The following is a 56441-nucleotide window of genomic DNA, read 5'->3' as shown; positions in this document are numbered from 1 at the left end:
CTCGACGCCGCGGAAACCGCCGTGCACGCGGTGAAAACCGAAACCGCGCCCGCGAGGGAACATCTCTTCGCGCAGCTCGACCACGTCGCCGCGCACGTGCTCAGCGCCGCCGGCCGCGTCCGGGAAGCCGCCCGCCGCGCGCTCCGCGCCGCCGAAACCTTCCATCGGATAGGCGAAGCCGAGTCCGCCCGCGACGTCGACCTGTTGCTCGAACAAATACTTCTCGGTGAACAAAAGTGACAGGTGCCCTGTTCTGTCAGCGGGCCAGTCTTGGCAGGGACCGCAGTCCGTGAAGGACTCCTTAGGGGACTCTGGGTCCCTCAAGGAGTCCTTCACGGACTTGGAACACTCGCCGGTAGCCCCACCAGTCACAGCGAGGGCGCGACCGGGGCGCCGGTACTGAGAAGCGCCAACTCTCGCAAGTAGTCCTCTAAAGGCGACCTTGCCTGTCCTCACGGGCAGGAGAAAGATCCCCGGCATGTCCGAAGGAGCCAGCGGTACCCGAAGCCTGCCCATCGGCTCGATCGTGCTGTGGGTCGTGCGCGTCGCGCTCGCCGCCGAGTTCCTCTACAGCGGGTACCTGCTGTTCGCGGGCGGGCACACCGAACAGACCTTCGCCGAGATCGGGCTCGGGCAGTGGCTCCGGTACGTCACCGGGGTCCTCGAGGTCGTCGGCGCGATCGGACTGCTCGTCCCCCGCCTCGGCGGGCCCGCGGCATTGCTGCTGGCGGGCGTCATGGTGGGCGCGAGCGTCACCGAGCTGTTCGTCCTCACCAACGGCGAACCGGTCCTCCCCCTGATTCTGCTGATCGTCTCCGCCACGCTGGCGTGGTTCCAGCAAGATCAGACTCGCGCACTCCTCGGAATCGAGCCTCCCGTGGACGACGAGGACTACCGCTAGGCGAACGCGAGACCGCCCTCCTCCGAACGGCGCAACAGGCTCCCGCCGAATGCACCGTTCACCGGAACAGTCAGCGAAAAACCGCATGTCAGCCCGCCTCGCGAGCAACTGACGATGGCGGCGAAATCCGTCCTGCAGCGTGATTATTCGCTCACTCAAGGTGAAAGATTGCGGCTCGTTTACAACGAACCGGCCACCTGCTTGACAGTCGGAGTGGTACGTACCACGCTGCCCGCATTGGTCTACACCATTTTGTGGGAGCCCGGCACAGTGGCCGGGCATCGAAAGGACGGCACGAGTGAAGCGCTGGCTCAAGATGACTGCGGGCGCCGCGGCCATCACCCTCGCGACGGCGGGCTGCGCCGGATCCGGCAGTGGCGACAGCACGAATTCGAGTGCTCCGGCCTCGAACGGCGCGCTCACGGTCTGGCTCATGACCGGGACCGCCCCGGAAGCATTGACGAACCCGCTCCACAAGGAATTCGAAGACGCGCACCCTGGCGTCAAGGTCAAGTACGAGATCCAGCAGTGGAACGGCATCCAGCAGAAGCTGACCACCGCGCTGGCCAGTGACAACCCGCCGGACGTGATCGAGCTGGGCAACACCCAGACCCCCGCGTTCGCGAACCAGGGCGTGCTCGCCGACCTCACCTCGAGCGTCGGCGACTTCAACGGCGCCCAGTGGCTCCAGGGCCTCAAGGCTTCGGGCGAGTACGACGGCAAGACCTACGGCGTCCCGTTCTACGCGGCCAACCGTGAGGTCATCTACCGCAAGGACATGTTCGAGCAGGCGGGCATCACCGCGACGCCCAAGACCCGCGCGGAGTGGCTCGACGCGATCACCAAGCTCAAGGCCAAGTTCGGCAGCGACCCCGAGTTCCAGGCCCTCTACCAGCCGGGCCAGAACTGGTACGAGCTGCTGTCGTTCATCTGGGACGAGGGCGGCGACATCGCGCAGGCCAACGGGAAGTCCTTCAAGGCGACCCTGGACTCCCCGCAGGCCAAGGCCGGGCTCGAGTTCTACAAGCAGCTCACCGACGCTTCGGGCACCAAGGCGCCGAAGGACGCCGACGAGGCCACCCCGCAGCAGGCCGGTATCTACGGCGCGGGCAAGGTCGCGATGATGATCGGTGTCCCGGGTGAGGCCGACACCGCGGCCAAGACCGACCCGACGATCAAGGAGAAGTCGGGCGCGTTCCCGATCCCCGGCAAGGCCGCCGACAAGTCGGCCCCGGTCTTCCTCGGCGGTTCGAACCTGGTCATCCCGGCCAACAGCAAGAACGCGGCCGCGGCCAAGGACTACGTCAAGCTGTTCTCCACCCCGAAGTACCAGACCGAGCTGGCCAAGGCCGGTTACGTCCCCGGTACCTCGACCGACGTGTCCGCGCTCGACGCGAACCCGCTCACCAAGGTCATGGCCGAGGCGTCCAAGAACGGCCGCGCCGTGCCGACCAGCCCCAAGTGGGGTGACGTCGAGTCCGGTCAGAACCCGATCAAGGACATGCTGACCGCTTACCTGACCGGAACGAAATCGCTCGATCAGGCGACCGCCGACGCCAACGCAGCGCTCGACAAGCTCATCGGCGGATGACCACGACCAAAGATGTGACGACGCCGGCGGGGGCCACCCCGCCGGCTTCGCCGCGCATCAAGCCGCCGAAATCCAATCGGCGCCTCCGTCTCGGCGAACGGACGGCGCCGTATCTGCTGATCCTTCCCGCGTTGATCGCGATCCTGGTCCTGCTGGGCTGGCCGACGATGCAGCTGATCGGGATCAGTTTCCGCAAGCTCGACCTCCGTGAGCTGGTCTCCGGAGAGATGGTCTGGATCGGGTTCGAGAACTTCTCCGAAATCCTGGCCGACTCCGAATTCTGGGAGATCACCGTCCGCACGCTGGTGTTCACCGCCACGGTCGTGATCGCCACCCTGCTGCTCGCGCTGTTCATGGCGCTGCTGATGCGGCACCTCAACCCGGTGGTCCGGGTGACCCTGCAGGTCGCGCTGATCCTCGCGTGGGCGACCCCGGTGCTCGCGACGACCACGATCTTCCAGTGGATCTTCGATCAGCAGTACGGGATCTTGAACAAAACGCTGGCGAAACTCGGCTTCGAAGGGTTCATCGGGTATTCCTGGTTCTCCACCGGCCCGAGCACGCTGACCGTGATCGGCCTGCTGGTCGTCTGGCAGGCCGTGCCGTTCGTGGCGTTCACGCTCTACGCCGGGCTCCTCGGCGTCCCCAAGGAGCAGTACGAGGCCGCGGGCATCGACGGCGCGAGCGGCTGGCAGGCGTTCTGGGCGGTCAGCTGGCCGGCGATCCGGCCGATCCTGACCATGGTCACGTTCCTGTCGGTCCTGTGGGACTTCAAGTTGTTCGCCCAGGTGTGGACGATCCGCCAGGGCGGGCCGGACGGCTCCAGCACGACGCTGCCGGTCTACATGTACCTCAAGGGTCTGGCGGGTAACCACTTCGGCCTGGCGGCGACCGCCGCCCTGCTGATGATGCTCGTGCTGATCCTGCTCACCGCCCGGTACGTCCAGCTGCTGGTGCGCACGAAGGAGGCCGACCTGTCATGAAGAAGTCCCTGGCACAGCGGATCGGCCTCGGCACGTTCGGGGTGTTCGTGGCGTTCCTGTTCGTCTTCCCGACGTACTGGATGGTCACGTCCGCGCTCAAGACGCCGGGCGAGGTCCTGTCGCCGAATTACGACCTGATCCCGCTCTCGGTGACGTTCGACAACTTCGTCACGGCGCTGACGAAGCCCGGTTTCACCACGTACCTCGCCAACAGCCTGATCGTCACGATCGGCGCGGTGCTGTGCTCGCTCGTCGCGGGCGTGCTGGCCGCGGTTCCCTTGTCCCGGATGCGATTCCGCGGACGCAAGGGGTTCCTGATGCTGGTGCTGATCGCTCAGCTCGCCCCGTTCGAGGCGCTGCTGATCCCGATGTACCTGCTGATGCGGGACGCCGGGCTGCTCAACCAGCTGCCTTCACTCCTGCTGGTGTACTTCGCGGCGACGCTGCCCTTCACGTGCTGGATGCTCTACGGCTTCGTCAACGGCATCCCGTACGACCTCGAAGAGGCCGCGATGATCGACGGCTGCAGCCGGGCGGGCGCCTTCCGCCGGGTGACGCTGCCGCTGCTCGCACCGGGACTGGTGACCACGTCGGTGTTCAGCTTCATCACCGCGTGGAACGAGTTCCTGTTCGCGTTCGTGTTCATGCGCGACCAGAACAAGCAGACGCTGCCGGTGTGGCTTTCGTCGTTCCGGACGGCGTTTTCCGTGGACTGGGGCGGGATCATGGCGGCGTCGGTCATCTACGCCATCCCCGCGTTGGTGTTCTTCATCCTCGTTCAGCGCAAACTCGTGTCCAACCTGACCGCAGGCGCAGTGAAGGGATAATCCTTGTCTTCACCGGAAAAGCTCGCCGGCTCCGTTCTCGTATCGGGCTTCGACGGCACCACCGCACCGGATTGGCTGCGGCGCAAAGTGGCCGACGGTCTCGGCGGCGCGATCCTGTTCGGCCGCAATGTGGTCGACGACGAGCAGGTGGCCGCACTGAGCGCGCAGCTGCGGGCCGAACGGCCCGACGTGCTCATCGGCATCGACGAAGAAGGCGGTGACGTCACGCGGCTCGACGTCGCCACCGGCTCGTTCGTCCCGGGACCACTCGCACTCGGCGCCGCGGACGACGTCGAGCTGACGGCGTCGGTCGCCGCCGCGCTCGGCGAACGGCTGGCCGCTTGCGGGGTCACGATCAACTTCGCCCCGTGCGCGGACCTGACCCTGGCGGCGGAGGATCCCTCCATCGGGGTCAGGGCGTTCGGTTCGGATCCGGTGAAGGCGTCGCCGCACGTCGCGGCGTACATCACCGGTCTGCAGAAGTACGGCGTGGCCGCGGCGGCGAAGCACTTCCCCGGGCACGGGGCGGCGACCGACGATTCGCACCACGCGCTGCCGGTGCTGCCCCGGACCGAGGCGGAACTGCACGAGATCGAACTCGTCCCGTTCAAGGCGGCGATCGCGGCGGGGGTGCGCGCGGTGATGACCGGGCACCTCGTCGTGCCCGCGTGGGGTGACCTGCCCGCCACGCTCAACCCGAAGGCACTCACCGACGTCCTGCGCGGCGAGCTCGGCTTCACCGGCGCGGTGGTCACCGACGCGCTCGACATGGGCGCCGTCGCGGGCGAACTCGGCAAGACCGAGGGTGTCGGCCGGGCGTCGGTGCGTGCGCTGATCGCCGGCGCCGACGCGCTCTGCCTCGGCGGTGTGTCGTTCGAAGAGGACGAGCTGAACCAGATCGCCGCGGTCATCGCGGCCGCGGTCGAATCCGGTGAGCTGCCGCTGGAACGGCTGGTGGAGGCGTCGGAACGGGTCGCCGCGCTCGGCACTCCCCCGGTGTCGACGCCAGTCTCGCCGGTAAATCACCGGCTCGGCCTGGAGGCGGCGCGCAAGGCGTTGCGGATCCAGGGTTCGCCGAAGCTGGCCGGGCCGCCGCTGGTGATCGACATCGAGACCGAGCCGATCATCGCCGCGGGTCCGATGCCGTGGGGGCTCGGGTCGCAGCTGACCGAACTCGTGCCGGGCACCCGCGCGCTCAAGGTCACCGCGGACGGGATCGCGACCGCGATCGACGCCGTCCACGGCACCCGCGACCTCGTCGTGGTGACACGTGAGGCGCACCGGCATCCCGAGGTCCGCGAGTTCCTGACCTGGCTCCGGGAGGCAGGCGTGGACTACATCCGGGTCGAGACCGGCGTTCCCGGCCCCGACACCGACGGGCCGCGGATCGACACCTTCAGCGGGTCCTACGTCAGCCTCCGCGCCGCCGCGGAATACCTGGCCTGACGCCCCTCGCAATTCGTCCTCTAGTTGCGGTAGTTGCACGTGCAACTACCGCAACTAGAGGACGAATTGCGTTGAGGGGTTATTCGGTTGCGAAGCGGGCGACAGGGGTGTGTAGTCGGGAAGATCGGGTCCCGGCCTAGGAGACACTGCGTGGTGACGATGACGCGATCCGGTTACCACGCCAGGCAAAGCCACGCCCACGGCACCTCCGACAAGAGCATGTCCAGCACCGCGGGCGACTTCCGTGATCTGACGCCACTGGTGCCGATGGCGGCACTGCGTGAGGCCGGGACGACCGCGCACGAACCGATGCACCGGTTCACCGTCCAGGCCCCGGCCGACACACTCAGGCCGGTCACCGCGCTGCTGGCGCGGGCTCACGCCGTCCCGCGTACGACGCTTACGAAAGGCCCGACCGCGGAGCTGGACGACGAGATCCCGGCGGCGAAAACCCATGAGGTGCACCGCTTCCTGCCCTCGGCGTCCCGGGGAGAGGGTGCGAGGGAGACCGTCTCCCACGGCTACCGGCACGTCCGAGTTTTCAAGTGACTGAGGAACGGAGAACACCATGGTTTCACGGCTCGGAGTCAGGATCCCGCGAGAACTGCCCGCCGCACGGCTGATCGGTCTGGCCCGCCGCGCGGAACAGGAAGGCTTGGACGAGGTCTGGATCGTCGAGGACTGCTTCTACGCGGGCGGGATCGCCACGGCGTCGGCGGTGCTGGCGGCGACCGAGAAGATCACCCTCGGCATCGGCATCATGCCCGCCGTGGCCAGGAATCCGGCCATCGCGGCGATGGAGATCGCGGCACTGGCGGAGCTGTATCCGGGACGCCTGATCGTCGGGTTCGGGCACGGCGTGCCGGACTGGATGCGGCAGATCAACGCGTGGCCGAAGTCCGCGCTCGCCGCGTTCGAGGAAACGCTGGCGGTCATCCGGCGGCTGCTGGCCGGTGAACGCGTTTCCTTCGAGGGCAAGCACGTCCGGCTCGACGACGTCCAGCTGGAGTTCCCACCCGCGGTGCCGCCGAAGCTCATCGCCGGCGTGCGCGGCCCGAAGTCCCTCGCCGCCGCGGGCCGGGTGGCCGACGGGACGCTACTGGCCGAACCGGCGACCCCGGAGTACGTCCGCGCGACGCGGGACCTCATCGGGGTCGAGGGTCATTCGATCGCCACCTACAACTGGCTGTCCCTCGACGCCGACCCCGAGCGAGCCCGGGAGCGGGCACGAGCCGACGTCGCTTCCGCGATCGGGCCGAACTCGGGACCGGCGCTGAATCCGTTGGACTTCGGCGCCGAACTGCTGGCCGAGGTCGAGGCGAGCGCCGATGGAGCGGATCTGGCGCGGCGGCTCCGTCCGGAGTGGATCGACAGGCTGAGCATCAGCGGCCCGCTCGACCGTTGTGTCGAGCAGGTCCGCGCGCTGTACGCGGCCGGGACCGAATCCGTCGTCCTGCTCCCCCTGCTCGGTGAGCCGGAGGAGGAGTCCTTCGCCGCGGCGGGCCGGATCGCCGCGGCCCTGCGCGGCTGACGTCACCGCCTTCGGAGTGCCTTGACGACGGCGACCATGTCCTCGTCGCCGAAACCGAGCCGCGCGGCCTCGGCGTAAAGGGCACGGGACGCGTCGAGCAGCGGCAGGGTGAGTCCCGCTCGCCCTGCCGCCGCCGCGATCAGCTCGACATTGGCCAGGACGTTCTCGATCGAGGCCTGCGGCGCGAAATCCTCTTCGGCCAGTTTGGGTGCCTTGACCCGCAGGATCGGGCTGGCCAGCTGCCCCGCACCGAGGACGTCGGTGAGCAGGCCGAGGTCGAGCCCGTGCGTCCTGGCGAAGTGAACGGTCTCGGCCAGCCCGGTCACGACCGCGGTCAGCTGCACGTTGACCGCCAGCTTCATCAGAAGCCCGTTGGGTACCGGCCCGCAGTCCACGGCTTCCCGGCACAAGGCCCCGAGCAGCGACCGGATTTCCCCGATCGCCCCCGGGTCGCCCGCGAGCATGGCGACCAGCTCACCGGCCTCGGCCGGGATCCTCGAGCCGGAAACCGGCGCCTCCACGTACTTCGCCCCTGCCGCGAGGAGTTCGGTCTCGAGTCCGCGGGAATGCTCCGGTGCCGTCGTTCCCATGTGGACGATCGTGCGGCCGGCGAGCGCCGGCCGTCCGCGGTCGAGCACGGCATCGACGGCGGCCGCGTCCTTCAGCATCAGGATCACGACCTCGCAGCGCGTGAAGAGTTCCGCCGCGTCCCCGGCGACCTCGGCCCCCGCGGCCACCTGCTCCGAAGTCTTTCCGGGAGTGCGGTTCCAGACGAGCAGCGGGATTCCGGCCCGCGCCAGGTTCAGGGCCATCGGCCCGCCCATGCTGCCCAGCCCGGCGAAACCGACTCGTGAGATGACCATGGGACCCACTGTGCAGCATGGTCGCGCACCAGGGTGGCCGATGAGATGTTCCCGCCGGAAATCGCGAGGAATGCCCCTACGGCCACTCGAAAGCAGGTCCGTTCCACCCCTCGGTGTCCTTACCGCTCACCGGACCTTGTGTCGGGCCGGCCGTCACGCGAGTCGGCCCTCTGGTCACGCGAAACCGCCACCCGCACACCGCAGCAGGTACCTAAACACCCTTGGCCCTAACCGTCCTTACCACTCACGAGCCGGTCAGAAGGGGTGCACCATCCAGACATTCGCCTCCACGTAGACCCCGCAGTCCCGTTCGATGTTCGCGTGCACCGGCGCGATCCCGCCGGGGATCGCGTTGTCACCGTCGGCGAGTTTGACACCGGTCCACCTCCGCCAGTCCGCGATCGAGCCCGAAATGGTCACGGCGAACGGGCAGACCTTGATCATCCGCGCGCCGAGCCGTTCGTGGGTGCGCAGCCAGCGGTCGGCGAACAGGCCGTCCGCACGGCGCCGGACGGCGTACTCCTCCATGGGGACGTCCGGCTCGTCCTCCTTGCCGATCGGGCGCACCGAGACGATCAGCCGCTCCAGCCGTGTCTCCGCCGCTCGTGCCTTGAGTGCCTTCAGCATCGGCGTGGAGAGCCCGGTGCCACGCAGATGCGGGGCCACGACGACTTCGAGCGCGCACAGCGTGTCCGGCGCGCGGCCGTCCATGAGGTCTTGCGCGGCCCACTGGATCGCTTCGTCCCAGCCGTGTTCCGGCAGCTCCCGGCGGTCCTCGGCGGGATAGGTCAGCGGAACCGACAGCGCCCGCGCGATCGGCACACCTTCGTCGTCGAGCGCGATCAGGAAATACCGGGCCCAGTGCCGCAGGAACCGCTCCGGGGTGATCATCTTGCCACTGAAACCCCGGTAGATGAACTCACCCCCGACATCGCCGAGATTCAGCGCGGGATCGAGAAGATCGGGACGGGACGCAAGATCGACGATTCGCATGCCACCAAGTCAACCGAGACGATGATCGGCCCGATAGCTGCTTCCGGGCGATGATCAAGCAAGCTGGCGTGGTGTGGCCTGCAACCGGGAAAGGACGTCGGTGAGTCTGCCCGCGGCGACGTCCCACTCCTCGAGGACGCTGCTGCGCGCGAGCGCGGACGTCCGCAGGGAATGCCGGAGTTCGGCGTCGAGCGACCAGCGTGCCAACGCCGTCGCGAGCGCCGACGGATTGTTCGGCGGCACCAGCATGCCGGGGACTCCCCCGCCGGGCGCCATGCCGAGCGCGTCGTGCGTGCCGGCGGTTTCGGTGGCCACCACGGGGATCCCGCGCGCCAGCGCCTCGGCGACGACCAGCCCGGACGTGCCTCCCCTCGACGGGAGGACGAGCAGATCCGCGCCGTCGTAGACCAGGTCGAGGTCGTCCGGCGGCTGGATGAGGCTGATCCGGGAACCGAGCCCGAGCCGTTCGACCGTCCAGCGCAGTTCGTCTACGTAGGCCGGATCGTGGTGCGTCGCCCCGGCGAACACGCATTTGAACGCCAGTTCGTCGACCACCGAGAGCGCCTGGATCAGGACGTCCTGGCCGTGGCGCGGACTCATCGGTGCGAGACAAAGCAGCCGGGAGACGCCGTCGGCGCCGGCGGCGAGCGGCGCCGCGTCCGTGCCGGGTGTCGCGACGTAGACGCGGGTGGGGTCGAGGTCGTGCCGGTCGATCAGCTGCCGCGCGAGCCACGGCCCGGTGGCGACGATCATTCCCGCCAGCCGCAGGGTCTCCCGTTCGCACGCGTCGAGTTCGGCGGACCGCGCCGGATCGAGCGCGGGATCGTCGGCGAGCGGCCGGTGCACCAGGACGGCCAGCCGCAGCCGCCGGGCGTGCGGGATCACGATCTCCGGGACGCCGCAGGCGACCGTGCCGTCGATCAGGACGACGGTGTCGTCGGGCAACGCGGCGAGCGAACGGGCCAGTCTCGACCGGGCCGGCGGCCCCGGCATCGGCCAGTCACCGGCGATCGGCAGTTCCAGCAGCGGGAGACCGGTGGCCGGGAGGTTCTGGCACATGCGGCGGTCGTACTCGCCGCTGGTGTCCTCCACGTCCCCCGGCAGGACGAACACCACCGGCTCCGTGCCACGGAAAGTCGAGGTGAACACGGATTACCTCCAGATGCGGACGGCGGCCTTACCAGGAGACACGGATGCGGCGCCCGAACGGTTCACACTCGTGGAGAAGAAGTTTCAACCGTTCACGCGCGCGATGGCGGCGACGATCTCGTCGCGCAGGCCCGCCCCGACCGCGATGGTGGCCGCCGAGCGCACCGTGTGGTCACCGCCGTCGGTGTCGACGACCACTCCCCCGGCCTCGCGGACCAGCAGGACACCCGCCATCGTGTCCCACGGTTTGTTGGCGAGGATGACACTCGCGTCGAGTTTGCCGTGCGCGATCCAGGCCAGGTCGATCGCCGCGGAGCCGAGGAACCGGATCCGCTGCACGCGGCCACCGAGTTCGGCCAGCAACGCCATCCGGACGCGGTTCTTGACCTCCGCACCCTCACCGACCGCGAAGTCGCCGATCGACACGATCGCGTCGGACAGCTTCGTCGCCTTCGAGGCTTCGAGACGCTCATCGCCCGCGTACGCGCCCTGGCCCTCGACAGCGGTGTACGTGACGTCGAGGAACGGGAGGGAGATCGCCGCGACCGTACTCTTCATGCCGTCGACGAGGCCGAGCGAAACCCCGCACAGCGGGATGCCGCGCGCGAAGTTGGCCGTGCCGTCGACCGGGTCGAGCGCCCACCAGAGGTCCTTGTCACCCTCGTGACCGCGTTCCTCGCCGAGGATGCCGATCTCCGGGGTCTCGCGCGCCAGGAATTCGCGCACGGCGTCCTCGACGGCGAGGTCGACGTCGGTCACCATGTCACGATCACCTTTGGTGACAACGGAAAACGACGTCATCGAGCGGATAATCCCGGTCGCCTTCGCGACGGCCTCGCGGGCGATGGACAACAATGCGGCGTGGTCGGACATATGGGTACCGTAGCCCGGTGAACCTGTTCCCGACGGCCACGACGGCCGACGAGCGCGCCCGGGGCGCCGACGTCGCGGTGCTGCCGATCGGCAGTTTCGAACAGCACGGCGCGCACCTCCCGCTCGCCACCGACGCGGTGATCGCGACGACGATCGCCGACGCCCTCGCCTCGGCGTACCCGGTGCTGCGGCTCCCGCCGATCACGATCGCGTGCTCACACGAACACGCGGACTGGGCAGGGACGGTCAGCATCTCGGCCGCGACGCTGTACGCCGTGGTGAACGACGTCGCCGCCTCGCTGCGGCGGTCCGGGGTGCCGAAACTGGTGCTGGTGAACGCGCACGGCGGCAACTACGTCCTGTCCAATGTGGTCCAGGAGTCCTCCTCGCCGATGGCGCTGTTCCCCGGTGTCGAAGGCTGGCAGGCCGCGCACGACGCGGCCGGGCTGGAGACGTCCCTGGACAGTGACATGCACGCCGGGGAACTGGAGACCTCCCTTCTGCTGCACGCACATCCTTCGCTGGTCCGGCCCGGTTTCGCGGCGGCGGATCACCTGGCCGACGACCGGCGACACCTGCTGACGGCCGGATTGCGGCCGTACTCGGAGTCCGGTGTGGTGGGGCGCCCTTCGCTGGGGACGGCGGAGAAGGGACGGCTGGTGCTGGAGTCACTCGTACGGAGCTTCGGGGAGACTCTGGCCGCGCTGAGCTGAAGGGGACTTTCCCCGCATAAGACGTGGGGAAAGCGCCCTTCACCGCGTGAGACGCGGGGAAAGTCCCCTTCAGCTCCCCACGATCGCGTCCAGGTGCGGCAGGAAGTGATGCATCCGCTCCTGTTTCGTCCGCAGGTACCGCAAATTCTCGTCGTTGGGCATGACCAGCAGCGGCACCCGCTCGCTGATCCGCACACCATGCCGCTTCAGCTCGTCGACCTTTGTCGGATTGTTGGACAGCAGCCGCACCGACCGCACGCCGAGGTCGGTCAGGATCTCCGCCGCCGCACCGTAGTCGCGCGCGTCCACCGGCAGTCCGAGCGCGATGTTCGCCTCGACGGTGTCGAGCCCTTCGTCCTGCAGCCGCATCGCCTTCAGCTTCGCGAGCAGGCCGATGCCTCGCCCTTCGTGCCCCTGGGCGTACACGAGGACTCCGGCGCCTGCCTCGACGATCGCCCGCAGTGCGGCGGCGAGCTGGTCACCGCATTCGCAGTGCATCGAGCCGAACACGTCACCGGTCAGGCATTCCGAGTGGACCCGCGCCAGCGTGTCGAAGCCCGTGACCTCGCCGTGCACCAACGCCATCTGCTCGGTGCCGTCGGCGTCCAGGTACCCGTACGCGCGGAAAAGGCCGTAACGGGTCGGCAGTCTGGTCTCTACGACCCTCTCCACTGTCATCGCGTTTCTCCTATCCGTACGGGTACCCCGAGGCGCGGTGCGGCGGGCGCGTAAAGCCTGACAAAACGGACTAGCACGGCCGCGCCGGGAAGGCTCGCGACGAGCGCGAGCACGCCATAGACGACGGCCACGGTGACGCCCTGCGCCGAGCCGAGCCCGGCCGCGCCGAACAGCAGCGCGCAAACGCCTTCGCGCGGGCCCCAGCCGCCGATGTTCAGCGGCAACCCCATCGCCAGCAGGGCGAGGATCATGAGCGGCACCAGTTCCCCGACCGGCGCGGTGACCCCGGTGGCCCGCGCGGCGACGACGAACAGGGCGAGATGCCCCGCGAGGGTGGCCGCCGAAAGCAGGCTCACGCCGGGCCAGGTCTCCTTGGTCAGCAGGCCGAGCCGGACGTCGGCGAGGGTGACGGCGAAACCGCGGCGCCATTTCGATCCACTGTGGATCCAGTGCTTTCCCGCTGTCAGCCCGGTGATGACGGCCGCGAGGGCGAGAACGACGATCACGATCCCGGCGGTCATGACGACCCCGTCGATCGGCGGCGGCACCACGGAAGGCGTACTGAGCACGACGGCGACCGAAGCGCCGATCACCGCGATCTGCCCGGCCGTCCGCTCCAGCACCACCGCGCGGACGCCGCGCAGGACGTCGCCGGATTGGCGGCCGTGCCGCACGGCGCGGTCGACGTCGCCGAGCATCCCCGCCGGCAGGACGCCGTTGAGGAACAACGCGCGGTAGTACTCGCCGACGGCGTTCCACAGCGACAGCTTGAGACTCAGCCGCCGCGCGACCAGGCACCATCGCCAGGCGCTGAAAAGCGTGGTGGCGAAACCGATTCCGAGCGCGGCGGCGACACCTGTGACGTCGACCTCGCGTAGCCCGTCCAGGAACGCCTTGGTGCCCAGTTGCCAGACGAGCACGGCGAGGATGCCGAGCGCGCCGAGGATCCGCAACCGAGGCCAGAGCCGCTTCATGCCGGTACCACCAGCAGATCCTCATGCTGGATCAGCACGTTCAGCTCGCCTGCCGCACACTGCGCGAGCCGCCACCGCAGGTAGGCGTCGCCGTCCGAGGAAAGCTCCGGCCGCTGCTCGCATGCGGCCCCGACCCAGCCGGTGAGCCATTCCGCGGTCAGCGCGGCCTGATCCGCGCCGAGCCGCCACGGGCTCGGGGCACGCCGCACGGTGGCACCGAGCCGTTCGAAGACCCCGAACGCGACGTCCACCGCGTCGGGGCCGAGCAGCCACCGGCCGCCGGTCACCCGGCGCTGGTGCGCGTTGAAGGCGTCGGAGATCTCGACGTCGAAACTCTCCTTGGGCGACAGCACCACCCGGCCCGAAACGCTCAACGTGAACAACACCGCGCAGCCCGCTTCGACACACGCTTCCGCCAGCTTGGTCATCTCCTCGGCGGTGAGCAGGTCGAGCAGCGCCGAGGCCGCCACCAGCGACGTCCCGGCGAGGTCTGCCGCTCGCAACTCGATGATGTCCCGCCGTTCGGTGACGACATCGACCTCGCTTCCGTCCAACGCGTGCTCCGGACGGCTCGTGCGGGCCAGCGCGTGCGTGAGCAGGTCTTCGTCTCGGTCGTGCAAAATCCAGCGCTGACGGCCGGGCAGCCGCCGGGCCAGCCAGCGGCCGAGTGACCCGGTACCGCAGCCGAGGTCCCGGATCACGACCTCGTCCTGTGTCCGCAGGAACGCGCGCACGGGCTCGACCAGTTCGGTCGCGCGGGCGGCGGCGTCGGCGTCTTCGCGCAGTCGCAGCCAACTGGGGGCGTACTTGGTCATGCCGCCGTCCTTTCGTTCAGCAGCACGGCGGCGACACCGCGGGCGGTCGCGTCCCAGCCGGTCAGCGTCTCGCGGCGGAGGCGAGCGGAGGCGCGAAGCCGGTCTCGCAGTTCAGGTTCGGTCAGCCAGCGTCGCAGGGCCGCGGCCAGCGCGCTGACGTCCTCCCCCGGGACGAGCAGGCCGGGCACGCTGCCGTCGGGCGCCTGACCGAGCGTGTCCGGCAGGGCGTCGACAGCGGTCACCAGTACCGGGATGCCGTGCGCGAGCGCCTCGGTGACGACCATGCCGTAGGTCTCCGCGCGCGAAGGCAACACAAGGAGGTCTGCGGCGGCGTATGTCGCTTCGAGCGCTTCGCCGGTCCGAGGACCAGTGAGAGTGAACCTGTCGCCGAGAGTGTGTCGCCGCAGGCGCTCGACATAGCGGGTCTCGCGGCGGGCAGCGCCGACGCATTCACAGATCCACGGGAGATCCTTCAACGACTTCAGCGCGTCCGCGAGCAGTCCCTGTCCCTTGCGCGGAGTCACGTTGGCGACGCAGACGAGATGCGTGCCGTCGAGGCTCCCGGACGAGATTTCGGCCTTGTCGACACCAGGCGGCACCACGTGCACGCGATGCGGGGCCAGGTCGTGGTGCTCGATCAGCCGTCGCGCCGCCCAATCACTGGTCGCGACCACGGTCTCGACCGCGCCAAGCGTCTCCCGCTCCAGCCGGTCCAGTTCGGCGGCGAGCGAAGGCGAAAGTCCCGTTTCGTCGGCCAGCGGCAGATGCACCAGCACCGCGATCGACAGCCGCCGCGACGCGGGCACGATCACCTCGGGCACCCCGCAGGCGACCAGCCCGTCGACAAGGACGGCCGAACCTTCGGGCAGTCCGGCGAGCTTGCGCGCCAGTACCTTGCGCGCCTCGGTGTCGGGCCGCGGCCAGTTGCCGCGCACGGCGATCTCGTGGACCTCCACGCCTGTCGCGGCGAGACCGTCGCACAGGCGGCGGTCGTAGACGTTGCCGCCGCTCGGTGCGCTCAGGTCGTCGATGTCGTTGGGCAGGACGACGTGGAGACCACTCACAGCGCACGCTCGTAACTCGCCCACGCGACATGGGATTCGTGCAGCGCGACGGTGATCCCCTCGAGCCCGCGGGCGCTCTCACCGAGCGCTCCCGCGTGGACACGACCGGCGAGCCTGTCGGCGATGACCTTCGCCAGGAACTCCGTCGACGTGTTGATCCCGGCGAACTCCGGCACGTCGTCGAGGTTGCGGTAGTTCAGGTCGGCGAGCGCCGCTTTGAGCTCTTCGGTCGCCTTGCCGATGTCGACGACGATGTTGTCGGCGTCCAGTGTGGACCGGCGGAACGTCGCGTCCACCACGAAGGTCGCGCCGTGCAGTTTCCGCGCGGGTCCGAAGACCTCGCCCTGGAAGCTGTGGGCCACCATGACATGGTCGCGGACGGTGATGCTGAACAACGGACCTCCTCCGATAGTGCGGCTACCGCGTGTCCTCCCCGTGATACGTGACACGGAGGCAGAGCGTTCCTGGTTCATTCGCGGCCAGCCGCCCCACGACGTCCGGTAGCTCACCGAACCGGCATTCCCCGCTGACCAGCACCTTAAAGGCGGGGTCCGACAAAATGTGCAAAGCGAGAGCCAGGCGGTCGCCGTAGCTTCGGTTCGTGCGGCGAGCGGGCGAGACCATGCCGACCTGGCTGGAGCGGATCGCCAGCCGTCGTGAGTGGAAGTTCTCGCCGAGCGGGATGCTGACGCGGCGGTCGCCGTACCAGCTCAGCTCGATGACCTCGCCCTCCGGCGCGAGCAGTTCCAGCGAGCGCGCCAGCCCGGCCTCGGTAGCGCTGGCGTGCACGACGAGGTCGCAGTCGCCCAGCGCGTCCTCCGGTGCCGAGAAGTCGACACCGAGCGCTTCGGCGATCTTCGCGCGCTCCGGGTCGACGTCGATCAGCTGGACCCGGGTCGCCGGGAAACCCGCCAGCAGTTTCGCGACGCTGCTGCCGACCATGCCGGCACCGACCACCGCGATCCGGTCGCCGAGCTTCGGCGCCGCGTCCCAGACGGCGTTGACCGCGGTCTCGATCGTCCCGGCGAGGATCGCGCGCTCCGGCGGCACCCCGCGCGGCACCGGCGTGACGGCCGACGCGGGCACGACGTAGCGGGTCTGATGCGGATAGAGACAGAACACGACTTGCCCGACGAGCCCGTCCGGACCTTGTTCGACCACACCGACATTGAGGTAGCCGTACTTGACCGGACCGGGGAAATCGCCTTCCTGGAACGGCGCGCGCATGGCTTCTCGTTGACTCGGCGGGACCTCGCCGCGGAAGACGAGCGTCTCGGTACCCCGGCTCACGCCGGAGTACAGGGTGCGGACCAGCACCTCGCCGTCTCCGACCGAAGGAAGCGTGACCGGCCTGAGCTCGCCGTCACCGGAACCACTGAACCAGAAGGCGCGTTCCATCGTGTCCTCTCGTATCGGACCTTCGAGACGGGTCTTCCATCTTGTCCATTCACATCGGACCTTCGAGACGGGTCTTCCATCTTGTCCATTCACATCGGACCCTGGAAACGGGTTCGCCGTCACCATAACGAGGAGGCCTCGTGATCAACCCCGGAATCTTCCTGGGGATTTTCGTCCAGCTGGCCTTGCTGGGGACGCTGGACGCCGTCACCGGTCTGGGCCCGCTGGGCTGGATCGCCGGAGCGGCCTACGGCGTCGCCGTCGGCGGATTCCTGACCTACGGCCTGAACCGGAGCACCGCGCGCTCCCTCGGCCCGGCCGACGCCGTCACGCTCGGGCGCTCCGGGCTGGTCGGCTGTGTGACCGCGCTCGTCGTCAACACCGCGGGCCGGGAGACCGTCACGATGGTCGTCATCGCGTCGGTCGCGCTCGCACTGGACGCCGTCGACGGCCAGGTAGCGCGCCGTACCGGAACGGCGTCACCCCTCGGCGCGCGTTTCGACATGGAAATCGACGCGTATCTGATCCTGATCCTGAGCGTGGTCGTCGCCCAGTCGCTGGGCCCTTGGGTGCTCACGATCGGCGCGATGCGCTACGTCTTCGTCGCCGCGAGCCGGCTGTGGCCGTGGTTGAACAGCCCGCTGCCGCCGAACATGGCGCGGAAAACGGTCGCGGCGGTGCAGGGCATCGCGCTGGTCGCGGTGGTTTCGACGATCCTGCCACTTTGGGCCGGTTTCGCGGTCACGCTGGGCGCGCTGGGACTGCTGACGTGGTCTTTCGGGCGCGACACGTGGTGGCTGCTGGAGCGGCACGCCTTCGCCGCCACTCCCGCCGAGGTCGCGTGATCACGCGTACTGGGCTTCGCCGTTCCCGAACGACCAGTTGATCAGCTCCGTCTCGTTGATCGTCACAAGCACATTCCGCGGCTCCGTCCCCGCGTACTCCTCGGCGAGTTCCGCGATCCGCCGGTACAGCGCCCTCTTCCGCTCGTCGGTGCGGCCCGGTCGCATGGTGATCGCGACGAACACGACCCCCTCGTCCCGGTGAATTCCCAGGTAGTCGTCGTACTTGAGGGTGCTCCGGCCGTTCAGGACCTGGAAGCGGTCGTCGGCCGGGATGTCGAGCGTCTCGACCATCGCGTCGTGGACGGCGTTGCCGAGGGCTTCGAGCTTTTCGGTTCCCAGTGCGTCGATGCGAACGAAGGGCATGTCAGTTCTCCTTGGCGGCGAGTAGTCCGAGTGCACCCTCGACGGCCTTCGCGAACACGTCCGGGGACCCGGCGGCGCGAGCGAGGACGTAACCGCCCTGCAAGACCGCGACCAGCGCGGTCGCCGTGGCGGCGGGGTCGAGCGAGGCGTCGAGTTCGCCGGTCGCGCGGCCCTCGTCGAGCAGTTCGGCGAGACGGCCCGTGACCCAGCCGAAGGTCTCCTCGACCGGCCTTCGCAGGTCCGGATCGGCCATCACGTCGGGGTCCTGGGTGAGCCTGCCGACCGGGCAGCCCTTGAGTGCGTCGCGCTCGCGGCGCAGGTAGGCGGAAATCCGTTCGATGACCGTGCCGGGCCCACTGAACTCGGCCTCCGCCTTGACCCGCAGATCGTCGGCGTTGCGGCCGATCGCGGCGAGCGCGAGTTCGGACTTGCCCTGGAAGTGGTGGTACATGCTGCCCTGGCCGGCGCCGGAGCGCTCCTGGATCGCCTTCGGGCTGGTGCCGACGTACCCGCGCTCCCACAGGAGCTCGCGAGTGCTCTCGATGAGCTGTTCCCTCTTGTCCACCCCGGTACCGTACATACTAGTAGGTACAGAGACAAGCCGACAGCGCTGCAGCAAGGGACCTTTGCTATCACTTTCGCGCTCATCCGCAGGTCCGGGTGCTCGCGGTCCGTGAAGGCCTCCTCCCCATCCTCAAGGTCAGGGTCCCGGCAAAGTCGCAGCTGCTGGTCAGCGCTGCTCTCGGCAGTCCGGACTTGATATCGCCAGTGCCTGCCAGGGTCAGTGGGGAGGATTGGGGACGTTGAACGTCCGAAATCTTCCCCGCTCGGCTTGTGCCGGGGTTCCTTGGGGGAGGCATGTCCCTCAGGCTCTGTTGATCGAACTCCGCGACGAATAACCGCCCGACCTCTAAGACCTCGGCTTTGCCGGGACCCCTACCCTCGAAGTAGGGAAGGAGGTCTCCACGAACCACGAGTTCGCCACATCGGCCTCCGTGATTCCAAGTGTCACGACCGAGTCGCGGGAAGCCCCTTCACCTACCTGGGCGACACGTTGACAGCATCACCGGCGGATCGACGACGGCGACGGAGGCGAGCCGCCTGGTTCATCGCACGACGTGGGCGTACGCGGACTTCAGGTCCTCCACCGGACCCGCCGGCGCGACCAGCGGCCCTTTCGCCCAGTCGCAGCCGAGTTCGTGCAGCACTTCCAGCTGCCGCGCGGTCTCGACGCCTTCGGCGACCACCACGAGGTCGACGGCGTGCGCCATCGCCATGATTCCGGCGACGATCGGCTCGGCGTCAGTCGACCTTCCCAGATCGGCCACGAACGACCGATCGATTTCGATCACGTTCAGATCGAGGCGGCACAGTTGGGCGAGCGAGGAATACCCGGTGCCGAACCGTTCCGCGGTCACCTTGACCCCGGTCTTCCGCAACGCGTCGACGGCGTCGGCCGCGTCCTTCAGTGCCGTTTCGTCGACGTCGAGACAGAGATCTTGCGGCACCAGCCCTGCGGCCTCCAGAGTTGTCTGGACCAGTTGCAGCAACGTGGGATCACCCAGTTGGCGCACCGACAGGCTCACGTTCACATTACAGTGCACACCATGATCGACACGCCATCGGGAGATCTCACCGGCGGCCGTGGAAAGGACCTCCGCACCGATGATGGTCAAGAGATCGCCGTCGTCGGCGATCTCGACCAATTCCGCCGGATCGATCGGTCCGCGGACAGGGTGATCCCAGCGGGACTTCGCCTTCACCGCGACCATGTCGCCGGTCCGCAAATCGACGACGGGCTGATAAACGGTCTCGATCAGGCCTTCCGCGACGGCGTTCCGCAGATCCTGCTCCAGGATGAAACGGTCCTGTACCCGTTCCCGCATGATCGGCGCATAGAACGCGTAGCGGCCGGGTCCGAATGTTTTCGCTTGATACATCGCCAAATCGGCGTCTTCCAGCAATTCATCGGCACTGCGGGTATCACCGGGTTCGGCGATCACTATTCCGATACTCGTATTGATATACAGTTCGCGGCCGTACACGGTGAGCGATTCGGCGAGATGGCGCTGGAGGTGATCGGCCAGCGCCCGCACCTCGGCGTCTTCGGCAAACCCGGTGGTGATGACCAGGAACTCGTCCCCGCCGAGCCGCCCGACCAGGTCCGAAGGCCCGGCGACGGCCCGCAGCCGCTCCCCGATGATGCGCAGCACCTGGTCGCCGACGGTATGGCCGAGCGAGTCGTTGATGATCTTGAACTTGTCGAGGTCGATGAACATCACCGTGGTCGTGCGTGCCGGATCGGCCATCGTGCGACGCAGATGGTTCAGCGCGAACGTGCGGTTCGCGAGCCGGGTCAGCGGATCGTGGGTCGCCTCGTAGGCCAGCCGCTCACTGATCGCGCGCCGTTCGGTGATGTCGGCGAAAGAGGTCAGCACCGAGGGCACGCTCTGCCCCGGCGCCATCAGCGGGCCGGAGGTCAGCGAAAGCCACCGGTGTGCGCCGTCGCGCCGCCGCACCTGCACGACCCGTCCGGTTTCGACCTTCCCGGAACGCCGCACGCGCGCGGACGGCAGATCGTCGACGGGCACCGGGACGCCGTACTCGTCGTACAACCGCAACGCCCGGCTCTCCAGGCCGACCAGGGATCCCGCCGGCACGCCGGAGATCCGGTGCGCCGCGGAGTTCGCCAGCTCGATCCGCCCGCCGGGGCCGACCACCAGCACCCCTTCGTCGAGCGTTTCGACCACGGTGGCGAATTCGGCTTCGGCCCGGCGCTGCGCGGTCTCGTCGGCGCACAGCAGCACGTAGCCGTCGAACATCTCGGCCGCGGAGACCCGCACCGCCAGTGCCGTGCCGTCGGCGCTGAAATGCGTGGCCTGTACGACACCGCCCGCCGCGACGACCTGCCGCGGACTCATCGGCGCGCCGACGACCTCGGCCACCGGGACACCGATGACCTGGTCGAGTTCATGTCCGTAGACGGCCTCGGCCGCCGGGTTCCAGCTCGTCACCAGCCCGTCGGGCGAGGTCGCGATGATCGCGTCACTCGCGTGACCGACCAGCGCGGCCTGAAACCGCAAACCGGCTTCAGCCGCCTTCTGCGTGGTCAGATCGCGCATGATCACCTGATAGGCGGGTTTGCCCTCCCAGGTGGTGAGCACCGCCTGGGATTCGACATCGAACTTGCGGCCCTGCAGGGTCCGCAGTGTCATTTCGGTCGGCTCACTGAACGAACCCGGCTCGGCCAGCGCGCCGATCCGCTCCAGCAGCGCGTCCAACGAGCCGGCGTCGACCACGTCCATGATGTGCAGCCCGATGAGTTCGGTGGACACCTTCGCACCGAGGAACCGCATCGTGGCCGAGTTCACGAACACGAATTTGCCGCGCTGATGGACGCAGATCCCATAGGGGCTCGCCTCGACCATCGTGAAGTATTGGGTGCCCAAAGTCCCGCCGTCGGAATTTTGCTCCAAAAGGCGGTACCCCTTGCCGAGAAAGGCAAGGGCGGGGTCGCCGCGATGATCCCTCTCGGCGGACAACTCGGTCAGCAAACGGACGAGCGACGTATGCCGGTCAGCCGCCCCACAGGCCGGGTCGGGCTTTCCAACCGTGCAGGTCGTGGTGCCGTTCGCTGGCGAGGAATCCTGATCCGAAGGCCGGTGGGTGTCGGGAGTCCCACCGTCGAGATCGTCAGGATCCATGTGATCCAAACCCCCTACTCAACTGATGTAGCTTCCGATTAGATCACTAAATCGACGTAGTCGTCCTCCTCGGCCAGCTGATCGGTGTGGCTTATCCACACCGGCGCCGACGAAATGTAGTTGAAGGGAAACACGTGCGGAGCAAAACCGACATCTGCGGCATCGGCGCCGTGACCGCCTACGGCTGGGGGCGCGAATCGTTGTGGGAAGGCCTCGCGAGCGGCGTTCCCGGCCCCCAATTCACCGAAGGCTTCGGGGAGACCCCGGAATTGCCAGGCTGGGTCGGGCGGATCGCCGACGGCGGCAGGCCGAGGGACGGCAATCTGCACGGCCGCGCCCTGCTCGCCGCGGCACGGGAAGCGATCGAAGACGCCGGTGCGCGGGGCTGGTCACCCGGCCGACGGGTCGGCGTCGTTTCCGGCGGTGTCCGGGAAGACCAGCGGACTTGGGACAGGTTCGTCCTGCTCGGCGAAAAGCTGATGTTCCGCCGGGAATTCATCGGCATGATGCCCTCGACCCCGATCTCCGTGCTGATGGCGGAGTTCGGCTTCCGCGGCCCCTCGATGATCACGTCCGCGATGTGTGCGACCGGAGGCGCCGCGATGCTCACCGCGAAGATGTGGCTGGACGCGGGATACGCCGACGATGTCGTGGTGGTCACCACCGATCTGTCCGCACTCCGGCCGATGGTGCGCAACTTCGTGCACTGCGGGGTGGCGGTCACCGACGCGCCGCCACTCGACGCGTGCCGCCCTTTCCAAGAGGGCACGCGGGGTTTCACCTTCTCCGAGGCCGCGGTCGCGATGGTGCTGACCCGGCAGAAGTCCGACTCGTACGCGACCGTGCGGGGTGGCGCCATGGCGCACGAAGCGCATAACGCGATAGCGCTCGACCCCGACCCGACGACCGCGATCACCGCGGTGACCGACGCACTGGAGAACGCGGACGCCGCCGCGACGGACGTCCGGTACATGAACTCGCACGGAACAGGCGCGAAACTCTGCCACCGCACGGAATCCCAAATCCTCGAAGCGGTCTTCCCGCGCAGCACGGAGATCTACTCGATCAAACCGCTGACCGGCCACACCCAGTCGGCCAGCGCGCTGACCGAGATCGCGACGACCTGTCTCGCCGCGCAGCGCGACCTGATCCCGGCACCGAAACCGGTGGCGGACGGGCATCCGCAGCTGATGGACGGGCCGTCCCGGCCCGAAAGCGGGCTCACCGTGAAGACGTCGATCGGGATGGGCGGCTACGTCACCGCTGTCGTCTTGGACACCGCGTAGATAACACACGGTACCAACATAGTCACGAAGTGTCACTATCCGTGCTGAAGTGGTCAATACTCCTCGGTAGCGACAAGCACTGAGCACGGAGGCGGCCATGAGCGCGAAAACGGCATCCGACAATCTCGTCCACAACTACCTGTTCTTGCGGCGTGCCATCGGTTTCCTCGGGATCGGACTGCCCTTCGTGCTGATCTTCGGGAAGCTCGCCGTCGACGGCGGTGGCCTGCTCAACTCGATCAGCGGCTACTACTACTCGGGGATGCGTGACGTCTGGGTCGGCATCATGTGCGCCATCGGCGTCTTCCTGTTGTCCTACCGGGGTTACGGCCGGATCGACGACATCGCCGGGAACATCGCGGCGGTGGCCGCGGTCGGGGTGGCGCTCTTCCCCACCACGCCGTCGAACGGCGACCGCACGGACGAGATCATCGGCCTGCTGCATCTCGCCTCCGCCTCGGTGTTCTTCCTGACACTGACGTTCTTCTGCATCGTGCTGTTCACCAAGTCCGACAAGGAGATCCCCGGCGCCCGCAAGCTCGAACGGAACCGGCTGTACGTCGCTTCGGGCGTGATCATGCTGGTGTGCCTCGCGTTGATCGTGCTCTGCGGCCTGGTCTTCGACGACATGACGAAGGCGCTTTACCCGGCGCTGTGGCTGGAATCGGTGGCGATCCTCGCGTTCGGTGTCGCCTGGCTCGCCAAGGGCGGGACGCTGCTGCCGGACAAGACAGCGAAGGCGGGGACGCGGGTAACGGCCTGACCTGCACCGGAGCCGAACGGATCAAGGTAAGGAACCTTTGTCATCGGCCGGGTCGTTGACGCCTTATGACTGAGCGCATCGCACTCCAGCTCGGCCGCCGCGATCTCCTGGTGGTCGCGGGAATTCCCGGGGCGGGCAAGACCACCTTGCTGGCCAGGGCGGCGACCGGCGCGATGCCGGTGCTCGATTCCGACCGGGTCCGCGCGAAGCTGCGCGAACGACTACCCGCCGCGCTGCCGTACCGGTTCTACCGGCCGCTCGTCCATCTGTGGCATCGCGCGCGGGTCGTCGGGTTCGCGCTGGCGGACAACGGCCCGCTGGTCGTGCACGAGCCGTCGACCCGTGCGACGACCCGCGGGCTGCTGGCCCTGCTCGGCCTGCTGAGCCGCCGCCCGGTGCGGCTGCTGTGGCTCGACGTCTCGCCAGAGGAGGCCCGTGCGGGCCAGATCGCGCGCGGGCGCGTCATCCGGCCGCATTCGTTCAGCCGCCACGTCAGAAGGGCCGAGAAGCTGCGCCGTGAACTGCGGAACGGCTGGGTCCCGGCGGGCTGGCACGGCGCGCGAATGGTGACCAGGGAGGTCACCGGGGCACTGCGGTTCGTCACCGAGGAAGAGCCGGGGAGAGACCGCTCGAACGACATCCGGCTCGCGCCTCACCGGCGGGTGGCTCGCAGCAGCGCGACGTCCAGCGGCAGGCCGTGCACCGAGTTCAGTTCGAACCCCGCGCCCGCCGGCAGCCCGCGATAGTGCCCGGTGGCGCGCTCGCGGCCGCCGTCAGATACCCACGCAGCTTTCGGCGAAGAAGTCTTGGTGCGCACGGGAAATCCGCAGGCTCTCCAGCCGCGCGTCCCGCAGGGCTCGCTGGAAGACGGCCTCGTCGTCGTAACCTGCCGGAGTGTGCAGGAGGTTGATCATCCAGTGCGAGAATTCTGCGCCCGCCAGATCCGCGGCAGACACGCCGCGGAATACCGATCAAGCGGTGTCGTGTCGCCCTCGTCGTGAGCGGTGATCAAGGCACTGGCGAGAATCTCGGCCTCCATCAGCGCGAGATTCGCGCCTTTCGCCGCCGAAGGGCTGATCAGGCTCGCCGCGTCACCCGCGAGGAACAGGTTCCCGCGCTGGATCGTGTCCATCACGTGCGAACCCAGGTCCACGATGCGGCGCTCGATGATGGCGCCCTGTTTCAGCGGGCCGTAGTGATCGGCGCGCATCCGCAGGTGCAGTTCGTCCCAGATCCGGTCGTCCGTCCAGCTTTCCGGATCCTCGCCGCGCGGGACTTCGAGGTAGTAGCGCGTCACCGTCGACGTCCTCGCCATATGCCCGGCGAATCCGCGTTCGTGCATCGCGTACCCGACCGTCGCAACCGGCGATGTACTCGGCACGCAAGAGAACCTCATCGGCGATGACGGTGGCGTCCGTCCCCGACACCGACGACACCTCGGCCCCGAACTTGATCTCCCCACCGCGGGCGAGGAATTCCGCGATCAGATCGATGACCGGGAATTGCTGCGGATAGACGGAGTGCACCTCGCCCGCGCCCAGCTCGCTGTACTTGAGTTCGAATTCCGCCTGCTCATTACGGAAAGCGCAGGTGTCGTGCCGGACACCGTTACGGAGAAGCCCGTCGGCGAGTCCGTTCTCCTCAAGCACACAACACTGTTCGCGGCAAGAAACCCTGCCCTGGCACGCTTTTCGACATGCTCACGGCTCTGCCGCACCCACGATCAGCACATCAGCGTCGTTCTTTCCCACGAAGGCCCCCAGAACCGCCCTGCGGTCCGAGGTACACAAAACGCTTTGAGCGGGTGCGTGTTCAGCCCTTCTGGGCACGCAATCGTGCCCGGCGTTTCCCTTCGTGCATCGCCACGACACGGGCGACGGGAATCGTGTGCCCCTGTTCGACGAGATCGGCGGGCAGGGCCTGCGGTTCGGGCATCGCCTCGGCCCACGGATCCCTGTCCCCGAGAAGAGCGGGCGCCGTGAAGACGGTGAAGTCGGCGGGGAGCACGTTCGCCAGGTCGTCCCAGGCCACCGGGAACGACACCGGCAACCCCGGCCGCAACCGCGGGCTGTACGCCGCCGCGACCGTGTTGCTTCCCGCCCGCGTCGAGTCGAGGTACACCTTCCCCTCGCGGTCTTCCACGATGTACGCGGTCGTCGCGACGGCAGGATCGACCTGTTCCGCGCGAGCGGCGAGCGCACGGGTCGCGGCCGCGACGTCGTCGAAGGCCTGCCCCGGCACCAGCGGGACGAAGATGTGCACTCCCTTGGACCCACTGGTTTTCGCGGCCCCGTCGAGACCGGAATCCGCGAGGGCCAGCCGGACCAGCCCCGCGGCCTTCACGACGTGCGCGAAATCGTCGCCCGCGGGCGGATCGAGGTCCAGGACGAGATGGGTCGGGCCCGTTACGTCGCCCGCGTGCATCAGCGTCGGGTGGTACTCGACGGCACGCTGGTTCGCGAACCACAACAATGTGCGGCGGTCGTCGCACAGGGCGTACGACACCTGCCGCTTCGAGGTCTCCGCCCACATCCCGTACCGCTTCACCCAGTCGGGTGTGTATTTGGGCAGGTTCTTCTGCATGAACGGGTCCTGGCCGCGCAGGACGCGGATCACCGACAGCGGCCGGTTCTCCAGTACCGGGAGAATGCGGCCCGCGACGGCGTCCAGGTAGTCGACCAGGTCGCGTTTGGTCGCGTCCTCGAACAACGGCTGGTCGAGGTTGGTCAGCTTGACCCCGTCGCGCTCGTCATCGCTCATGGGGTGAGCCTAAAGGCTCGTGAGCGGTAAGGACGGTTGGAGCCGTCCTCACCGCTCACGAATTCAACCCTTAACTGATGTTGGCGTCGATGCAGGCGTAGAACGCGTTCGCCGTGTCGTAGACGTTCCAGCGGGCGAGGATCTTGTGCCGCCCGCTCTGCTGAAGGTTCACGCTGTGCGTGACCGTGGCACCCGGCTGTGCACCGCCGTCGTTGACGGTCGCGACCTTGGCGCCGTCGACGAAGTACTCCCACGTGCTGGTGCGGTGGCGAGCCGTGATCGTCCACCGGAACGTGGTGGTACGGCCGAGGGAATGCACCTTCCAGCCCTTGCTGTCGTCGTTGAGATCAGCGAAACGGCCGACGCCACCGTGACAGCTCGTGAGCCCCTTGGGCCCTTCGACACTTTGCGGTTCCCATTTGATGGAACCACAGGAAACGGTGTTCTGGGCGCACTGCGCCTGCCTGCTAGCCGGTGAGGAAACGTAGCCGTGTGCGCTGGCGGTTCCCGCCGGGATCGCGACCAGAACAGCCGGCACCATTGCCGCACCTGCCGCCAGGGTCAAAAGCCTTCGTTTGAAGCTCATGCCTACCCCTTTCGACACCCACCGCTGACCCGGTGGCAGAACCGTCAGCTGACACGAGGTTCTTGGGCCACAGCGAGCGAAAACCATATGACGGTTGGGACCACATCCGCCAAAGCATCAAGCAGGCGGATGTGGTCTAGACCATAATTGGTTCAGACGACTTGGTCAAGAGTAACCAACCGGGCACTCGCCCTCGTGAAGATCGAACAGGGGTTGTCAAGGCGTGCGATCAGCCCGCACCCAAACAGACGAACGGTCGCCGGAACGGATCAACCGCGACGGTGTCCGCCAAGGCCGTCGCCGGTCCGGCGCCTTCGGCGAGTCCGCGGTGGTAGTCGTCCATCGCGGCCGCGGCGGCCTCGTCACCGACTCGGCTCAACGGCGCGATCACCGTCCGCGAGCCGCTCGCGAGCAGCGCGCTGGCGAATCCGAGGACTTCGTCGCCGGGACGGATCCGGTTCAGCGCCAGTTCACACGCCGCGAAGACGACCTGCGACGGCGGCTGCGCGAGCCCGGCCATCTCATGCGCGAAGAGGGTGCCGTCGGCCAGTTCCAGCCGGGAGAACAAGGCGTTCTCGGGCTCGTGCGCGCCGTGCGCGGCGAGGTGCGCGAGCTTCGCGCCGTCCAGCGCGCGCAGGACCGACTTCACCGTCGCCTCGGCACCGGTCAACGTGTGCGCCGTCCGGTAGTGCGTGGCGAGCTTGTCCAGTTCACCCCTGTTCCCGACGAGGCCGGGACCGCGCACGAGAACGACTTTCCGCGCGCGTGACGCCGTCGAGCGCTCCGCGCCCAGCCATGCCGTCGCCGACGGAGCGACGACGATCGGCCGCGACCGCAACGACGGCAGCACCCCCCACGGGACGGCGTACAACGGCCCGGTCGGCACGACGACCAGGCCGCGGTCCCCGAGCAGCTCCTCCAGTGGCCGGATCAGCTGGACGTCGAGCCGCTCGGCCTGCTTCCGCGCCGAACCGAGCACCGACTGGACCAGTGGCGCGGCCAGCTGATCCGGCGCGAGGGCGTCGAGGTCGACGTTCAGCATCCGCGCGGACTCCGCCGCCCGCGCCGCCGAGCCGAGCCGCACCAGTTCGCACCGTCCGCCGGCGACCACCACGACCACCAGGTCGTCTCCGGAGGACGCGAAACTCACCAGCGCGCGTTCGCCAAGCTCGTCGGCGACCTCCGCGAGCCGCGCGATCGGCCTCGGCCTGCCCCTGCGTCCGGTGTGCCACCCGTGCCGATGCGCGTCACGCAACCGCTCGGCGTGTTTCGCCCGCAAGGCCGCCGTGGGATGCCCGTCGTGCTGCGCTTGGTGGATCGCCTGGTCGAGACCCCTGACCTCACCGACCCGCTCGGCGAGATCCGGATCGGTCGCCGCAACAGGTTCGTACCGGTAACTTTGCGCGCGAGTCCGTTCCGTCCAGCCGAACAACCGGGCCGCGTCGGCCCGCTCGAGCACGATCTTGACGGCGAGGTCCGCCAGCTCCCTGCCGTGCAACGCCGTCCCGGACACCAGCTCGAGGCCGCCCATCCGGTCGCGGACCCGATCGAGTTCGGTGAGCCCGGCCCGGATCTCGGCCAGCGCCCTGGTCTTGTCCCCCTCCGCGACCGCGAGTTCCGCACGGCAAAGGCGCCGCAGCATCCGGTAGTCGACGGAAGTCAGCCGCCCCGGCCGCGGAATCCGCGTCATCAAGTCGGCGGCACGCTTGCGCTTTCCCTTCCGCAGCTCGACCCGGACGGCCAGCATGCGCGCCAGCGCCGCCTGGTCGGCGAGCCGCGGCATCGGCATCCCGTTCGCCGCGCGCACCGCGCGAGCGGTCAGGGTGAGCGGGATTTCGTTGGTACGCAAAGCATCCCGTACGTCAGCGCGAAGACCGACGATCGTCGCGTTGGCGACGCAGGTCTGACATCCCCAGCGGAGCATCCTGCGCCGCGCCGACGCGGCGTAACCACGGGCGAGTTCGAGATCGTCGCTCATCAGGGCGGCGGAGGCCCGGTACAACTCCACGTCGGCGAGGTCGCGGGTGATACTGGTCTGCTCACGCATCATCACCAGTACGTCATCGAGGTGACTGGCCGCCTCGTCGGCGAGCCCCGCGGCGAGCAGCGCCTTTCCCTGCTCGAGACGTAGAATCGGGTGGATTTCGACGTCGAGAGCCCGATAGATCCTTTCACTTTCTTCGTAAAGTCTCAGCGCGACGGGAACATTTCCGATCCTCAGCTCGAGCGAACCGAGCGGCCGCCGGACGTCCGCCGCCTGCAATCGCAGTTCGTACTTCTCCGCGATATCCATCGCGTGAGTCAGATCCTCGCGAGCCCTGCCGACATCACCCAGACGCGTATACGCGAGCCCGCGAGTGATCATCGTGCCCAGGTACGGGCCGAGCAGGGGAACCGGATCCGGCGCCGAGTCGAGAACGAACTCCTTGTGCTCCATCGAGGTGTCGAAGTAAGCGATGCCTTCTTCGTTCCGGCCGACGGCCATGAGCAGGAGTCCATAGTTGTGATCGATGGCGCCGCTCAGTTCCGCGCGCAGTTTCGGATCGCCCACCTCGTCGAGAAGAGACCGCACTTCGTCCAGCTCGGCCAGCCCGGCGGCGACCGCGCCCCCGGTCTCGGTACCGAGCGCGACGAGTGAGTTCGTGAGCCGGATACGAGCGGCCAGCCATTCCCGCCGAGCACCTTCATCGGCGGGATCCACCGAATCGAGCACCGACATACCCCGGTGGAGCAGCTTCAACCCTTCACGTGGCCGCGAGGAACAGACAGCGTCGACGCCTGCCCGCTGGAGGGCACGCGCTTTGCGGATGGCCTCGGTGACGCCGAGTTCTGTTACAGCCACTGGCCTATGACAGCACAGTCCGTAGCCGAAAAGCCGCCCACCCGCCGAGGATCACCTCGACGGGCGGAGCGAAATTTCGGCTCACCCGGTCAGTTCCCCGGAGGCGGGGTCTGGATGCAGCCGCCGGAGCAATCCATCAGCCGGTTGAGGTAGTGCTCACAATCCGGGCTGTGCTCGTGTGGAGGCAGGTCAGGCGTGGGCCGAGCCGGGTCGACCGGCTCCTCTTCGCCAATGGGATCCATGACGTCCGTAGGCGCTGACATATAACGATCTCCTCCCCTGATGATCCTTCTTTTGTCGTGCCAGGCGACCCCGTCGCACCGAGTCCCCTCGAATCGCAGGCCCTCTTCCCGCGAATGGGGCAATAGTGCCACAACGGAGCAGTGATCGGGAGCTTTTACCTACACTGAGTCATCTCAGGCATCCAAAAGAGGGACGCTTTGTTAGCAAACCTCACGACTTACGCCAAATGGCGGAGCGCGGCCTGCCTCCTTCCGCGAGTGCCGCGACGGTACGGCCAAGACCACTGAGCCATCCGGCCTAATCTCGCAAGATTCTTGTGCCACAAGGGTTTCCGACCGCACATACCGGGGCACTCACGGCCTGTCGGGGGTTGACCGGCAAACATCCGGAGGAGATAACGATGCCAACGTGGTTGGTCATCATCATCGTCATCGCCGCGGTCCTGGTGGTGGGAGCCACTGCTTGGTTCGTCATCCAGGGACAGCGCAGGCGGCGATTGCAAGAGACGTTCGGCCCCGAGTACGAGCGGGCCGTCAAGGAACACGAGAACCCGCGGGAAGCGGAGCGCGACCTCACGTCGCGGATGAAGCGTCACTCGGATCTCGACATCCGGCCACTGCCGTCGTCCACAAAGGACCGGTACGCGCAGGAGTGGGCGCTGATCCAGGAACAGTTCGTCGACCGTCCGTCCGGCGCCGTCGTCGACGCGGACCGGGTGCTGGTCTCCCTGATGGCCGAGCGCGGTTACCCGACCGAAGGGTACGACCAGCAGCTCGCGGATCTGTCCGTCCGGCACGCGAACGCGTTGCGGCACTACCGCGCCGGGCACGACACGTTGGAGCGTCATCGGGAATCCGAAATGTCCACAGAGGACATGCGTGAAGCGATGAAGCACTATCGCGAGGTTTTCGAAGATCTTTTGACCGACGACGGTGACGAAGGAGCGAAGAGTCATGGAAAGCAGGCCTCTGGGAACCGAGGGAACGGAACCGCGGACCACGGAGAGCGTCGTCGGGACGACGGACAGGCTCGACGAGGAACGGACCGCTGACAACGGCGACTCCGGGCACACGCTGAGCACCGAGGACCTGGTGGCGACGGATCCCTCGCGCACCACCGAGGCGGCCGCCGAGCCCCATGAGGACGAAGTGCAGACGTTGTTCGACAACGTCGACGTGGACCGGTTCCGTGACAGCTGGCAGGGCATCCAGACGGCCTTTGTGGACGATCCGCAGCGGGCGGTCAAGGAAGCCGACGAACTGGTCGCCGTCGTGATCCAGAACCTGGCCGCGACGTTCGCGGACCACAAGAAGGAACTGGAATCCGCGTGGAGCCAGGGCGAACCGGCCACCGAGGATCTCCGGATCGCGTTGCGCCGCTACCGCTCGTTCTTCAACCAGCTCCTCAGCGCCTGATCCCTCAAAGTACGTGAAGGCCCCTTCCTCGCGCCTGGCGCGAGGAAGGGGCCTTCACGTACTTCCGGCAGGCAACCGCATGGGTCGGGTCTCACGAGCTTGTGGTCGATCCCGGCCGCACGATCATCAGTACCGTCACCACGGCCCACAGCAGGTTGAACATCCCGGTGTACATCGCCACGCGCCCGGCCGTCAGCGGTTCCGACGGTGGCTGGGCGTCCAGGGCCGCGAGGATCGCGTTCTGCCCCGGCAGCACGAGCAATGCCAGCACGCCGGCGGCCGCGGCGGTGAGGACGATCGACGCGAGCACCCACAAGTCACCGAACACCCGCATGCTGCCCGCGGTCGCCAGCCCGAAGAACGGCACCGCCAGGCCGAAGATCGCGTAGACCCGGCAGATCCGGTTGAGCAGGCGCGGCACGGACAACCCGGAACCCGGTTCGACGTACGCGCGCCGGGCGGCCGCCGGGAACATGCTCGCCGCGACGGTCACCGGGCCGATCGCGATGACGGCGGCCAGTACATGAAGGATCAAAAGTACTTTCGACACGCGGTCGAGCCTATGATCGGCACCCCGGCGTCCGGTACGGGTGTTTTCGACAGATGTCGCAGGATTCCGGCCATGCCCTACGTCCGGCGACGTACGCCGAGTGCCGCCTGTGAACGGATGTGGTGGGGCCTCGCGCGGGTCACCATCTGTCACCATGAACATTCCCGTGGACACAGACGAACTCACGAAACGGTACGGCGAGCACCTCGCCGTCGACCGGATGAATCTGACCGTGCTGCCCGGTGAGATCTACGGTTTCCTCGGCCCGAACGGGGCAGGCAAGACGACGACGTTGCGGATGCTGCTGGGGCTCGTCCGGCCGACGTCCGGCGGCGTGCGGCTGTTCGGCAGGCCGCCGGGCGCCCTCGACGAGGTCGGCGCGCTGATCGAATCGCCAGGGTTCTACCCGTATCTGTCCGGTTCGGACAATCTCAAGGTGCTGGCCCGGTACAGCGGGACGGATCCGCTCCGCGTCGGCGAAGTGCTCGCGCTGGTCGATCTCGCCGATCGCGGCAAAGACCGGTACTCGACCTACTCCCTCGGCATGAAGCAGCGGCTGGGTGTCGCGGCGGCGCTGCTAAAGGACCCTAGGCTGCTGATCCTCGACGAACCGACCAACGGGCTCGATCCGGCGGGGATGGCCGACATGCGCGTGCTGATCCGGCGGCTCGGCGCGGAAGGCTGCACCGTGCTGCTGTCGAGCCACCAGCTGGGCGAGGTCCAGCAGATCTGCGACCGCGTCGGCGTCGTCTCCCGAGGCAGGCTGGTCGCGGAGAACACGGTGGCCGAACTCCGCGGCGGCACGGTGCTGCACATCGAAACCGACGAGATCCTGCGTGCCGCCGACCTGGTGAAGCACTGGATCGGCGCGGAAAACGTGCGGACGAGCGGGACCGGGCTCGATCTGACCGTCGATCCGGAACGCGCGTCGTGGCTGAACCGCGAACTCGTCACGGAAGGGATCCCGGTGCGCGAACTGCACGTCCGCGAGCGGGATCTGGAACAGGTTTTCTTCGAGCTCACCGGAGAGGTGGCAGGTCGTGTGGGGTAGCTGCATCGCCGAGCTGGCGAAACTCGTCCGGCGTCCGGCGAACTGGTTCATGCTGGGGATCGCGGTCGTTCTCGGGCTGACCTTCACCTACCTACTGCCGCTGGCGGGCGCGGCGGGCTCGTCGAGCGGGGCGCCCGGCACGGATCGCGGACTGGCCGCGACCCTGCCCTCGAACCTGGTCGGCAACTCGATCGGCGGGCTGCCGGTGTTCCTCGGCGCGATCCTGCTCGTGATCGGCGTGCTGGCCGTCGGTACCGAATACGGCTGGAGCACGTGGAAGACCGTGCTGACACAGGGTCCTTCGCGACTGACCGTCTACAGTGGAAAGTTGTTCGCGCTGGCCGTCGCGACGCTCACCGTCGTGCTGATGTGCTTCGCGACCGGTGCGGTCACGAGCGCGATCATCGCTTCCTCGGAGGGCGAGCCGATGAACTGGCCGTCGGCGGGCTCGCTGCTCACGGGAATCGGCGCGGGCTGGCTGATCGCGATGACCTGGGCGGTACTCGGCGCGGCGCTCGCCATCGCGATGCGCGGGGTGGCGCTGCCGATCGGGCTCGGTCTGGTGTGGCTGCTGGTGGTCCAGAACCTGCTGTTCGGGGTCGCGGCCCCGCTGCTGGACTGGGTCGACACCCTCCAGCGGGCCCTGCCTGGAGCCAACGCCGGTTCGCTGGCCGCGTCGCTCGGCGCCTCGGGTGCGACGCCGGGGGTCGGGGAACTCGTCGGTGTCTCCCAGGCGACGCTGGTGGTCGCCGGATATCTGGTGGTCTTCACCGGTCTCGGCGGCTGGCTGCTTCGGCGCCGAGATGTGCTCTGAAAGGCCGAGGCGGCTAGTAGTCGCTGTGTGAGGCTGACGATGAAGGAATGGGGACGTTGAGTGTCCCCATTCCTACCTCGTCGCGAGGTCACACCGGTTGCGAGGCTTGATCAACAGAGGTACAGGGACATACACCCGAGTACTAGCGACGCCAAGTCCGGACTACCACCAGCAGCTCTGCGACTTTGCCGGGACCCTGATTTTGAGGGCAGTGAAGGAGGCCCTCACGGACCCGCTAGGCGAGGGCGTCGAGGTCCGCGACGACGTCCGCGGGCAGTTCCAGCTTCGCGGCGGCGATGTTCTCGTGCAGGTGCAGTACCGACGAAGTCCCCGGGATCAGCAGGATGTTCGGCGACCGCTGCAGCAGCCACGCGAGCGCCACCTGCATGGGCGTCGCGTCGACGCGGCGGGCGCAGTCGTCGAGCACGCCGGACTGCAGCGGGGTGAACCCGCCGAGCGGGAAGTACGGCACGAACGGGATGTTGATGGCCGCGAGAGCGTCGAGCAGGCCGTCGTTGGCACGGTTCGCGACGTTGTACTCGTTCTGGACGCAGACGACCGGCGCGATGGAGCGGGCTGCCTTGACCTGTTCCGCCGAGACGTGGCTCAGCCCGAGGTGCCGGATCAGGCCCTGCTGCTGGAGTTCGGCGAGGACCTCGAACGGCTCGGTGATCGAGACCGGGATCGGGAAGACGCCGTGCTCCCCCACGAGCCGCAGGTTGACGACGTCGAGCACATCGACGCCGAGGTTGCGCAGATTGTCGTGGACCGCGGAGGTCAGCTCCTCACGCGAGAGCGCCGAAGGCCACCCCTTGTCCGGAGTCCGCTTCGCGCCGACCTTCGTGACGATGTGCAGGTTCTCCGGGTACGGGTGCAGCGCCTCGCGGATCAGCTCGTTGACCGTGTGCGGCCCGTAGAAGTCGCTGGTGTCGATGTGGGTCACGCCCAGTTCGACAGCCTCGCGAAGGACGGCGATCGCGGCTTCGCGGTCACTCGGCGGCCCCCAGATGCCGGGGCCGGACAGCCGCATGGCGCCGTAGCCCACCCGGCTCACGGTGAGGTCGCCGAGGGTGAAGGTGCCGCCTGGGCTCATGATCGCTCCTTGTACACGTGGGTCCCCTGCCCCACCCTATGCATGATCACGCGGCTCGGCTCGCCCGGGAGGGAGCAAGGGACCTTTGCTATCGCCTGGGGCTCTGACCTGCGCGAACAACCAGTCCGACCAGCTGGTTCGTCAGCCCTTCGGTCAGCCCGTCGACGAACATCTCGCGGCCGGCGGGCGCTCCCCGTTCGGCCAGGACCGTCGCGACAGCCTCCCCGGGGTTCGCGTAGGGCCACAGTCCCGCGACGAGGATGAAGACGGCCTTCGCGAAGTGTCCGGCCGCTTCGGCGTCCAAGGTGACCTGGGAGCGGACGACGTCCGCGAGCCGTTCGGTCCGTTCACCCGCCCGGGTCTTGAACGCCCGGGCGGTCTCCACGGAGATGTTGCGTTCGAGTACGGCGGCCATCGTGCTGATCAGCTCGCACAGCAGGCGCTGCCGCGAGATCGACGTCGCGATGGCGGTCGCGACGCGCACTTCGCGCTCGTAACCAGCCTTCGCCTCGTCAGGAGCGCTTAACTCACCTTCGAGTTCGTCGAGCCACGCTACCCAGATCGAGTCGAGGACCTCCAGGAAGATCGCCTCACGGCTGTCGAAGTACCGCAACACGTTCGACTTCGCCAGGCCGACACGATCGCTCAGTTCTCGCAGGCTGATCCGGGATACGGGCCGCTCGGCCAGGAGTTCGCGCGCCGCCCCGAGGATCGCCGTGCGCCGGGCCTCCACCTGTTCCGGCCGCCGGGCGCGCAGGAAATCGGGGGACACGCGCCGCACGGTACCAGACCACCCGGCTGTTATTCGGCCTTCGCGACCCTCCGAGCCTGAACCCGCTTGTAGCTCCAGATCAGCAGAGCGAACAGGATGAGCCCGGACAGGATCAGGCTCGAACCGGTGCTCCAGCCGCCGAGTGGCAGATCTGGTACGAGTCCCCAGACGATCCCCGCGGCCAGCAGGCCCAGCCCGGCCAGCACCGAACCGGCGATGCGCAGCGGAGACGAAACGCTGTCCTCAGCCGCCTTCATCGCCCTGTCGCGGATCGGATCGACGAACTTCTCCACCGCCGGGAACTCCGAGGCCAGCACCAGCAGACCCGCGAGTACGAGCAGCAGGCCCGGTCCTGGCAGCACGAGGAGCGCGATACCGACCAGCAGGAGAATGACCCCCGCGATCAGGATCAGCACTTTCCTCACGGGTTTTCCGATGCCCACCGTTATCTCCTCGCCGTCGTGTTCACTCCGATTGTGCCGGTAACGCGCTGGTCCTGCCCGGTTCGAAACTTTTCGCCGGTCCTGTCTGTTCCGGGTGAAGCCGTTCGTCGGGGTGGTGAACCACCCCCGAAGGACGGAGGCACGCATGCACCCCGACCCCCGCCGATGGCGAGCGCTGGCCCTGCTCTGCACGGCCAACTTCATGGTCATCCTGGATTCGCAGATCGTCGTGCTCGCGGTGCCGTCGATCGAACGAGACCTCGGTTTCGACGGCGGCGGGACACACTGGGTCCTCAGCGCGTACCTGCTGAGTTTCGGTCTGCTGCTGCTGCCGGGCGGCCGCGCCGCCGACCTGCTCGGCCGCCGCCGGACGTTCTCGGCGGGGACGGTGTTGTTCCTCCTCTCCTCGTTGTTGTGCGGGTTCGCCTGGAGCGACGACGTCCTCATCGCCGCCCGCGTCCTGCAGGGGGTTTCGGCCGCGTTGATGGCGCCGAGCGCGCTTTCGCTGGTGATGACGACGTTCACCGACGACGGCGAACGCACCAAAGCGCTCGCCGCGTGGTCGGGAGTCGGCGGCTTCGGCGCCACGGCGGCGCTGCTCATCGGCGGGACGTTGACGCGGGCGTTCGGCTGGGAGTGGGTGTTCTTCCTGAACATCCCGGTCGCGCTGATCCTGCTCGTGTCCACGCCGGCGCTGCTGGAGGAGAGCCGTGACGCGTCCCGGCGCGGGGCGCCGCTGATCCCGCTGCGGATCTTCTCGTCGCGGATGCTCACCGGCGGCAACCTGGTGATGCTCACCAGCGCGATGGGCGCGTTCGCGGTCTCGTTCCTGATTTCGCGCTACGCACAGGAAGTGCTCGGCTATTCACCGCTGCTGTTCGGCGTCGCGACGGCGGTGCTGCCGGTGATGGCCGTCGTCGGGGCGTACGGCGGGCAGGCGCTGATCCCCAAGCTCGGCGTCCGGGGGTTGGCGGCCGCGGGCACGGTGCTGCTCGGTGCCGGCTGCCTGACGCTGGCCGGTGTCTCACCGGACGGCGCCTACCTGACGGATCTGCTGCCCGGCCTCGCCGCCTTCGGACTCGGACTGGGCGCGGCCACGGTCGCCGGGCCGATGGCCGCGCTGGGCGGCGTCGACGCCGGGGACACCGGGCTCGCGTCCGGCATCACCACCGCCGCCTTCCAACTCGGCGGCGCGCTCGGTGTCTCGGTAGCCTCGGCCGTGTCGGCGGCCGTCACCGGGGCCGCGACGTCGGCGGAAGCCGTGACCGGCGGCTTCCGCGCGGGATTCGCGGCCGCCGCCTGCTTCGCGGCACTGGGCCTGGCAATCGCGCTTTCGGCGCTGCGGCCCGAAAAAGCCCTGGCGATGGAGGACTGATGCGCTACATGTTGCTGATCTGCGGGAGCCCGCACCCCGGCACGGACGGCTGCGACGACCCGCTCGACGAAAAGACGCAGGCGTGGGTCGACGAGATGACCGCTCGCGGGGTGCGGCTGTCCGGCAGCAGGCTCCGGTCGACGGCCACCGCGACCACCGTGCGCCACCGGGAGGGCGAACTGCTCGTCTCGGACGGGCCGTTCGCGGAGACGAAGGAACAGATTCTCGGCTACGACCTGATCGAGTGCGCCGATCTCGACGAGGCGATCGAGGTCGCGTCGAAGCATCCGGTCACGAAATTCGCGACCATCGAGATCCGGCCGATCTGGCCGACTCCCTAAGCGTCGTGAGTGGCAAGGACGGTGGGAGCCGAGCGTGTTTCAGGTACCTGCCGCGGTGCGCGGGTGGCGGTTTCGCGTGATTAGAGGAACGGCTCGCGTGACGGGATGGACGACACGCGTGTCCGGGGGACGACTCGACGCACACCCGGCCGCGCGCGTGTCGTCCGCTCCTTCACGCGTGTCGTCCGTCGGCTCACACATGCCGTCCAACCAATCACGCGAAACGGCCAGCCCGACATAAGGGCCTCGTGAGTGGTAGCAAAGGTCCCTTGCTCACTCCCCCGCGGCCAACAGCTGCTCAAAGGGCACGAACCCGCTGCTCGGAGCCACGACCGCCCCCTCCGAAGACAGCCGAGTGGCGAACTCCCGCCCAGCCCGCGAAGCCCGCGTGTCGAGATCGCCCGGAGACGCCCAGTCCGACGAAGCCGCGTACACCGCCGTCGCGACAGGCTCGGCGCGAAGGTACGCGAAGAGCGGACGCAGCGCGAAGTCGAGCACCAGCGAGTGCCGTTCTGTCCCACCGGTGGCGCCGATCAGCACCGGCTTCCCGTCGAGTGCCTTCTGGTCCAGCACGTCGAAGAACGACTTGAACAGCCCGCTGTACGACGCGGTGAACACCGGCGTCACGGCGATCAAACCGTCTGCGGCGGTCACCGTGTCGATGGCCGCGCGCAGGGCCGGGGAAGGAAACCCGGTCAGCATGTTCTTCGTGACGTCGAGGGCGAGGTCGCGGAGTTCGATCACCTCGATCTCCACGTCCGGCAGCACCGCAGAAGCCGCCGCGGCGAGTTTGTCCGCGAGCAGCCGCGTCGAAGACGGCTGGCTCAACCCCGCGGTCACGACAGCGATCGTCGTCATGCCAAATCCTCCGAAGCCTTGAGCGAAGCGTGAGTAGGAGCCTCAGGCACGTGAGAAGGACGAAGAGAGTCGAGTTCCTTGCGCAGCACCGGGATCACGTGTTCTCCCAGCAGATCGAGCTGCTCCAGCACGGTCTTCAGCGGCAGCCCGGCGTGGTCCATCAGGAACAGCTGACGCTGGTAGTCGCCGAAGTGCTCGCGGAAGGTCAGCGTCTTGTCGATCACCTCTTGCGGGCTGCCGACGGTCAGCGGCGTCTGCTCGGTGAACTCCTCCAGCGACGGCCCGTGCCCGTACACCGGCGCGTTGTCGAAGTACGGCCGGAACTCCCGCACCGCGTCCTGCGACTTCGGCCGCAGGAACACCTGGCCGCCGAGTCCGACGATGGCCTGGTCCGCCTTGCCGTGGCCGTAGTGCTCGTACCGCTCACGGTACCGGCCGATCAGCGACTGGAAGTGCTCCTTCGGCCAGAAGATGTGGTTCGCGAAGAACCCGTCGCCGTAATAAGCGGCCTGCTCCGCGATCTCCGGGCTGCGGATCGAGCCGTGCCAGACGAACGGCGGGACACCGTCGAGCGGCCGCGGGGTCGAGGTGAATTCCTGCAGCGGTGTCCGGAACTTGCCCGACCAGCTGACCACGTCCTCGCGCCACAACCGGTGCAGCAGGTGGTAGTTCTCGATGGCGAGCGGGATCCCCTGCCGGATGTCCTGCCCGAACCACGGGTACACCGGGCCAGTGTTGCCGCGGCCCATCATCAGGTCGACGCGGCCGTCGGCGAGGTGCTGGAGCATCGCGAAGTCTTCGGCGATCTTCACCGGGTCGTTCGTGGTGATCAGCGTGGTCGAGGTGGAAAGGATGAGTTTCGACGTCCGCGCGGCGATGTAGCCGAGCATCGTCGTCGGCGAAGAAGGCACGAAGGGCGGGTTGTGGTGCTCACCGGTCGCGAAGACGTCGAGGCCGACCTCTTCGGCCTTGAGCGCGATCCGCACCATCGCCTTGATCCGCTCGTACTCGCTGGGCGCCTCCCCGGTGGCCGGGTCGGTCGTCACATCGCCCACCGTGAAGATTCCGAACTGCATGACCTGCTCCCTGGGCCGGATTACCGTTGCTTGAGCGTTCAACCTCACGCGCGCAAGAAGTATTCCGGACCATCGGGGCCAGCTGAACGGGTGACTCACGCCGGCCACCGCCACTCCCGAACCCTCCATCACCGCGACCATCTGCGCGAAATGCTGCGACAGCCGCGATCCCGCCTTGGCCCAACTCGACGATCGCGAACAACCGCACCTCGCTCGACCAGCACGGCCCGCGCTGTGCGGAGGTGCTCACAGCAGCCCTCTGACCACCGGATCCGGGACGTGCAGCCAGGCGCGGACCTCGGTCTCCTTCTCGTGCACGAGCGCCTGCCGGTAGCTCATCGTGTCGAGACCGGGGCCGCCCTGGTCCTGGACGTCCTCGTGGAACCGGTCCGAAACGAGCACGACGACGGGCGAGCCGTCCGGCGCCTCGGCCAGCGCGTCGCGCAGCACCCGTGAATCGAGCAGCCGCGCGAGCAGCACCTTCGGCCGTCCCGTCACGCCGTATTCGTCGAGCGTGATCTCGCCGGCGTGGATCGCCACCCGCACCCGGATCCGGAGGTCGGGCGCCGTGACCACGTTGTACCGGGCGAGCTCCGCGGCGAGCTGGGACAGGAGTGGATACAGCAGCCGAAACTTCGGGAAGTGTGGCGGGACCACGACGATCATGCCGTCCCCGGTGTCGCGTTTCAGGCAGGCTTCCCAGGCGATCCCGCTGGCCTCGAAGGCGCTGGCCATCAAACCGAACAGCATCCGCCGGACCTGGACGAAGATCTCGCTGCTGCGCCCGACCTGGCCGAACCCGGCGATGTCGATCGAGAACAGGCCGCAGTGCATCCCGGACTCGACCCACGCCTTCGGCGGCGGGTAGAGGATCTTCTTCCGCAGCAGGGCGAGGTGGACGCAGCTCACGGTGACGAACAGGACCGTGCCGAAGAGCCAGGCGAACGAGAGCATCGCCTCCGACTCGCCCTCCGCGGCCGCCCGCTCGAGCAGGAACGTCATCGCGACGGCGATGCCGCCGTAGCCCAGCACGAACAGCCAGAGGATGCCTCGCCGCAATCGGATCGCGGCGTGCGCGACCGGTAACAGTGCGAGCATGCCGAACGACCCGACGACCACCACGAAATACCAGAGACTCACGACGCGTCGTGCGGTCGAGACGCGTGTGGGACCGGTTCCGACGGCCACCTTCTTCCCCCCGTCACCCTGTGACACCGAGAACGATAACGCCTCATCCGAGGTGCCGGGAAGCCGCTTTCCGCAGCGATGGCCCGGCCATCGGGACAGGTGGTTCGCCACACCGAGGGCCTTGGAGAAGACTAACTGTCGGGGCCGCCGGATATCCTCCAGTACGGTGTCGCGTTGAACGCCACCGTCACGAGCAAGTTCGCGAGCCACGACTCCAGGAGAAAGACCCAGTGACTGCTGAGACCCTGTACGGGGCCGACGACCTGACGCATCTCGAGGGTCTGGAAGCGGTCCGCAAGCGTCCCGGGATGTACATCGGCTCCACCGACAGCCGCGGTATCAACCACCTGTTCTCCGAGGTCGTGGACAACTCGACCGATGAAGGTGTGGCGGGTCACGCCGCGAAGATCGTGGTCACCCTGCACGCCGACGGCAGTGTCCAGGTCGACGACGACGGCCGCGGCATCCCCACCGGCACGCACGCCAAGTCCGGTTTGTCCGGTGTCGAGCTGGTGCTGACCAGGCTGCACGCCGGCGGCAAGTTCGGCGGCTCGGGCTACAAGACCTCCGGCGGCCTGCACGGCGTCGGCGCTTCGGCGGTGAACGCGCTGTCGCACCGCTTCGACGTCACAGTGAAGCAAGACGGCAAGGTCCACCAGATGTCGTTCGCGCACGGCGTGCCCGGTGTCTTCGACGGGCCCGGCCCGAAGGCGAAGTTCACTCGCAAGTCCGGGCTGAACATCACCGGGAAGATGAAGCGCGGCGAGCGCGGCGGCACTTCGATCCGGTACTGGTACGACTCGCGCTACTTCGAGACGGGCGCCGTGCTCGACGTCGAGGGCGTCCGCGCGAAGATGCGCAACACCGCGTTCCTGGTCCCCGGCGTCACGTATGTGCTGCGCACCGCCGTCGACGACTCGATCAGCGAAGAAACCTTCCACTTCCCTGACGGCCTCGCCGACATGGTCGACTTCCTCGCCCCGTCCGGCGAGAAACCCGTCTGCGGCACGCTGATCATCAACGGCGAAGGCACGTACAAGGAGAACGCCGCCGACGCCAGCGGCGTCATGCAGTCCAATGTGGAGCGGCACGCCGAGATCGAGGTCGCGCTCCGCTGGGGCACCGGCTACGAGCGCACGGTGGAGTGCTTCACCAACACCATCCGCAACGTGCACGGCGGCACGCACCGCCGCGGTTTCGACCGCGCGGTGCTGAAATCCCTGCAGGACGCCATTTCCAAGACCCGCGGGCTACTGAAGCCCAAGGAAGACATGCCGACCGTCGAGGACGTCCTGGAGGGTATGACGGCGGTCGTGCACGTCCGGCTGCCGGAGCCGCAGTTCACGTCGCAGACCAAGGACGAGCTGTCCACCGCCGGGATCACCCGGGTCATCCAGGGCGTCGTCGACAAGCACATCCGCGCCTGGACCGAGGAGCGCAAGACCAAGTCCGAGGCCAAGGTCGTGCTGCAGAAGGTGGTCGACGCGGCCCGCGTCCGGCTCACCCAGAAGCAGCAGAAGGACGCCGCCCGGCGCAAGACCGCGCTCGAAGGCGCGGCCATGCCGCCGAAGCTGGTCGACTGCCGCACCACCGGCGTCTCCCGCAGTGAACTGTTCCTCGTCGAGGGTGACAGCGCGCTCGGTTCGGCGCGGATGGCGCGCGTCTCCGAGTATCAGGCGCTGCTTCCCTTGCGCGGCAAGATCCTCAACGTCCAGAAGGCGTCGCTCGGCGACACGTTGAAGAACGCCGAGATCGCCTCGATCGTGCAGGTGCTCGGCGCGGGCAGCGGGCGCACGTTCGACCTGACGACCATGCGCTACGGCCGGGTGATCCTGATGGCCGACGCGGACGTCGACGGTTCGCACATCCGGACGTTGCTGATCACGCTGTTCGCCAAGTACATGCGGCCGGTGATCGAGGACGGCAGGCTGTACGCCGCGATGCCGCCGCTGCACAAACTGGTCACCAAGGGCCGCAACCCGGAGACCCACTTCACCTTCAGCCAAAAGGAGATGGAGACCAAGTTCGCGGCGCTGGAACGGGCGGGAAAGCAGATCGTCACGCCGGTGCCGCGGTTCAAGGGCCTCGGCGAAATGGACGCCGACGAACTGTGGGACACCACGATGAACCCGGCCACCCGCTCGGTCCGCCGCATCACGCTCGACGACGTCGAAGCCGCGGAGAACGCGCTCGAACTGTTGATGGGTGAGAAGGTCGAACCGCGCCGCAACTGGCTGGTCGAGTCCTCCGACCGGGTCGACCGCGAAGCCATCGACGCCTGATTTCGTTGCTATTCAAGGAGCTTTGAGCAATGGCACGCCGTAAGGGCACCACCACCAAGGTCGACCCCTCCGCGTTCGACCAGCCCGGCGCGAACGTCTTCGACAACTCGCTGAAGACGGAGATCGAGGACTCGTACCTGGAGTACGCCTACTCGGTCATCCACTCGCGGGCGCTCCCGGACGCGCGGGACGGGCTGAAGCCGGTACACCGCCGGATCATGTACTCGATGAACGAGAACGGCTACCGGCCGACGCACGCGTACGTGAAGTCGTCCCGCGTGGTCGGCGACGTGATGGGCAAGTACCACCCGCACGGCGACACGGCGATCTACGACGCCATGGTCCGCCTCGCGCAGGACTTCTCGCTCAACGTCCCGCTGGTCGACGGGCACGGCAACTTCGGCTCCCCCGACGACGGCCCGGCCGCCTCGCGGTACACCGAGGCGCGGCTGTCCTCCGAGGCGATGCTGCTGGTCGGCGAACTCGGCGAGGACACGGTCGACTTCCGGCCCAACTACGACGGTTCGCTCGAAGAGCCGACGGTGCTGCCGGCGGCGTTCCCGAATCTGCTGGTCAACGGCACTTCCGGGATCGCGGTCGGGATGGCGACCAACATGATCCCGCACAACCTCACCGAGGTCATCGGTGCGGCGCGGTGGTTGATCAACCACCCGAACGCCACCCTCGACAAGCTGATGGAGTTCGTCCCCGGCCCCGACCTGCCGACCGGCGGTTCGCTACTGGGCCTTGACGAGGTCCGCCGCGCCTACGAGACCGGCCGCGGTGTGGTGCGCATGCGCGCCAGCGCCGAAACCGGCCCGCTGGAGGGCAGCCGCGGCCGTCAGGCGATCACCGTCACCGAACTGCCGTACGGCGTCGGCCCGGAGAAGGTGATCGAGAAGATCACCGACGAGGTCAACAAGTCCAAGCGGCTCACCGGCATCGCCGACGTCAAGGACCTCACCGACCGCGAGAACGGCACGCGGCTGGTCGTCGAATGCAAGGTCGGCGTGAACCCGCAGGCGCTGCTGGCGGACCTGTACCGGCTCACGCCGCTGGAGCAGTCCTTCGGCATCAACAACCTGGTGCTGGTGGACGGGCAGCCGCGGACGCTGGGACTCAAGGCGCTGCTGGAGGTCTTCCTCAGCCACCGCTACGAGGTCGTCACCCGTCGCACGCGCTACCGCCGCCGCAAGCGTGAAGAGCGCCTGCACCTGGTCGAGGGCCTGCTGGCGGCCCTGCTCAACATCGACAAGGTGATCAAGCTGATCCGCGAGAGCGAGAACGCCGCGGCCGCGAAGGACGGCCTGATGAAGCGGTTCAAGCTCTCGGAGATCCAAGCGACCTACATCCTGGACACTCCGCTGCGACGGCTCACGAAGTACGACCGGATCGAACTCGAAGCCGAGCAGGACAAGCTGCGCGAGGAGATCGCCGAACTGTCGAAGATCCTCGACGACGAGACGGTGCTGAAGAAGGTCGTCTCGGCCGAACTGGCGAAGGTCGCCAAGGACTCCCCGACCGAACGCCGCACCGCGCTGATCGACGGCGATCTCAAGGAGGTCCTCGCCGCGTCGAAGCCGTCGGGTCCGCTGGAGGTCGCCGACGATCCCTGCCAGGTGATCCTGTCGGCCACCGGGCTGGTCGCGCGGACCGCGGCGGAATCGGAGGAGGCGTCGGAAGTGCGGCGCCGCAACGGCCGCGTCAAACACGACTCGGTGTCCGCCGTCGTGCACTCGACCGCGCGTGGTCAGGTGCTGCTGGTGACCAACCGCGGCCGCGCGTTCAAGACCGACGTCCTGCCACTGCCGGTGCTGCCCGAACAGGCGGGCACCGTCTCCCTGCGCGGTGGGATGGCCGCGAAGGAACTGGTGCCGCTGGACAAGGGTGAACACGTCATCGGGCTGGCGCCGCTCGGCGAACAGGCCGCCGGCTCCCCCGGTCTCGCGCTCGGCACGAAACTCGGCGTCGTGAAGGTGTGCGCGCCGGAATGGCCGGTCCGCTCGGACGAGTTCGACGTGATCAGCCTGAAGGACGGCGACGAGGTCGTCGGCGCCACCTGGCTCACCGACGGCAACGAGGCACTGGCGTTCCTATCGTCCGAAGCATCGCTGCTGCGCTACGCCGCTTCACTGGTACGGCCGCAGGGTCTCAAGGGCGGCGGCATGGCCGGGATCAACCTGAACGGTGACGCCGAGGTGGTGTTCTTCGCCGCCATCCGCACCGACGACGCGGAGCACGGCGAGCCGATGGTCGTCACCGCGACCGGTGCGAGCGTGAAGGTGACGCCGTTCAGCGAGTACCCGGCCAAGGGCCGCGCGACCGGCGGTGTCCGGGCGCAACGGCTCCTCAAGGGCGAAACGCGGCTGGTCGTCGGCTGGATCGGCCCGCGCCCGGCCGGTGCCGCCCGCAACGGCGACCCGGTGGAACTGCCCGAGATCGACCCGCGGCGCGACGGCTCCGGCCACGCCCACCCCGGTCCCGAGGTCGTCGGCCACCTGATCGAACGCAGCTGACCGCTCAATCGCGGTCCGTGAAGGACTCCTTGAGGGACTCTGGGTCCCTCAAGGAGTCCTTCACGGACTTGGAACATTCGGCCGGTCGCCCCAGTGGCCCCACCAGTCACTACGTTGGCGCGTGAAGGGCCCCTAAGCGGCTCAGCCGAAACTCGACCCGAAGTAGGCAACCTCGCGAGAGGACCGCATGGGCCGGGTCTCACGAGGACAGCAGGCCCTTCGCGATGTGCGTCACCTGGATCTCGTTGCTTCCCGCGTAGATCATCAGCGACTTCGCGTCCCGGGCCAGCTGCTCCACCCGGTACTCCGCCATGTACCCGTTGCCACCGAACAACTGCACGGCCTCCATCGCGACCTCGGTGGCCGCCTCCGACGAGTACAGCTTCATCGCCGAAGCCTCGGCCAGCGTCGGCAACTTGCCCGCGCGCAGTGTCTCGATCAGCTGGAACACCATGTTCTGCACGTTGATCCGCGCGACCTCCATCTTCGCCAGCTTCAGCTGGATCAGCTGGAACCGCCCGATCTCCTGGCCCCACAGCTTCCGGTTCTTCGCGTAGTCCACGCAAAGCCGGTGGCATTCGTTGATGATCCCGAGCGCCAGCGCCGCGACACCGATCCGCTCGACGGCGAACCCGGACTTCACCTCGGCCTTGCTGTCGCCGTCGCGGCCGGTCTCCGACTCGCCGAGCAGTCTGTCCCGTCCGAGCCGGACGTCGCTGAAGAACAGCTCGCCGGTCGGCGACGACATCATGCCCATCTTCTTGAACGGCTTGCCCTGCGTGAGGCCGGGCATCCCCTTGTCCAGCACGAAGGTCAGCACCTTGCGATCGCGGACGTCCTCGCCGTCGTCCAGCTTGGCGTAGACGATGATCGTGTCGGCGTAGGGCCCGTTCGTGATGAACGTCTTCTGTCCATTGAGGACATACTCGTCACCGTCACGCCGCACCGACGTCTTCATGCCGCCGAAAGCGTCCGAGCCGGAGTCGGGTTCGGTGATCGCCCACGCGCCGACCTTCTCGAACGTCGCCAGCCCTGGCAGCCAGCGTTCCTTCTGCGCCTGCGTGCCCTTGGTCAGGATCGTCTGCGCGGTCAGCCCGATGCTCACCCCGAGCGAGGCGACGATGCCGAGGCTGACCCCGGCCAGTTCGCTCACCGCGATGAGCGCCATCGCCTCCTGCCCGCCGAACGCGAGCCCACCGCCGTCACCGGAGCCACGCTCCTTCGACAGCAGTTTCGTCACCGATTCCCGCGCCAGCGCGTCGATGCCGAAGGCCGCGAACATCTTGCGGATGAGGTCGTACGGCGGCAGTGTCCCGCTTTCCAGCGCGTCGAGGTGCGGCCGGATCTCCTTGTCGACGAACTCGCGGATCGCGTCCCGGATCAGCAGTTCGGTCTCGGACCACTCGATCACGGCAGCCTGGCCGCGATGTCGTCGATCTCCCAGGCTTCCTCGGTTTCGATCACCTTGACGTCGTGCCAGCCCGCGAGTTCCGAGATCGCGCCGCCCTGCACCGCGAACACCTTGCCGGTGAGCGGGCACTTCTCGGTCGCGAGATAGGCCACCAGCGGGGAGATGTTGGCAGGCGAGAACGCGTCGAACTCTCCTTCTTCGACCTCCTGCGCGAAGATCGCGCCCATACCCGGCGTCGCCAGAGTGAGCCGCGTGCGCGCGATCGGCGCGATCGCGTTGACCCGCACGCCGTAGCGTTCCAGTTCCTCGGCCGCGACCAGGGTCAGCGCGGCGATCCCCGCTTTCGCCGTGCCGTAGTTCGCCTGCCCCGCGTTCGGCAGCGTGACCCCGGACGCCGAGGCGGTGTTGATCACCGAACCGGCCACCCGGTCACCGGCCTTGCTCGCCGTCTTCCAGTACGCGGCCGCGTGCCGCAGCACCGCCGCGTGTCCCTTGAGGTGCACCGCGATCACGGAATCCCATTGGGACTCCTCCAGTCCGGCGATGAACGCGTCGCGCAGGATGCCAGCGTTGTTCACGACGACGTCGAGCCTGCCGAACTCGTCCACCGCCTGCGCGACCAGTTCGGCGGCACCGGCCCAGTCGGCGACGTTGGCCGTGTTCGCCACGGCCTTCCCGCCTGCCGCCCGGATCTCGTCGGCGACCTCCTGTGCCGGGCCGACGTCGGCACCACTTCCGTCGTTCGCCCCGCCGAGGTCGTTGACCACGACGCTCGCGCCTTCGGCCGCGAACAGCAGCGCGTGCTCGCGGCCGATCCCGCGACCGGCGCCGGTGATGACGGCGACCCGCCCATCGAGTGCTCCCATGGCTTTGCTCCTACTCCGCGAATTCCGCGAGACCGTCTTTGATCACGACGGTCTTCCCAACGGTGGTTTCGAACGCGTAGCTACCGGCTCCCGCGTGCCAGACGCGCGTCGTCAGGTCCTGGCCGGGCAGCACCGGCTTGGCGAACCGGACGGCGAACCGTTTCAGTCTGCCCACTTCGGACCCGGCGACCTCGGTCAGCAACGCCCAGGACGTGAACGCCATGGTGCACAGCCCGTGCGCGATGATCCCCGGCAGTCCCGAATCCTTCGCGACCTCTTCGTCGAGGTGGATCGGCATGGGGTCGCCCGCGGCGGGCGCGTACCGGTACGTCTGGTCGTCGTCGACGTGCTGACGCACCTCCGCCACCGGCGCCCGCGAGCGCAGCGTGTCGTCGAACTTGTGCTCCGGCCCGAGTTCGCCCCGCGTCTCACCGGTGTCGAATCCGCGCACGAACAGCGTCACGTACTGCTCGTTGACGAGGTCGCCGCCTTCGGTGCGGCACTCGAGGTGGATGGTGCCGCGCGTGCCGTTCGACAGGCCTTCGTAGCCGGTCATCCGCGCCCGCGAAACGAGCTTGTCGCCGGGACGGATCGGCCGGTGGAACCGGAATTCCTGTTCCCCGTGCACGATCCGGCCGAACAACCCGACCGGTACGACCTCCAGCGCGGGTTCCATCAGCGACTCGAACACCGGCACGATCGCGAACACCGGGCTCGCGACGTCCCCGGTGAGATGCGCCGGGATCGGGTCGTTGGTGGCCTTGGCATACTCGATCAGCCGCTCGCGGGTCACCTCGAACCGGAACTCGTCGGTCCACTTGCCGAGCCCGCCGGGATCGAACCGCTCCTCGGTCACGCGACCAGCGCCTTGAAGTTCTCCAGCGACGCGTCCAGGTTCTTCTTGCCGTCCTTCTCGACGGCCTTGCCGAGCGCGCCGACGATCATCTGGCCGGCGAACTCGGCGTCGATGCTGGCGAGCGAACCCTCTCCGGACGCCTCCACGGACAGCTCGAACTTGACCTTCACCCCGGCCATCCCGGTCCCGGAGATCGCCAGCTTCGAAGGCGCCTCGAACTCGTCGACGGTCCAGGTGATCGTGTTCGGCATCCCGAGCATCGTGACGACCTCGGAAGCCTGCGCGCCCTTGGAGAATTCGGCCGGGACCTCGCCCTTCCACTTGGTGTGGATGGTCAGCCACTTCTCGAAGTTGTTGGGGTTGGAGAACTCCGCCCAGACCTTGCCGGGAGCGGCGGGGAGTTCGACGGAGGCACTGATTTTGCCCATGGTTCTTCCTTTCGGTGGGATCAGCGCTCGGCGCGCTGGTAGGCGGTGACGACGGCGGCGCCGCCGAGTCCGATGTTGTGCTGCAGCGCGGCTTCAACGCCGTCGACCTGACGCTTGTCCGCGGTCCCGCGCAGCTGCCAGGTCAGTTCGGCGCACTGCGCGAGACCGGTGGCGCCGAGCGGGTGTCCCTTGGAGATCAGCCCGCCGGACGGGTTGACGACCCAGTTACCGCCGTAGGTGGTGTCGCCGGAGTCGACGAGCTTCCCGGCTTCCCCTTCGGCGCAGAGCCCGAGCGCTTCGTAGAGCAGGAGTTCGTTGGCGGAGAAGCAATCGTGCAGCTCGATGACCTGGAAGTCTTCCGCGCCGAGCCCTGCCTGGTCGTACACCTGACGCGCGGCCTGGACGCTCATGTCGTAGCCGATGATGTTCTTCGCGGTACCGTCGAAGGTGCTGGCGAAGTCGGTGGTCATCGCCTGCCCGACGATCTCGACAGCCTGTCCCGCGAGCCCATTCGAGTCCACAAAGGACTCGCTGGCCAGGATCGCCGCACCCGAACCGTCCGAGGTCGGCGAGCACTGGAGCTTCGTGAGCGGGTCGTAGATCATCCGCGAGTCGAGGATGTCCTGCAGCGAATAGCTTTCCTGGAACTGCGCGTACGGGTTGTTCACCGAGTGCCGGTGGTTCTTCTCGCCGATCTTGGCGAAGTGCTCGGCGGTCGTGCCGTAGGTCTTCATATGCTCGCGGCCCGCCGCGCCGAACATCCACGGCGCGGGCGGGAAGAGCACCTCGGAGATCTCCGCGAGCGCCTGGAGGTGCTTGCCCATCGGCTGCTCGCGATCGTCGTAGGTCGAGCCGAGCGATCCAGGCTGCATCTTCTCGAAACCGAGCGCGAGCACGCAGTCCGCGCGGCCACCCCGGATCGCCTCCGCGGCCAGGTACAGCGCGGTCGACCCGGTCGAGCAGTTGTTGTTGACGTTGACCACCGGGATACCGGTCATGCCCAGTTCGTAGACCGCGCGCTGCCCCGAGGTCGACTCGCCGTAGACGTAGCCGACGTAGGCCTGCCGCACCTCGTCGAAGGAGATCCCGGCGTCGGCGAGCGCCTTGGTCCCGGACTCCTTGGCCATCTGCGGGTAGTCCCAGTCCTCGCGGCGTCCGGGCTTCTCGAACTTCGTCATGCCCACGCCGACGACGTACACCTTGTTCGCCACCGCGACGCTCCTTGTCGTTGCCGGATCCTGTTGAACCTGAAGATACAGACAGGTCTGTATTTATCAACCCCTTACATACAATCCTGCACGGATGTTACTTGGGGCACGCTGAGTCCCAGGGCGACTGATCACCTGCCGACAACACTCCAGTGGTGTGGCGCCGTGGCTAAAGTCGAGGCATGGATCCCGAGGAGCTTCGGCAGCGGTTCGAACTGCTGACCACCGCACATCTGACCGACGGCTGCGTCCGCGCCGGCGTCCCGGTCCGGTGCGCGCCCACAGGAACGCACGCGGTCGTTCCCGGCAGCAGGCTGGCAGGGCGGGTCACCCCCGCCCGGCACGTCGGCAGCGTCGACGTCTTCCTGGAGGCGTACGAAACCGCGAACCCCAGTGACATCCTTGTCGTCGACAACGGCGGCAGGCTCGACGAAAGCTGCGTCGGAGACCTCGCGGTCCTCGAAGCGCAGTCGGCCGGGCTGGGCGGCGTCGTGATTTGGGGACTGCACCGCGACACCGCCGACATCAAGAAGATCGGGCTGCCGGTGTTCAGCCTCGGCTCGATCCCGACCGGTCCGCTCTCGGTCACCGACCGCCCGGACGGCGCACTGGAATCGGCCGTCGTCGGCGAGTGGACCGTAAGCCGCGCGGACCTCGTGTTCGGCGACGAGGACGGTGTCCTGTTCGTCGCGGCCGACCGCGCCGACGAGGTCCTGGACCGCGCGGAGGCCATCCGCGACACCGAACGCCTGCAGGCCGATCGGATCCGCGCCGGAGAGTCCCTTCGCGAGCAGGTGCGCTTCGCCGACTTCCTCACGGAGCGCGCGAAGACGCCTTCGCTGACGTTCCGCGAGCACCTGCGGGCGGTTGGCGGCGCCATCGAGGAGTAGCAAGGGACCTTTGCTCTCGCTCGACGGCCTGACCAGGGCAAACGCACCCTGATCAGGCCGTCGATGACGAAGCGGTTCTGCGCCTCACTGCCGAACGCCGACAACAACGGCTGGTTCGTCTCGTAGTTCATCGGTAAATCTCCGCATTCTGGTCCTCCTCGACACCCTGCTTAAGCTCAAGGCTTGAATTAATGCGTGACAGAGATTCCACGTTCTAGACCTGCGAGACAACGATTCCCGCTGACTGACACCGCCCGAATCGATAACCTGGGGATTATGGAACTGCGGGACATCGAGATCTTCCTGGCGCTGGCCGACGAGCTGCATTTCGGCCGCACCGCGGAACGGCTGCACGTCTCGCAGGCACGGGTGAGCCAGACGATCAAACAGGTGGAGCGCCGGATCGGCGCGCCACTGTTCGCCCGCACCAGCAGGCGGGTCCAGCTCACGCCGATCGGCGAGCGGCTGCGGGATGACCTCGGCCCCGCCTACCGCGCGCTGCACGAAGGCATCGAACGCGCGGTCGCGGCCGGACGCGGGATCGGCGGCGTCCTGCGGCTGGGCTTCGAGGCACCCGGCGTCGCCGACCTCACCGAAGGCTTACTGGACCAGTTCCGGCAGCGATACCCGGAAACGGAGTTGCGCATCCGGGAGGCTGAGTTCGCCGATCCGTTCGCGATGCTGCGATCGGGTGAGATCGACGTACTGGTGACCCTGCTCCCGGCCGACGAAGCCGATCTCACGACCGGACCGGTCGTGTATTCCGAACCGATGGTGCTCGCGGTGTCGTCGAAACATCCGTTCGCGCGAAGGAAGTCAGTCGTTCTGGACGACCTCGCGCGGGACACCGTCCTCCGCGCGGCGCATCCGCCGGAGCCGTACTGGGTCGAAGAGCCGAAGCAGTGGCTGACGCCCGCCGGGCATCCGGTGACCCGCGGGAAGTCTTTCGCGACGTTCCAGGAACTGCTCGCCGCGATCGCCACCGGCGCCGGGATCTGCCCGCTCGCCGCGCACGCGCAGGAGTACTTCAGCCATCCCCGGATCCGCTTCGTGCCCTTCGCGGGCTCACCCGACGGCGAGTGGGGCCTCGTCTGGCCGCGCTCCGCCGAAACCGCCCGCGTCCGAGCCTTCGCGACCCTCGCCCGCAATTAGTCCTCTAGTTGCGGTCCTTGCACGTGCAACTACCGCAACTAGAGGACGAAACGCGGCGGAGGGCTAGCCGATGACCTTCTGCAGCCAGCCTTCGTCGAGCTTCACGACCTGCCCGTTCGACGCCACGGTCGGCGTGCCGAAACCGGGACCCCGGCCGAAGTCCTGCTGCAGCGCCGGATCCGTGGAGGTCTTCTTGTACGCGTCCTGGATCTGCTGCTCGTAGACATCGGTGTTGATCGCCGTGGCGAAAGCCGGGTCGGTGATGCCGACGTCCTGGCCGAGCTTGATCAGCTGCGCGTTGTCGAACCCGCGCGCGCCCTCCTCCGGCTGGTCCTTGAACAGCGCGTCGTGGAAGGCGAGGAACTTGCCAGCGTCGGCCGCGGCGAGGGCGGCGTTGGCCGAGTCCAGCGAGTAACCCGGCGGGTCGGAACGCTGGTTCAGCATCGGCAGCATGTGATAGCGGACCTGCAGGACGCCGTTGTTGACCTGCTCCTGGATCTGCCCCTTGAAAGATTCCTCGAACTGCTTGCAGACCGGGCACAGGAAGTCGGCATAGACGTCGATGCTCTTCGCCGCCTCGGGCTTGCCGACGCTCACGACAACCCCGTCGCGTTTCTCGACGACACCTGGCGCCCAAGTATCCGTCCGCGCCGCGATCACCTTGCCCTCGGTGCTGTCCTTGCTGGACGTCGTCCACACGACGCCGCCGATCACCAGCGCGGCGAGCACGACCACCGCGACCGTGATCGCGACGACCTTCTTCTTGTCGCCGCCGACGACGCCCCTGGCCTGTGCCACCGAACGCGACGCCGTCTGCTGCTGCTTGCGTTTCCGAGCGTTGCGCTCAGCTCCACCCACGATTATCCGTTCCCTTCAGCGATACCCACATAGTCGTCGTCGGCGGGGGCCCCAAAGTTCCCGAGCCAGCCGTCCACCGACAGCCAGGTCCGCGGCCGCACGATCAGCCAGACACCCAGCAGGGCGAACCCGAGGTCCCTGGCGATCTCCTGCGGATACTGCGTCTGATCCGCGGCGATCTGACCGCCACCGCCGAAGCAGCCGCAGTCGATGCTGAGGCCACGCGCCCACGATTGGGCGATGGCGGCGATGAGCACCGCGAGCAGCAGCACCGACAGCACCGACGCCCAGCGGGTGACGAACCCGGCGAGCAGGAGCAGGCCGAGCGCCAGTTCGACGATCGGCATCCCGATCGCCACCGGGCGGACGAGCCCGTCCGGCAGGACGTCGAACGCCTGCACGGCGATATAAGTCTGCCCCGGATCGCTGATCTTCAGCGCTCCGGAAATCAACCAGACGGCGGCCAGTCCGAGCCGGGCGAGTGTGCCCACGGCGTCGAGCACGACTTGGGGCGGTCTACGCACGGGCCTAGGCTAGCCGCCAACCCTGAGAACAACGTGAGGTGGCGGACGGAGACACCCGATGAGGGGACGCGCCCTGCTGACAGCTTGCTTGATGCTGGTCACAACGGCGGCTTGCAGCCAGGAGACCGGTCCGTCGGATTCTCTCGTCGCGCGGGCCGTCGGCTCGAACAAGCTCACCATCGGCATCCGCGCCGACCAGCCGGGTCTCTCCAAGCGGACGGTCGACGGCCGGTACGTCGGCTTCGACGTCGATGTCGCGAAGTACGTCGCGGCCGAATTGGGCGTCGACGCGGATCACATCACCTGGCACGACTCCAAACCATCCTCCCGTGAGACCGACATAACATCGGGGATCACGGATTTGATGGTGGCGACCTATTCGATCACCGAAAAACGCAAACAGGTGGTCGCTTTCGCGGGGCCCTATTTCGACACCGGCCAGGATCTGCTGGTCCGGCTCCGGTCGACCGACATCACCGGCCCCGAGAACCTCAACGGCCGCAAGCTGTGCGCCGTGGGCGGCACCACCTCGGCCGAGCAGGTGCGCGACAAGTTCGCCCAGGCCGTCCAGCTCGTCGAGTACCCGCGCTACCAGGACTGCGTCACGGCGCTGCTCGCGCAACAGGTCGACGCGGTGACCACCGACGACGTCATCCTGGCCGGCTACGTAGCGCAGAACCCGGAGTTGCTGAGGGTCGTCGGCAAGCCGTTCTCCGCTGAGAAATACGGTGTCGGTCTGCGCAAGGGTGACAACGAGGGGCGGGCGGCGGTGGCCAGAGCCATCCAGAAGATGATCTCGTCGGGCGAATGGCTCGAATCGCTGAACCGCAACATCGGCCCGTCCGGCTACCGGATCCCGCCTCCGCCGCAGGTCACCGAGCGGTGACCCTCCCCGATCTGCCGGTCCGCGCCGTCCTGCCCGAACTCCAAGCCGCTCTCGACGCCCATGGCACCGCTGTGCTCGTCGCGCCCCCTGGGACTGGCAAGACCACCCTGGTCCCGCTCGCGCTGGACAACGGCGAGGGCAGGGTGATCGTCGCCGAACCGAGGCGGCTGGCCGCGCGGGCCGCGGCGGCGCGGATGGCGTCCCTGCTGGGTGAACGGGTCGGCGAGACGGTCGGCTACTCGGTGCGCGGAGACCGGAAAGTGTCTTCTTCGACGCGAATCGAAGTGGTCACTTCGGGGCTGCTGGTCCGGCGGGTGCAGGGCGATCCCGAACTGGCCGGCGTCTCGACCGTCCTGCTCGACGAATGCCACGAGCGCCATCTCGACGCGGACCTGTTGCTCGCGTTGCTGCTGGACGTGCGCGCCGGGCTGCGGGACGACCTGCGCCTGCTCGCGACATCCGCCACCGTGGCGGCCGGACGGCTGGCGGCGCTGCTCGGGAACGCGCCGGTGATCACCGCGCACGCGAGGACCTACCCGGTCGATGTCTCGTACTCACCACCCGCGCGCGGCGAGCGGATCGAGACGACCGTGGTCCGCGCGATCCACAAAGCACTGTCCGAAGGGGACGGAGACGTACTCGCGTTTCTGCCCGGCGCGGGTGAGATCGCCAGAGTGAGCGGCATGCTCAACGGCCTGGACGCCGACGTGCTGCCGCTGCACGGACGGCTCTCGGCGGCGAGCCAGGACGACGCGCTGCGCCCGCGCGCACGCCGCCGGGTGGTGCTCTCGACGTCGGTCGCCGAGTCGAGCCTGACCGTGCCGGGCGTACGCGCGGTGGTGGACTGCGGGCTGTCCCGGGTACCTCGCGTCGATCACCGGCGCGGCCTGCCGGGGCTGGCGACGGTCCGGGTCTCGGCCGCGGTCGCGGAACAGCGCGCCGGCCGGGCCGGACGTGAGGCGCCGGGGCGCGCTTACCGGTGCTGGGCGGCGCACGAACAGGGTTCCCTTCCCGCCTACCCCGAGCCCGAGATCAGGACGGCGGAACTGGCGCGCTTCGCGCTCGAACTCGCGTGCTGGTCCACTCCGGACGGTTCCGGCCTCGCCTGGTGGGATCCGCCGGGTGAAGGCGCGCTGGCCGCCGGTCGCGCGTTGCTGACCACACTCGGGGCGACTTCGGAAGACGGGAAGGTGACCGAACGCGGCCGGAAGATGGCCGGGCTCGGCCTGCATCCGCGCTTGGCACGGGCGTTGCTGGACGGCGCGGCGCGAACCAACGCGCGTTCGGCGGCCGAGGTCGTCGCGCTGCTGGACAGTGGCGGCACGCTGACCGATCTCGAAGCCGAACTGCGGCGCGTGCGGGACGACGGGCGCTGGAAGTCCGACGTACGGCGCCTT

The 56441-nt window shown here is 67.9% G+C and carries 56 protein-coding genes and 1 pseudogene (2 of these 57 cut by a window edge); 25 read left to right on the top strand and 32 right to left on the bottom strand.

Annotated features, from left to right (window positions below; translation table 11 throughout):
- The 8 genes from ACM6LR_RS36190 to ACM6LR_RS36155 form a co-directional block, all read left to right on the top strand.
- On the top strand, positions 1-240 hold the 3' end of the coding sequence (locus tag ACM6LR_RS36190) for a hypothetical protein (RefSeq protein ID WP_414945403.1). Its footprint begins 1815 nt before the window's first position; the window shows 240 of its 2055 coding nt (coding positions 1816-2055); the start codon falls outside the window, past its left edge; it ends in the stop codon at positions 238-240.
- A 238-nt stretch (positions 241-478) separates the two neighbouring features.
- Positions 479-901: a DoxX family protein gene (locus ACM6LR_RS36185; RefSeq protein ID WP_414945402.1), complete on the top strand. Its 423-nt coding sequence runs from the start codon at positions 479-481 to the stop codon at positions 899-901.
- 298 nt (positions 902-1199) lie between these two features.
- On the top strand, positions 1200-2492 hold the full coding sequence (locus ACM6LR_RS36180) for an extracellular solute-binding protein (RefSeq protein ID WP_414940074.1): 1293 nt from the start codon (positions 1200-1202) through the stop codon (positions 2490-2492).
- Entirely contained in the window at positions 2489-3475 is a 987-nt protein-coding gene (locus ACM6LR_RS36175) for a carbohydrate ABC transporter permease (RefSeq protein ID WP_414945401.1), read from the top strand. Before ACM6LR_RS36180 ends, ACM6LR_RS36175 begins: the two co-directional genes overlap by 4 nt.
- Positions 3472-4302, top strand: a complete 831-nt coding sequence (locus ACM6LR_RS36170; RefSeq protein WP_414940076.1) for a carbohydrate ABC transporter permease — start codon at positions 3472-3474, stop codon at positions 4300-4302. Before ACM6LR_RS36175 ends, ACM6LR_RS36170 begins: the two co-directional genes overlap by 4 nt.
- A gap of 3 nt (positions 4303-4305) precedes the next feature.
- On the top strand, positions 4306-5748 hold the full coding sequence (locus ACM6LR_RS36165) for a glycoside hydrolase family 3 protein (RefSeq protein ID WP_414945400.1): 1443 nt from the start codon (positions 4306-4308) through the stop codon (positions 5746-5748).
- 159 nt (positions 5749-5907) lie between these two features.
- Positions 5908-6297 carry a hypothetical protein gene (locus ACM6LR_RS36160; protein WP_414945412.1) on the top strand — a complete coding sequence of 130 codons (390 nt, stop codon included), beginning with the start codon at positions 5908-5910 and terminating at the stop codon, positions 6295-6297.
- A gap of 19 nt (positions 6298-6316) precedes the next feature.
- A complete protein-coding gene (locus ACM6LR_RS36155) occupies positions 6317-7279 on the top strand; it encodes an LLM class flavin-dependent oxidoreductase (protein ID WP_414945399.1) in 963 nt (320 codons plus the stop codon).
- 2 nt (positions 7280-7281) lie between these two features.
- On the opposite strand, the gene ACM6LR_RS36150 is transcribed toward ACM6LR_RS36155, so the two are convergent.
- The 4 genes from ACM6LR_RS36150 to ACM6LR_RS36135 form a co-directional block, all read right to left on the bottom strand.
- The gene (locus ACM6LR_RS36150; RefSeq protein ID WP_414945398.1) at positions 7282-8142 is read right to left on the bottom strand and encodes an NAD(P)-dependent oxidoreductase; all 861 of its coding nucleotides are present in this window, start codon (positions 8140-8142) and stop codon (positions 7282-7284) included.
- 255 nt (positions 8143-8397) lie between these two features.
- On the bottom strand, positions 8398-9135 hold the full coding sequence (locus ACM6LR_RS36145; protein ID WP_414945397.1) for a Long-chain-fatty-acid--CoA ligase: 738 nt from the start codon (positions 9133-9135) through the stop codon (positions 8398-8400).
- Positions 9136-9189: 54 nt separating this feature from the next.
- On the bottom strand, positions 9190-10284 hold the full coding sequence (locus ACM6LR_RS36140; RefSeq protein WP_414940080.1) for a glycosyltransferase family 4 protein: 1095 nt from the start codon (positions 10282-10284) through the stop codon (positions 9190-9192).
- A gap of 84 nt (positions 10285-10368) precedes the next feature.
- Positions 10369-11157 (bottom strand): inositol monophosphatase family protein, encoded by a 789-nt coding sequence (locus tag ACM6LR_RS36135; protein WP_414945396.1) that lies wholly within the window; start codon positions 11155-11157, stop codon positions 10369-10371.
- A 17-nt stretch (positions 11158-11174) separates the two neighbouring features.
- Between ACM6LR_RS36135 and ACM6LR_RS36130 the strand changes: the two genes are divergently transcribed.
- Entirely contained in the window at positions 11175-11870 is a 696-nt protein-coding gene (locus tag ACM6LR_RS36130; RefSeq protein ID WP_414940082.1) for a creatininase family protein, read from the top strand.
- A gap of 69 nt (positions 11871-11939) precedes the next feature.
- On the opposite strand, the gene ribA is transcribed toward ACM6LR_RS36130, so the two are convergent.
- The 6 genes from ribA to ACM6LR_RS36100 are packed head-to-tail and all read right to left on the bottom strand — an operon-like array spanning position 11940 to position 16799.
- Positions 11940-12548 carry a GTP cyclohydrolase II gene (gene ribA, locus ACM6LR_RS36125; protein WP_414940083.1) on the bottom strand — a complete coding sequence of 203 codons (609 nt, stop codon included), beginning with the start codon at positions 12546-12548 and terminating at the stop codon, positions 11940-11942.
- Positions 12545-13522 (bottom strand): lysylphosphatidylglycerol synthase transmembrane domain-containing protein, encoded by a 978-nt coding sequence (locus ACM6LR_RS36120; protein ID WP_414940084.1) that lies wholly within the window; start codon positions 13520-13522, stop codon positions 12545-12547. The genes ribA and ACM6LR_RS36120 overlap by 4 nt, the downstream gene beginning before the upstream one ends.
- A complete protein-coding gene (locus ACM6LR_RS36115; RefSeq protein WP_414945395.1) occupies positions 13519-14337 on the bottom strand; it encodes an SAM-dependent methyltransferase in 819 nt (272 codons plus the stop codon). Before ACM6LR_RS36115 ends, ACM6LR_RS36120 begins: the two co-directional genes overlap by 4 nt.
- Positions 14334-15401, bottom strand: coding sequence for a glycosyltransferase family 4 protein (locus ACM6LR_RS36110; RefSeq protein WP_414940086.1), 1068 nt, complete (start codon positions 15399-15401; stop codon positions 14334-14336). Before ACM6LR_RS36110 ends, ACM6LR_RS36115 begins: the two co-directional genes overlap by 4 nt.
- Complete coding sequence (locus tag ACM6LR_RS36105; RefSeq protein ID WP_414940087.1) at positions 15398-15796, bottom strand: 6-pyruvoyl trahydropterin synthase family protein; 399 nt, start codon at positions 15794-15796, stop codon at positions 15398-15400. The genes ACM6LR_RS36110 and ACM6LR_RS36105 overlap by 4 nt, the downstream gene beginning before the upstream one ends.
- A gap of 22 nt (positions 15797-15818) precedes the next feature.
- Positions 15819-16799 (bottom strand): zinc-dependent alcohol dehydrogenase, encoded by a 981-nt coding sequence (locus tag ACM6LR_RS36100; protein ID WP_414945394.1) that lies wholly within the window; start codon positions 16797-16799, stop codon positions 15819-15821.
- Positions 16800-16939: 140 nt separating this feature from the next.
- On the opposite strand from ACM6LR_RS36100, the gene ACM6LR_RS36095 reads away from it, so the two are divergent.
- Complete coding sequence (locus ACM6LR_RS36095) at positions 16940-17644, top strand: CDP-alcohol phosphatidyltransferase family protein (protein ID WP_414945393.1); 705 nt, start codon at positions 16940-16942, stop codon at positions 17642-17644.
- On the opposite strand, the gene ACM6LR_RS36090 is transcribed toward ACM6LR_RS36095, so the two are convergent.
- The 3 genes from ACM6LR_RS36090 to ACM6LR_RS36080 all read right to left on the bottom strand — a co-directional run bounded on the left by ACM6LR_RS36090 (position 17645) and on the right by ACM6LR_RS36080 (position 21711).
- Positions 17645-18007 (bottom strand): tautomerase family protein, encoded by a 363-nt coding sequence (locus ACM6LR_RS36090; RefSeq protein ID WP_414940090.1) that lies wholly within the window; start codon positions 18005-18007, stop codon positions 17645-17647. It abuts the gene before it with no gap.
- Between the two features lies 1 nt (position 18008).
- Positions 18009-18572, bottom strand: a complete 564-nt coding sequence (locus ACM6LR_RS36085) for a TetR/AcrR family transcriptional regulator (protein ID WP_414940091.1) — start codon at positions 18570-18572, stop codon at positions 18009-18011.
- A gap of 541 nt (positions 18573-19113) precedes the next feature.
- Positions 19114-21711, bottom strand: a complete 2598-nt coding sequence (locus tag ACM6LR_RS36080; protein ID WP_414940092.1) for an EAL domain-containing protein — start codon at positions 21709-21711, stop codon at positions 19114-19116.
- 134 nt (positions 21712-21845) lie between these two features.
- Here ACM6LR_RS36080 and ACM6LR_RS36075 point away from each other — a divergent pair, with 134 nt between their 5' ends.
- From ACM6LR_RS36075 to ACM6LR_RS36065, 3 genes are all read left to right on the top strand, one after another.
- Positions 21846-22997 (top strand): beta-ketoacyl synthase N-terminal-like domain-containing protein, encoded by a 1152-nt coding sequence (locus ACM6LR_RS36075; RefSeq protein WP_414940093.1) that lies wholly within the window; start codon positions 21846-21848, stop codon positions 22995-22997.
- A gap of 97 nt (positions 22998-23094) precedes the next feature.
- Entirely contained in the window at positions 23095-23760 is a 666-nt protein-coding gene (locus ACM6LR_RS36070) for a DUF998 domain-containing protein (protein WP_414945392.1), read from the top strand.
- A 65-nt stretch (positions 23761-23825) separates the two neighbouring features.
- Positions 23826-24506, top strand: a complete 681-nt coding sequence (locus ACM6LR_RS36065; protein ID WP_414940095.1) for an AAA family ATPase — start codon at positions 23826-23828, stop codon at positions 24504-24506.
- Positions 24507-24533: 27 nt separating this feature from the next.
- Here the strand turns inward: ACM6LR_RS36065 and ACM6LR_RS36060 are convergent, their stop codons facing one another.
- The 5 genes and pseudogenes from ACM6LR_RS36060 to ACM6LR_RS36040 all read right to left on the bottom strand — a co-directional run bounded on the left by ACM6LR_RS36060 (position 24534) and on the right by ACM6LR_RS36040 (position 29948).
- The gene (locus tag ACM6LR_RS36060) at positions 24534-24674 is read right to left on the bottom strand and encodes a hypothetical protein (RefSeq protein WP_414945391.1); all 141 of its coding nucleotides are present in this window, start codon (positions 24672-24674) and stop codon (positions 24534-24536) included.
- Positions 24671-25409: pseudogene (locus tag ACM6LR_RS36055) on the bottom strand (FAD-dependent monooxygenase). Before ACM6LR_RS36055 ends, ACM6LR_RS36060 begins: the two are co-directional and overlap by 4 nt.
- 163 nt (positions 25410-25572) lie before the next feature.
- The gene (locus ACM6LR_RS36050; RefSeq protein ID WP_414940097.1) at positions 25573-26520 is read right to left on the bottom strand and encodes a DNA polymerase domain-containing protein; all 948 of its coding nucleotides are present in this window, start codon (positions 26518-26520) and stop codon (positions 25573-25575) included.
- A gap of 70 nt (positions 26521-26590) precedes the next feature.
- Positions 26591-27106, bottom strand: a complete 516-nt coding sequence (locus tag ACM6LR_RS36045; RefSeq protein ID WP_414940098.1) for a lytic polysaccharide monooxygenase auxiliary activity family 9 protein — start codon at positions 27104-27106, stop codon at positions 26591-26593.
- A gap of 229 nt (positions 27107-27335) precedes the next feature.
- Positions 27336-29948, bottom strand: coding sequence for a CHAT domain-containing protein (locus ACM6LR_RS36040; protein ID WP_414940099.1), 2613 nt, complete (start codon positions 29946-29948; stop codon positions 27336-27338).
- A gap of 643 nt (positions 29949-30591) precedes the next feature.
- On the opposite strand from ACM6LR_RS36040, the gene ACM6LR_RS36035 reads away from it, so the two are divergent.
- Positions 30592-31242: a hypothetical protein gene (locus tag ACM6LR_RS36035; RefSeq protein WP_414945390.1), complete on the top strand. Its 651-nt coding sequence runs from the start codon at positions 30592-30594 to the stop codon at positions 31240-31242.
- On the top strand, positions 31145-31606 hold the full coding sequence (locus tag ACM6LR_RS36030; RefSeq protein ID WP_414945389.1) for a hypothetical protein: 462 nt from the start codon (positions 31145-31147) through the stop codon (positions 31604-31606). The genes ACM6LR_RS36035 and ACM6LR_RS36030 overlap by 98 nt, the downstream gene beginning before the upstream one ends.
- 91 nt (positions 31607-31697) lie before the next feature.
- On the opposite strand, the gene ACM6LR_RS36025 is transcribed toward ACM6LR_RS36030, so the two are convergent.
- Positions 31698-32156, bottom strand: coding sequence for a hypothetical protein (locus tag ACM6LR_RS36025; RefSeq protein WP_414940102.1), 459 nt, complete (start codon positions 32154-32156; stop codon positions 31698-31700).
- 154 nt (positions 32157-32310) lie between these two features.
- Between ACM6LR_RS36025 and ACM6LR_RS36020 the strand changes: the two genes are divergently transcribed.
- On the top strand, positions 32311-33207 hold the full coding sequence (locus ACM6LR_RS36020) for an ABC transporter ATP-binding protein (RefSeq protein WP_414940103.1): 897 nt from the start codon (positions 32311-32313) through the stop codon (positions 33205-33207).
- Positions 33197-34021 (top strand): ABC transporter permease, encoded by an 825-nt coding sequence (locus ACM6LR_RS36015; RefSeq protein WP_414940104.1) that lies wholly within the window; start codon positions 33197-33199, stop codon positions 34019-34021. The genes ACM6LR_RS36020 and ACM6LR_RS36015 overlap by 11 nt, the downstream gene beginning before the upstream one ends.
- Before the next feature lie 235 nt (positions 34022-34256).
- Here ACM6LR_RS36015 and ACM6LR_RS36010 read toward each other — a convergent pair whose 3' ends face one another.
- The 3 genes from ACM6LR_RS36010 to ACM6LR_RS36000 all read right to left on the bottom strand — a co-directional run bounded on the left by ACM6LR_RS36010 (position 34257) and on the right by ACM6LR_RS36000 (position 36329).
- Complete coding sequence (locus ACM6LR_RS36010) at positions 34257-35114, bottom strand: oxidoreductase (RefSeq protein ID WP_414940105.1); 858 nt, start codon at positions 35112-35114, stop codon at positions 34257-34259.
- 88 nt (positions 35115-35202) lie between these two features.
- Positions 35203-35886 carry a TetR family transcriptional regulator gene (locus tag ACM6LR_RS36005; RefSeq protein ID WP_414940106.1) on the bottom strand — a complete coding sequence of 228 codons (684 nt, stop codon included), beginning with the start codon at positions 35884-35886 and terminating at the stop codon, positions 35203-35205.
- 29 nt (positions 35887-35915) lie between these two features.
- The gene (locus ACM6LR_RS36000; protein ID WP_414940108.1) at positions 35916-36329 is read right to left on the bottom strand and encodes a PGPGW domain-containing protein; all 414 of its coding nucleotides are present in this window, start codon (positions 36327-36329) and stop codon (positions 35916-35918) included.
- A 145-nt stretch (positions 36330-36474) separates the two neighbouring features.
- On the opposite strand from ACM6LR_RS36000, the gene ACM6LR_RS35995 reads away from it, so the two are divergent.
- Both ACM6LR_RS35995 and ACM6LR_RS35990 read left to right on the top strand, forming a co-directional pair.
- Complete coding sequence (locus tag ACM6LR_RS35995) at positions 36475-37704, top strand: MFS transporter (protein WP_414945388.1); 1230 nt, start codon at positions 36475-36477, stop codon at positions 37702-37704.
- Entirely contained in the window at positions 37704-38045 is a 342-nt protein-coding gene (locus tag ACM6LR_RS35990; protein ID WP_414945387.1) for a YciI family protein, read from the top strand. The genes ACM6LR_RS35995 and ACM6LR_RS35990 overlap by 1 nt, the downstream gene beginning before the upstream one ends.
- A gap of 273 nt (positions 38046-38318) precedes the next feature.
- Here ACM6LR_RS35990 and ACM6LR_RS35985 read toward each other — a convergent pair whose 3' ends face one another.
- The 3 genes from ACM6LR_RS35985 to ACM6LR_RS35975 all read right to left on the bottom strand — a co-directional run bounded on the left by ACM6LR_RS35985 (position 38319) and on the right by ACM6LR_RS35975 (position 41119).
- Positions 38319-38903, bottom strand: coding sequence for a CE1759 family FMN reductase (locus tag ACM6LR_RS35985; protein ID WP_414940112.1), 585 nt, complete (start codon positions 38901-38903; stop codon positions 38319-38321).
- The gene (locus tag ACM6LR_RS35980) at positions 38900-39979 is read right to left on the bottom strand and encodes an LLM class flavin-dependent oxidoreductase (protein ID WP_414945386.1); all 1080 of its coding nucleotides are present in this window, start codon (positions 39977-39979) and stop codon (positions 38900-38902) included. Before ACM6LR_RS35980 ends, ACM6LR_RS35985 begins: the two co-directional genes overlap by 4 nt.
- A 246-nt stretch (positions 39980-40225) precedes the next feature.
- A complete protein-coding gene (locus ACM6LR_RS35975) occupies positions 40226-41119 on the bottom strand; it encodes a hypothetical protein (RefSeq protein WP_414945385.1) in 894 nt (297 codons plus the stop codon).
- Between the two features lie 278 nt (positions 41120-41397).
- Here ACM6LR_RS35975 and ACM6LR_RS35970 point away from each other — a divergent pair, with 278 nt between their 5' ends.
- Together ACM6LR_RS35970 and ACM6LR_RS35965 are read left to right on the top strand one after the other, a co-directional pair.
- Positions 41398-43449 carry a DNA gyrase/topoisomerase IV subunit B gene (locus tag ACM6LR_RS35970; RefSeq protein ID WP_414940115.1) on the top strand — a complete coding sequence of 684 codons (2052 nt, stop codon included), beginning with the start codon at positions 41398-41400 and terminating at the stop codon, positions 43447-43449.
- Positions 43450-43478: 29 nt separating this feature from the next.
- Positions 43479-45965 carry a DNA gyrase/topoisomerase IV subunit A gene (locus ACM6LR_RS35965; RefSeq protein ID WP_414940116.1) on the top strand — a complete coding sequence of 829 codons (2487 nt, stop codon included), beginning with the start codon at positions 43479-43481 and terminating at the stop codon, positions 45963-45965.
- Positions 45966-46164: 199 nt separating this feature from the next.
- Here the strand turns inward: ACM6LR_RS35965 and ACM6LR_RS35960 are convergent, their stop codons facing one another.
- The 5 genes from ACM6LR_RS35960 to ACM6LR_RS35940 are packed head-to-tail and all read right to left on the bottom strand — an operon-like array spanning position 46165 to position 50737.
- Complete coding sequence (locus tag ACM6LR_RS35960; RefSeq protein WP_414945384.1) at positions 46165-47376, bottom strand: acyl-CoA dehydrogenase family protein; 1212 nt, start codon at positions 47374-47376, stop codon at positions 46165-46167.
- Entirely contained in the window at positions 47373-48242 is an 870-nt protein-coding gene (locus ACM6LR_RS35955; RefSeq protein WP_414940118.1) for an SDR family oxidoreductase, read from the bottom strand. The genes ACM6LR_RS35960 and ACM6LR_RS35955 overlap by 4 nt, the downstream gene beginning before the upstream one ends.
- A gap of 10 nt (positions 48243-48252) precedes the next feature.
- Complete coding sequence (locus tag ACM6LR_RS35950) at positions 48253-49098, bottom strand: MaoC/PaaZ C-terminal domain-containing protein (protein WP_414940119.1); 846 nt, start codon at positions 49096-49098, stop codon at positions 48253-48255.
- A complete protein-coding gene (locus tag ACM6LR_RS35945) occupies positions 49095-49526 on the bottom strand; it encodes an SRPBCC family protein (protein ID WP_414945383.1) in 432 nt (143 codons plus the stop codon). The genes ACM6LR_RS35950 and ACM6LR_RS35945 overlap by 4 nt, the downstream gene beginning before the upstream one ends.
- 20 nt (positions 49527-49546) lie before the next feature.
- Positions 49547-50737, bottom strand: a complete 1191-nt coding sequence (locus ACM6LR_RS35940) for a lipid-transfer protein (RefSeq protein WP_414945382.1) — start codon at positions 50735-50737, stop codon at positions 49547-49549.
- Between the two features lie 179 nt (positions 50738-50916).
- On the opposite strand from ACM6LR_RS35940, the gene ACM6LR_RS35935 reads away from it, so the two are divergent.
- Both ACM6LR_RS35935 and ACM6LR_RS35930 read left to right on the top strand, forming a co-directional pair.
- Positions 50917-51624 carry an RraA family protein gene (locus tag ACM6LR_RS35935; RefSeq protein WP_414940121.1) on the top strand — a complete coding sequence of 236 codons (708 nt, stop codon included), beginning with the start codon at positions 50917-50919 and terminating at the stop codon, positions 51622-51624.
- A 276-nt stretch (positions 51625-51900) separates the two neighbouring features.
- Positions 51901-52776 (top strand): LysR family transcriptional regulator, encoded by an 876-nt coding sequence (locus ACM6LR_RS35930; protein WP_414940122.1) that lies wholly within the window; start codon positions 51901-51903, stop codon positions 52774-52776.
- A 63-nt stretch (positions 52777-52839) separates the two neighbouring features.
- On the opposite strand, the gene ACM6LR_RS35925 is transcribed toward ACM6LR_RS35930, so the two are convergent.
- Both ACM6LR_RS35925 and ACM6LR_RS35920 read right to left on the bottom strand, forming a co-directional pair.
- The gene (locus ACM6LR_RS35925; RefSeq protein ID WP_414940123.1) at positions 52840-53634 is read right to left on the bottom strand and encodes a DsbA family protein; all 795 of its coding nucleotides are present in this window, start codon (positions 53632-53634) and stop codon (positions 52840-52842) included.
- 2 nt (positions 53635-53636) lie between these two features.
- Positions 53637-54125, bottom strand: coding sequence for a MauE/DoxX family redox-associated membrane protein (locus tag ACM6LR_RS35920; protein ID WP_414945411.1), 489 nt, complete (start codon positions 54123-54125; stop codon positions 53637-53639).
- Positions 54126-54216: 91 nt separating this feature from the next.
- On the opposite strand from ACM6LR_RS35920, the gene ACM6LR_RS35915 reads away from it, so the two are divergent.
- Entirely contained in the window at positions 54217-55044 is an 828-nt protein-coding gene (locus ACM6LR_RS35915) for a glutamate ABC transporter substrate-binding protein (RefSeq protein ID WP_414940124.1), read from the top strand.
- Positions 55041-56441 carry the 5' portion of an ATP-dependent helicase HrpB gene (gene hrpB, locus ACM6LR_RS35910; RefSeq protein WP_414940125.1) on the top strand. It continues 990 nt past the right edge of the window, so the window shows 1401 of its 2391 coding nt (coding positions 1-1401); it begins with the start codon at positions 55041-55043; the stop codon falls past the right edge of the window. The genes ACM6LR_RS35915 and hrpB overlap by 4 nt, the downstream gene beginning before the upstream one ends.

The sequence above is a fragment of the Amycolatopsis sp. cmx-11-32 genome (genome assembly GCF_047608695.1).
In the GTDB taxonomy this organism is placed as follows: domain Bacteria; phylum Actinomycetota; class Actinomycetes; order Mycobacteriales; family Pseudonocardiaceae; genus Amycolatopsis.
This window is presented reverse-complemented; position numbering and strand designations above follow the sequence as displayed.

Bases quoted from the DNA above. Each gene is read 5' to 3' on its own strand.
- ACM6LR_RS36185 (WP_414945402.1), top strand. From the start codon at position 479: ATGTCCGAAGGAGCCAGCGGTACCCGAAGCCTGCCCATCGGCTCGATC.
- ACM6LR_RS36175 (WP_414945401.1), top strand. From the start codon at position 2,489: ATGACCACGACCAAAGATGTGACGACGCCGGCGGGGGCCACCCCGCCG.
- ACM6LR_RS36170 (WP_414940076.1), top strand. From the start codon at position 3,472: ATGAAGAAGTCCCTGGCACAGCGGATCGGCCTCGGCACGTTCGGGGTG.
- ACM6LR_RS36160 (WP_414945412.1), top strand. From the start codon at position 5,908: ATGACGCGATCCGGTTACCACGCCAGGCAAAGCCACGCCCACGGCACC.
- ACM6LR_RS36155 (WP_414945399.1), top strand. From the start codon at position 6,317: ATGGTTTCACGGCTCGGAGTCAGGATCCCGCGAGAACTGCCCGCCGCA.
- ACM6LR_RS36150 (WP_414945398.1), bottom strand. From the start codon at position 8,142: ATGGTCATCTCACGAGTCGGTTTCGCCGGGCTGGGCAGCATGGGCGGG.
- ACM6LR_RS36145 (WP_414945397.1), bottom strand. From the start codon at position 9,135: ATGCGAATCGTCGATCTTGCGTCCCGTCCCGATCTTCTCGATCCCGCG.
- ACM6LR_RS36135 (WP_414945396.1), bottom strand. From the start codon at position 11,157: ATGTCCGACCACGCCGCATTGTTGTCCATCGCCCGCGAGGCCGTCGCG.
- ribA (WP_414940083.1), bottom strand. From the start codon at position 12,548: ATGACAGTGGAGAGGGTCGTAGAGACCAGACTGCCGACCCGTTACGGC.
- ACM6LR_RS36120 (WP_414940084.1), bottom strand. From the start codon at position 13,522: ATGAAGCGGCTCTGGCCTCGGTTGCGGATCCTCGGCGCGCTCGGCATC.
- ACM6LR_RS36115 (WP_414945395.1), bottom strand. From the start codon at position 14,337: ATGACCAAGTACGCCCCCAGTTGGCTGCGACTGCGCGAAGACGCCGAC.
- ACM6LR_RS36100 (WP_414945394.1), bottom strand. From the start codon at position 16,799: ATGGAACGCGCCTTCTGGTTCAGTGGTTCCGGTGACGGCGAGCTCAGG.
- ACM6LR_RS36090 (WP_414940090.1), bottom strand. From the start codon at position 18,007: ATGCCCTTCGTTCGCATCGACGCACTGGGAACCGAAAAGCTCGAAGCC.
- ACM6LR_RS36080 (WP_414940092.1), bottom strand. From the start codon at position 21,711: ATGGATCCTGACGATCTCGACGGTGGGACTCCCGACACCCACCGGCCT.
- ACM6LR_RS36070 (WP_414945392.1), top strand. From the start codon at position 23,095: ATGAGCGCGAAAACGGCATCCGACAATCTCGTCCACAACTACCTGTTC.
- ACM6LR_RS36065 (WP_414940095.1), top strand. From the start codon at position 23,826: ATGACTGAGCGCATCGCACTCCAGCTCGGCCGCCGCGATCTCCTGGTG.
- ACM6LR_RS36060 (WP_414945391.1), bottom strand. From the start codon at position 24,674: ATGATCAACCTCCTGCACACTCCGGCAGGTTACGACGACGAGGCCGTC.
- ACM6LR_RS36050 (WP_414940097.1), bottom strand. From the start codon at position 26,520: ATGAGCGATGACGAGCGCGACGGGGTCAAGCTGACCAACCTCGACCAG.
- ACM6LR_RS36045 (WP_414940098.1), bottom strand. From the start codon at position 27,106: ATGAGCTTCAAACGAAGGCTTTTGACCCTGGCGGCAGGTGCGGCAATG.
- ACM6LR_RS36035 (WP_414945390.1), top strand. From the start codon at position 30,592: ATGCCAACGTGGTTGGTCATCATCATCGTCATCGCCGCGGTCCTGGTG.
- ACM6LR_RS36030 (WP_414945389.1), top strand. From the start codon at position 31,145: ATGGAAAGCAGGCCTCTGGGAACCGAGGGAACGGAACCGCGGACCACG.
- ACM6LR_RS36020 (WP_414940103.1), top strand. From the start codon at position 32,311: ATGAACATTCCCGTGGACACAGACGAACTCACGAAACGGTACGGCGAG.
- ACM6LR_RS36010 (WP_414940105.1), bottom strand. From the start codon at position 35,114: ATGAGCCCAGGCGGCACCTTCACCCTCGGCGACCTCACCGTGAGCCGG.
- ACM6LR_RS35995 (WP_414945388.1), top strand. From the start codon at position 36,475: ATGCACCCCGACCCCCGCCGATGGCGAGCGCTGGCCCTGCTCTGCACG.
- ACM6LR_RS35990 (WP_414945387.1), top strand. From the start codon at position 37,704: ATGCGCTACATGTTGCTGATCTGCGGGAGCCCGCACCCCGGCACGGAC.
- ACM6LR_RS35985 (WP_414940112.1), bottom strand. From the start codon at position 38,903: ATGACGACGATCGCTGTCGTGACCGCGGGGTTGAGCCAGCCGTCTTCG.
- ACM6LR_RS35980 (WP_414945386.1), bottom strand. From the start codon at position 39,979: ATGCAGTTCGGAATCTTCACGGTGGGCGATGTGACGACCGACCCGGCC.
- ACM6LR_RS35965 (WP_414940116.1), top strand. From the start codon at position 43,479: ATGGCACGCCGTAAGGGCACCACCACCAAGGTCGACCCCTCCGCGTTC.
- ACM6LR_RS35955 (WP_414940118.1), bottom strand. From the start codon at position 48,242: ATGGGAGCACTCGATGGGCGGGTCGCCGTCATCACCGGCGCCGGTCGC.
- ACM6LR_RS35945 (WP_414945383.1), bottom strand. From the start codon at position 49,526: ATGGGCAAAATCAGTGCCTCCGTCGAACTCCCCGCCGCTCCCGGCAAG.
- ACM6LR_RS35935 (WP_414940121.1), top strand. From the start codon at position 50,917: ATGGATCCCGAGGAGCTTCGGCAGCGGTTCGAACTGCTGACCACCGCA.
- ACM6LR_RS35930 (WP_414940122.1), top strand. From the start codon at position 51,901: ATGGAACTGCGGGACATCGAGATCTTCCTGGCGCTGGCCGACGAGCTG.
- ACM6LR_RS35915 (WP_414940124.1), top strand. From the start codon at position 54,217: ATGAGGGGACGCGCCCTGCTGACAGCTTGCTTGATGCTGGTCACAACG.